50 protein-coding genes and 2 tRNA genes (2 of these 52 running past the window's edge) are annotated in these 57671 nt (G+C 47.5%); 34 read left to right on the top strand and 18 right to left on the bottom strand.

The window, feature by feature from the left end:
• The 21 genes from rpsQ to carA form a co-directional block, all read left to right on the top strand.
• On the top strand, nt 1-91 hold the 3' end of the coding sequence (rpsQ, locus tag G8759_RS36260; RefSeq protein WP_167204294.1) for a 30S ribosomal protein S17. The gene continues 281 nt to the left of window position 1, outside the view; 91 of the gene's 372 nt are visible here — the last part of the coding sequence; its start codon lies off the left edge, out of view; it ends in the stop codon at nt 89-91.
• 3 nt (nt 92-94) lie between these two features.
• Complete coding sequence (gene rplN, locus G8759_RS00685; protein WP_018618706.1) at nt 95-463, top strand: 50S ribosomal protein L14; 369 nt, start codon at nt 95-97, stop codon at nt 461-463.
• Between the two features lie 3 nt (nt 464-466).
• On the top strand, nt 467-823 hold the full coding sequence (gene rplX, locus G8759_RS00680) for a 50S ribosomal protein L24 (protein ID WP_167204292.1): 357 nt from the start codon (nt 467-469) through the stop codon (nt 821-823).
• A 20-nt stretch (nt 824-843) separates the two neighbouring features.
• Nucleotides 844-1401 (top strand): 50S ribosomal protein L5, encoded by a 558-nt coding sequence (gene rplE / locus G8759_RS00675; protein ID WP_167204290.1) that lies wholly within the window; start codon nt 844-846, stop codon nt 1399-1401.
• Nucleotides 1402-1410: 9 nt separating this feature from the next.
• Nucleotides 1411-1680: a 30S ribosomal protein S14 gene (gene rpsN / locus G8759_RS00670; protein ID WP_162388479.1), complete on the top strand. Its 270-nt coding sequence runs from the start codon at nt 1411-1413 to the stop codon at nt 1678-1680.
• A gap of 90 nt (nt 1681-1770) precedes the next feature.
• Nucleotides 1771-2169 (top strand): 30S ribosomal protein S8, encoded by a 399-nt coding sequence (rpsH, locus tag G8759_RS00665; RefSeq protein ID WP_162388478.1) that lies wholly within the window; start codon nt 1771-1773, stop codon nt 2167-2169.
• A 13-nt stretch (nt 2170-2182) separates the two neighbouring features.
• Nucleotides 2183-2740, top strand: a complete 558-nt coding sequence (rplF, locus tag G8759_RS00660; RefSeq protein WP_162388477.1) for a 50S ribosomal protein L6 — start codon at nt 2183-2185, stop codon at nt 2738-2740.
• A gap of 104 nt (nt 2741-2844) precedes the next feature.
• A complete protein-coding gene (gene rplR / locus G8759_RS00655) occupies nt 2845-3198 on the top strand; it encodes a 50S ribosomal protein L18 (RefSeq protein WP_162388476.1) in 354 nt (117 codons plus the stop codon).
• 3 nt (nt 3199-3201) lie between these two features.
• A complete protein-coding gene (rpsE, locus tag G8759_RS00650) occupies nt 3202-3720 on the top strand; it encodes a 30S ribosomal protein S5 (protein ID WP_164040465.1) in 519 nt (172 codons plus the stop codon).
• 19 nt (nt 3721-3739) lie between these two features.
• Nucleotides 3740-3919 (top strand): 50S ribosomal protein L30, encoded by a 180-nt coding sequence (gene rpmD, locus G8759_RS00645; RefSeq protein ID WP_162388475.1) that lies wholly within the window; start codon nt 3740-3742, stop codon nt 3917-3919.
• Between the two features lie 96 nt (nt 3920-4015).
• Entirely contained in the window at nt 4016-4492 is a 477-nt protein-coding gene (rplO, locus tag G8759_RS00640; RefSeq protein ID WP_162388474.1) for a 50S ribosomal protein L15, read from the top strand.
• 31 nt (nt 4493-4523) lie between these two features.
• A complete protein-coding gene (gene secY / locus G8759_RS00635; protein WP_162388473.1) occupies nt 4524-5840 on the top strand; it encodes a preprotein translocase subunit SecY in 1317 nt (438 codons plus the stop codon).
• A gap of 32 nt (nt 5841-5872) precedes the next feature.
• Nucleotides 5873-6685: a type I methionyl aminopeptidase gene (gene map / locus G8759_RS00630; RefSeq protein ID WP_167218595.1), complete on the top strand. Its 813-nt coding sequence runs from the start codon at nt 5873-5875 to the stop codon at nt 6683-6685.
• Between the two features lie 7 nt (nt 6686-6692).
• Nucleotides 6693-6911 (top strand): translation initiation factor IF-1, encoded by a 219-nt coding sequence (gene infA / locus G8759_RS00625; RefSeq protein ID WP_009284801.1) that lies wholly within the window; start codon nt 6693-6695, stop codon nt 6909-6911.
• Nucleotides 6912-6992: 81 nt separating this feature from the next.
• Complete coding sequence (ykgO, locus tag G8759_RS00620; protein WP_009284800.1) at nt 6993-7109, top strand: type B 50S ribosomal protein L36; 117 nt, start codon at nt 6993-6995, stop codon at nt 7107-7109.
• Between the two features lie 2 nt (nt 7110-7111).
• A complete protein-coding gene (gene rpsM / locus G8759_RS00615) occupies nt 7112-7489 on the top strand; it encodes a 30S ribosomal protein S13 (protein ID WP_162388472.1) in 378 nt (125 codons plus the stop codon).
• Between the two features lie 111 nt (nt 7490-7600).
• The gene (gene rpsK / locus G8759_RS00610; RefSeq protein WP_162388471.1) at nt 7601-7996 is read left to right on the top strand and encodes a 30S ribosomal protein S11; all 396 of its coding nucleotides are present in this window, start codon (nt 7601-7603) and stop codon (nt 7994-7996) included.
• 78 nt (nt 7997-8074) lie between these two features.
• On the top strand, nt 8075-8680 hold the full coding sequence (gene rpsD, locus G8759_RS00605; RefSeq protein ID WP_167204287.1) for a 30S ribosomal protein S4: 606 nt from the start codon (nt 8075-8077) through the stop codon (nt 8678-8680).
• A gap of 173 nt (nt 8681-8853) precedes the next feature.
• Nucleotides 8854-9843, top strand: coding sequence for a DNA-directed RNA polymerase subunit alpha (locus tag G8759_RS00600; RefSeq protein ID WP_162388469.1), 990 nt, complete (start codon nt 8854-8856; stop codon nt 9841-9843).
• Between the two features lie 92 nt (nt 9844-9935).
• Nucleotides 9936-10706, top strand: coding sequence for a 50S ribosomal protein L17 (gene rplQ, locus G8759_RS00595; protein ID WP_167204285.1), 771 nt, complete (start codon nt 9936-9938; stop codon nt 10704-10706).
• An 87-nt stretch (nt 10707-10793) separates the two neighbouring features.
• Nucleotides 10794-11897, top strand: a complete 1104-nt coding sequence (carA, locus tag G8759_RS00590; protein WP_167204283.1) for a glutamine-hydrolyzing carbamoyl-phosphate synthase small subunit — start codon at nt 10794-10796, stop codon at nt 11895-11897.
• A 31-nt stretch (nt 11898-11928) separates the two neighbouring features.
• On the opposite strand, the gene G8759_RS00585 is transcribed toward carA, so the two are convergent.
• Nucleotides 11929-15921 carry an AAA domain-containing protein gene (locus G8759_RS00585; RefSeq protein WP_232074087.1) on the bottom strand — a complete coding sequence of 1331 codons (3993 nt, stop codon included), beginning with the start codon at nt 15919-15921 and terminating at the stop codon, nt 11929-11931.
• Between the two features lie 55 nt (nt 15922-15976).
• A complete protein-coding gene (locus G8759_RS00580; protein WP_167204279.1) occupies nt 15977-17044 on the bottom strand; it encodes a TerC/Alx family metal homeostasis membrane protein in 1068 nt (355 codons plus the stop codon).
• 143 nt (nt 17045-17187) lie between these two features.
• Here G8759_RS00580 and G8759_RS00575 point away from each other — a divergent pair, with 143 nt between their 5' ends.
• A complete protein-coding gene (locus tag G8759_RS00575; protein ID WP_167204277.1) occupies nt 17188-17928 on the top strand; it encodes a glycosyltransferase family 2 protein in 741 nt (246 codons plus the stop codon).
• Here G8759_RS00575 and G8759_RS00570 read toward each other — a convergent pair.
• The gene (locus tag G8759_RS00570; protein WP_167204275.1) at nt 17888-19096 is read right to left on the bottom strand and encodes a type III polyketide synthase; all 1209 of its coding nucleotides are present in this window, start codon (nt 19094-19096) and stop codon (nt 17888-17890) included. The two genes, G8759_RS00575 and G8759_RS00570, sit on opposite strands and share 41 nt — an antisense overlap.
• Before the next feature lie 99 nt (nt 19097-19195).
• On the opposite strand from G8759_RS00570, the gene G8759_RS00565 reads away from it, so the two are divergent.
• The 3 genes from G8759_RS00565 to G8759_RS00555 all read left to right on the top strand — a co-directional run bounded on the left by G8759_RS00565 (nt 19196) and on the right by G8759_RS00555 (nt 20398).
• Entirely contained in the window at nt 19196-20059 is an 864-nt protein-coding gene (locus G8759_RS00565) for a UbiA family prenyltransferase (RefSeq protein ID WP_167204273.1), read from the top strand.
• A gap of 121 nt (nt 20060-20180) precedes the next feature.
• Nucleotides 20181-20256: transfer RNA gene (locus tag G8759_RS00560), tRNA-Gly, on the top strand.
• Between the two features lie 56 nt (nt 20257-20312).
• Nucleotides 20313-20398: transfer RNA gene (locus tag G8759_RS00555), tRNA-Leu, on the top strand.
• Between the two features lie 467 nt (nt 20399-20865).
• Here G8759_RS00555 and G8759_RS00550 read toward each other — a convergent pair.
• A complete protein-coding gene (locus G8759_RS00550; RefSeq protein WP_167204271.1) occupies nt 20866-21945 on the bottom strand; it encodes an acyltransferase family protein in 1080 nt (359 codons plus the stop codon).
• A 393-nt stretch (nt 21946-22338) separates the two neighbouring features.
• Between G8759_RS00550 and G8759_RS00545 the strand changes: the two genes are divergently transcribed.
• Nucleotides 22339-23424 (top strand): Gfo/Idh/MocA family protein, encoded by a 1086-nt coding sequence (locus G8759_RS00545; protein ID WP_167204269.1) that lies wholly within the window; start codon nt 22339-22341, stop codon nt 23422-23424.
• A 48-nt stretch (nt 23425-23472) separates the two neighbouring features.
• Here G8759_RS00545 and G8759_RS00540 read toward each other — a convergent pair whose 3' ends face one another.
• The 6 genes from G8759_RS00540 to G8759_RS00515 form a co-directional block, all read right to left on the bottom strand.
• Nucleotides 23473-26505, bottom strand: coding sequence for a tetratricopeptide repeat protein (locus tag G8759_RS00540; protein ID WP_167204267.1), 3033 nt, complete (start codon nt 26503-26505; stop codon nt 23473-23475).
• Nucleotides 26506-26508: 3 nt separating this feature from the next.
• On the bottom strand, nt 26509-27768 hold the full coding sequence (locus G8759_RS00535) for a carboxypeptidase-like regulatory domain-containing protein (RefSeq protein WP_167204264.1): 1260 nt from the start codon (nt 27766-27768) through the stop codon (nt 26509-26511).
• Between the two features lie 284 nt (nt 27769-28052).
• Nucleotides 28053-30209 carry a sensor histidine kinase gene (locus G8759_RS00530; RefSeq protein ID WP_167204262.1) on the bottom strand — a complete coding sequence of 719 codons (2157 nt, stop codon included), beginning with the start codon at nt 30207-30209 and terminating at the stop codon, nt 28053-28055.
• Nucleotides 30210-30223: 14 nt separating this feature from the next.
• Nucleotides 30224-35245: a DUF5995 family protein gene (locus G8759_RS00525; protein ID WP_167204260.1), complete on the bottom strand. Its 5022-nt coding sequence runs from the start codon at nt 35243-35245 to the stop codon at nt 30224-30226.
• Between the two features lie 510 nt (nt 35246-35755).
• Nucleotides 35756-36274 carry a GNAT family N-acetyltransferase gene (locus tag G8759_RS00520; RefSeq protein ID WP_167204259.1) on the bottom strand — a complete coding sequence of 173 codons (519 nt, stop codon included), beginning with the start codon at nt 36272-36274 and terminating at the stop codon, nt 35756-35758.
• Nucleotides 36275-36276: 2 nt separating this feature from the next.
• A complete protein-coding gene (locus G8759_RS00515) occupies nt 36277-37251 on the bottom strand; it encodes a methylenetetrahydrofolate reductase (RefSeq protein WP_167204258.1) in 975 nt (324 codons plus the stop codon).
• 585 nt (nt 37252-37836) lie between these two features.
• Here G8759_RS00515 and G8759_RS00510 point away from each other — a divergent pair.
• The 7 genes from G8759_RS00510 to G8759_RS00480 all read left to right on the top strand — a co-directional run bounded on the left by G8759_RS00510 (nt 37837) and on the right by G8759_RS00480 (nt 46546).
• On the top strand, nt 37837-39063 hold the full coding sequence (locus G8759_RS00510) for a multidrug effflux MFS transporter (RefSeq protein WP_167204257.1): 1227 nt from the start codon (nt 37837-37839) through the stop codon (nt 39061-39063).
• 151 nt (nt 39064-39214) lie between these two features.
• Nucleotides 39215-40291 (top strand): alpha/beta fold hydrolase, encoded by a 1077-nt coding sequence (locus tag G8759_RS00505; RefSeq protein ID WP_167204256.1) that lies wholly within the window; start codon nt 39215-39217, stop codon nt 40289-40291.
• 3 nt (nt 40292-40294) lie between these two features.
• Nucleotides 40295-41878 (top strand): Na+/H+ antiporter, encoded by a 1584-nt coding sequence (locus G8759_RS00500; protein WP_167204255.1) that lies wholly within the window; start codon nt 40295-40297, stop codon nt 41876-41878.
• 492 nt (nt 41879-42370) lie between these two features.
• The gene (locus G8759_RS00495) at nt 42371-44413 is read left to right on the top strand and encodes a glycoside hydrolase family 3 protein (RefSeq protein ID WP_167218593.1); all 2043 of its coding nucleotides are present in this window, start codon (nt 42371-42373) and stop codon (nt 44411-44413) included.
• Between the two features lie 145 nt (nt 44414-44558).
• Nucleotides 44559-44882 (top strand): hypothetical protein, encoded by a 324-nt coding sequence (locus tag G8759_RS00490; protein WP_167204254.1) that lies wholly within the window; start codon nt 44559-44561, stop codon nt 44880-44882.
• A 164-nt stretch (nt 44883-45046) separates the two neighbouring features.
• Complete coding sequence (gene murQ, locus G8759_RS00485; RefSeq protein WP_167204253.1) at nt 45047-45853, top strand: N-acetylmuramic acid 6-phosphate etherase; 807 nt, start codon at nt 45047-45049, stop codon at nt 45851-45853.
• A gap of 132 nt (nt 45854-45985) precedes the next feature.
• Nucleotides 45986-46546 (top strand): DNA-binding transcriptional response regulator, encoded by a 561-nt coding sequence (locus G8759_RS00480; RefSeq protein WP_167204252.1) that lies wholly within the window; start codon nt 45986-45988, stop codon nt 46544-46546.
• A 4-nt stretch (nt 46547-46550) separates the two neighbouring features.
• Here the strand turns inward: G8759_RS00480 and G8759_RS00475 are convergent, their stop codons facing one another.
• The 8 genes from G8759_RS00475 to G8759_RS00440 form a co-directional block, all read right to left on the bottom strand.
• Nucleotides 46551-47753, bottom strand: a complete 1203-nt coding sequence (locus G8759_RS00475; protein WP_167204251.1) for an AGE family epimerase/isomerase — start codon at nt 47751-47753, stop codon at nt 46551-46553.
• 100 nt (nt 47754-47853) lie between these two features.
• Entirely contained in the window at nt 47854-50343 is a 2490-nt protein-coding gene (gene lon, locus G8759_RS00470) for an endopeptidase La (protein WP_167204250.1), read from the bottom strand.
• Between the two features lie 184 nt (nt 50344-50527).
• A complete protein-coding gene (locus G8759_RS00465; RefSeq protein ID WP_232074085.1) occupies nt 50528-51016 on the bottom strand; it encodes a DUF6702 family protein in 489 nt (162 codons plus the stop codon).
• A 39-nt stretch (nt 51017-51055) separates the two neighbouring features.
• Entirely contained in the window at nt 51056-52372 is a 1317-nt protein-coding gene (gene rseP, locus G8759_RS00460) for an RIP metalloprotease RseP (RefSeq protein ID WP_167204249.1), read from the bottom strand.
• A 154-nt stretch (nt 52373-52526) separates the two neighbouring features.
• Complete coding sequence (locus tag G8759_RS00455) at nt 52527-53699, bottom strand: 1-deoxy-D-xylulose-5-phosphate reductoisomerase (RefSeq protein ID WP_167204248.1); 1173 nt, start codon at nt 53697-53699, stop codon at nt 52527-52529.
• On the bottom strand, nt 53696-54247 hold the full coding sequence (locus tag G8759_RS00450) for a hypothetical protein (protein ID WP_232074084.1): 552 nt from the start codon (nt 54245-54247) through the stop codon (nt 53696-53698). The genes G8759_RS00455 and G8759_RS00450 overlap by 4 nt, the downstream gene beginning before the upstream one ends.
• 22 nt (nt 54248-54269) lie before the next feature.
• A complete protein-coding gene (locus tag G8759_RS00445) occupies nt 54270-55667 on the bottom strand; it encodes an AAA family ATPase (protein WP_167204246.1) in 1398 nt (465 codons plus the stop codon).
• Between the two features lie 13 nt (nt 55668-55680).
• Nucleotides 55681-57183 carry a GH3 auxin-responsive promoter family protein gene (locus G8759_RS00440; RefSeq protein ID WP_167204245.1) on the bottom strand — a complete coding sequence of 501 codons (1503 nt, stop codon included), beginning with the start codon at nt 57181-57183 and terminating at the stop codon, nt 55681-55683.
• 254 nt (nt 57184-57437) lie between these two features.
• On the opposite strand from G8759_RS00440, the gene G8759_RS00435 reads away from it, so the two are divergent.
• Nucleotides 57438-57671, top strand: partial view of a rod shape-determining protein gene (locus tag G8759_RS00435; protein ID WP_077923646.1) — the 5' end (the start) only. The gene runs 792 nt beyond the window's last position; the window shows 234 of its 1026 coding nt (coding positions 1-234); its start codon is at nt 57438-57440; its stop codon lies beyond the right edge, outside the window.

Below are 57671 nucleotides of genomic sequence, written 5' to 3'. Positions count from 1 at the left end.
TATCGGCGACACTGTTCGTGTGATGGAAACCCGCCCATTGAGCAAGAATAAGCGTTGGCGTTTAGTCGAAATCATCGAAAAAGCGAAGTAAGCCATGGTACAGCAAGAATCTAGATTAGGTGTAGCCGATAACAGTGGCGCGAAAGAAGTGCTAGTTATCCGCGTTCTGGGCGGTACAGGTAAGCGTTATGCATCGGTCGGTGACAAGATTGTCGTCACGGTGAAACAGGCTCTGTCGTCCAGCAGTATGAAGAAAGGTACGGTATCGAAAGCCGTTGTCGTTCGGACTAAAAAAGAAGTACGTCGCAAAGACGGTTCATACATCCGTTTTGAAGACAATGCGGCTGTGCTGCTTAACAACAACGATGAGCCTCGCGGCACCCGGATTTTCGGACCTGTGGCTCGCGAATTGCGTGAGAAGCAGTTTATGAAAATCGTATCGTTAGCTCCAGAGGTATTGTAAGCAATGGAAAAGAAAATAACGCTGCCGAAGCACAAATTCCACATCAAGACGGGCGATACGGTCCTCGTGATTGGTGGTAACTCGAAAGGCCAGCGCGGTGTGGTGAAAGAAGTAATCGTCGAAAAAGACCGTGCTCGCGTTGAGGGCGTCGCTATGATTACCAAACACATGAAGCCAACCGCTTCTAACCCGCAGGGGAGCCTGGAAAAAACGGAAGGTTCAATTCATATCAGTAATCTGAAAGTAGTTGATCCTGCCACCGGCGAACCTACCCGCACGGGTCGTAAGTTGAACGACAAGGGCAAGCTGCAACGCTTCTCGAAGAAGACGGGCAACTTTATCCCAGATGTTCGTAAATAACCTTAAGCAGGTCTAAGAAAATGGCAACGCCAAGACTGAAAGAAAAATATTTAAACGAGGTCGTTCCTCAGTTGAAAGACAAGTTTCAGTATAAGTCGGTAATGCAAGTTCCGCGTCTGAGCAAAATTGTTATCAACAAAGGGATCGGTGCCGCTGTCGCAGATAAAAAGCTGGTCGATGTAGGCGTCGAAGAATTAACGACCATCACAGGTCAGAAAGCCGTTCCGACATTGTCGAAAAAGGCTGTTTCAAACTTCAAACTACGGGAGAAAATGCCCATTGGTGCGAAGGTAACGTTGCGTGGTGAGCGGATGTATGAATTCCTGGACCGGTTGACGAGTGTTTCGTTGCCCCGTGTTCGTGACTTCAAAGGCATCAGCGATAAAGGATTCGATGGCCGTGGCAACTACACGTTCGGCGTGCAGGAGCAGATCATCTTCCCTGAGATTAGTATTGACAAAGTAGCCCGGATTTCGGGGATGGATATCACCTTTGTGACGACCGCCAATACCGATAACGAAAGCTACGAATTGTTGAAATCATTGGGTATGCCATTTGCAAATTCTGGCAAGAAATAACCGACCGACATGGCAAAAGAATCAATCAAAGCACGGGAACGGAAACGTGAAGCACTGGTAGCTAAATATGCTACGAAGCGGGCTGCTCTGAAAGCTGCTGGCGATTACATCGGTCTGGACAAGCTGCCAAAAAATGCATCGCCTGTTCGTCTGCATAATCGTTGCAAACTCACAGGTCGCCCACGGGGTTACATGCGCAAGTTTGGTATTTCGCGGGTAACCTTCCGTGAAATGGCATCGGCCGGTAAAATTCCAGGTGTAACTAAGTCTAGCTGGTAGTTCCAGTCATCATTTCCATTTGTAATTCAGTTTCCGTAATTTTGCGAACTTTCTTGGAAACAGGGGTTTGCAAGTAACGCAACGCAAAGAATGAATACAGATCCAATAGCAGATTTTCTGACTCGTATCAGAAACGCTATCCGGGCTAAGCACCGGGTTGTGGAGATTCCTGCTTCCAATATAAAGAAAGAAATTACAAAGGTTTTGTACGAAAAAGGGTACATCCAGAACTATAAGTTCGATGATAGCTCAGTACAGGGTACGATCAAAATCGCTCTGAAGTACAATCCAACAACAAAGCAATCCGCTATTGTTGACCTACAGCGTATCAGCCGTCCAGGTCTTCGTCAATACCGGGGCGCTGATCACCTACCCCGTATCCTGAATGGATTGGGCGTCGCGATCATCTCGACCTCGAAAGGCGTTATGACCGATAAAGAAGCGAAAACGCTGAACGTGGGTGGTGAGGTATTATGTTACGTGTATTAATCCGAACTGAACGATGTCACGCATAGGTAAGAAACCCATCGCCCTCCCAAGCAACGTTACGCTGTCTGTAGATGGACAGAACGTTGTGACTGTGAAAGGGCCCAAAGGCACGCTGACCCAAACGATTGACCCGGACATTTCGGTAGCAGTCGAAGATGGGCAGATCCAGGTGTCGCGCCCGACGGAGCAAAAACGTCATAAAGCCCTGCACGGCCTCTACCGTTCGTTGGTAAACAACATGGTAACGGGTGTTAGCGAAGGCTTCAAACTCGATCTGGAAGTGATCGGGGTTGGTTATAAGGCTTCAGTTGCCAACAATGTTCTCGAATTGCAACTCGGTTACTCACACAACGTGTACCTGGCCGTTCCGACAGAGATCAAAGTAACAGCTGTAACCGAAAAAGGTCAGAACCCGAAAGTATATTTGGAAGGCTCTGATAAACAACTGCTCGGCGATGTAGCGGCCAAAATCCGTTCGCTCCGTAAAGTTGAGCCTTACAAAGGCAAAGGTATCCGCTTCATTGGTGAGCAGGTTCGCCGTAAAGCTGGTAAGTCTTCGTCGAAGAAATAAATGATTTGTGGTTTGTTGTTGTGTTTTACGGTCATACGTCAATGACAAGCAACAAACCACGAATACCAAACTAACATTCGCCTATTTGGTCGGAATCAAATAACATGGCAACAAGTAAACAAGAAAGAAGACAGCGGATTAAGTTTGGCATCCGGGCAAAAGTTTCCGGAACTGCTGAGCGTCCACGGCTGTCAGTTTTTCGCTCGAACAAAGCGATCTACGCCCAATTGATTGACGACGTCGCTGGTAATACACTGGCTGCCGCTTCATCGGTCGAACTGAAGAGCGAAGTAGAAGGCAACACCGTCGAAACGGCGAAGAAAGTCGGACAACGGCTGGCCGAAAAAGCCCTTGCCAAGAACATTGACACTGTCGTGTTCGACCGTAATGGTTATTTGTATCACGGTAAAGTAAAAGCACTGGCCGACGCAGCCCGCGAGGGTGGCCTTAAGTTCTAAATGATGAACACGAACGCAGCAAGACCGACAAAGTTTAACGAAGCCGACCTGAAAGAAAAGGTGGTAGCCATCAATCGCGTTGCGAAGGTGGTAAAAGGTGGTCGCCGGTTCAGTTTTTCGGCAATTGTCGTTGTCGGAGACGGTAACGGTGTCGTCGGATACGGACTAGGAAAAGCCAATGAAGTGACGGATGCGATTGCTAAAGGTGTAGAAGATGCTAAGAAAAATCTGGTGCAGATTCCCCTCCTGAAGCATACGGTACCTCACGAAATGGAAGGTAAATTCAGCGGTGGCTTTGTCCTGCTGAAGCCAGCAGCACCGGGTACAGGTGTTATCGCCGGCGGTGCTATGCGGGCTGTTCTTGAATCAGCTGGTGTACGCGACGTATTGGCAAAATCGAAAGGTTCATCGAACCCGCACAATGTAGTGAAAGCTACCTTAGATGCACTGCTGAAAATGCGCTTACCTCATCAGGTGGCATTCCAGCGTCAGATAAGTCTGGCTAAAGTGTTTAACGGTTAATTAGAAAGGAGCAACAGACATGGCACGAGTACGCATCACGCAGGTCAGCAGCACCATCAAACGACCGCTATCTCAAAAAAATGCGATCAAGTCGTTAGGCTTGGGCAAAATCAACCGTAGCGTTGAGCTGGAATACAACGACTCTTTAAAAGGTGCTATCAACAAAGTACAGCACTTAGTGAAGGTTGAAGAAATTTAAGTATCTTTGCGATTCTTTTGGCTTCCTGTTTGCCATGGCCTGGTGTCATGTGCGTATTGAGAGGTCAAAAGAATCGGTTTTTTTAATAATAATAACATGAATTTAAGCAACCTTAGACCGGCAAAAGGTTCCGTCAGAGAGCGCAAGCGAGTCGGACGCGGGCAAGGATCAGGCATGGGCGGAACGTCTACGCGTGGTCACAAAGGAGCGCAGTCGCGCTCAGGTTATAGTCGCAAGACACACTTCGAAGGTGGCCAGATGCCATTGCAACGTCGTGTGCCGAAATTTGGCTTTAAGAATATCAACCGCGTCGAGTACAAACCTCTCAATCTGGATTCGATCCAGGCCTTGGTTGACGAAACCAAAGCAACCGTAGTGGATATCGACTTCCTGCTTCAGCACGGGTTGGTAAGCAAAAAAGATCTTGTGAAAATCTTAAGCCGTGGTGAATTGACATCGGCTGTAGAAGTTCACGCACATGCTTTCTCGAGTAGCGCTAAAGAAGCGATCGAAAAAGCAGGTGGTAAAGCAATTGTGCCCGCTAAACAAGCGAAAGAGGAAGCAACGAACTAAGTTGTGAGCACGGCATCAGCCGCCTACTTTTATGAACCGACTGATCACCACGTTTAAGAATATTTTTGCAATAGATGAGTTGCGGAGTCGTATCCTCAACACGCTATTGTTTATTACGGCGTTTCGTCTTGGTTCAGCAATTGTGCTACCGGGCGTTGACCCTAACAAACTGAATCTGAATCCGCAGGGATTACTCGGTTTGTTAGACACTTTTTTGGGTGGTGCGTTCAGCAAAGCGTCTATTTTCGCATTGGGCATCATGCCATACATCTCGGCATCGATCGCTATTCAGCTACTTACCCTGGCTTTGCCTTACTTCCAGAAAATGCAGAAGGAAGGCGAATCGGGTCGTAAGCGATTGAATCAGATCACACGTGTTCTGACAATTGGTGTAACGGCAGTGCAGGCAATTACCTACATCCGTACAACGATTCCTGCTGAAGCACTCCTGATCGATCGAGGTCTGTTCACAATCTCCTCCCTGTTTATCTTAACCTCAGGCACGATCTTTTGTATGTGGCTGGGTGAACGGATAACAGACAAGGGCATCGGAAATGGTATCTCCATGATCATTATGATCGGGATTGTTTCCCGGCTACCGGGCGCTATCATTGGCGAACAGCAGTCGAGAGGAACAGGTGGTATTCTGCTGTTCGTACTTGAGTTAGTTGCTCTATACTTCGTTGTTATGGGAGCAGTTGTATTGACTCAGGCCGTTCGTCGGATTCCAATTCAGTATGCCAAACAGGTAATTGGAAACAAAGTGGTAGGTGGACAACGGCAATATCTGCCATTGAAACTGAATGCTGCTGGTGTAATGCCGATCATTTTTGCTCAGGCACTGATGTTTATTCCCGGTTATCTGTCGGGATTGTTTGCTGAGAAAAGCGATTTTGCCGCAGGAGTGCAAAATGCTTTCCAAAGCTATACCACCTGGCAATATAACGTTCTGTTTGCTTTGCTGATCATCATCTTCACGTTCTTCTATACAGCGATTTCGGTTAACCCGACTCAAATTGCTGATGACATGAAGCGCAGTGGTGGATTCATTCCAGGAGTTAAACCAGGAATTCAGACTTCTGAATACATTGGTACAGTTCTGGACCGGATTACCTTGCCAGGGGCGATCATGCTGGCGATTGTGGCTATCCTGCCAGCCATTGCTAACTTGCTGGGTATGACCAGTGGTTTTGCACAATTCTTTGGCGGAACGTCACTGCTTATCATGGTCGGTGTTGTACTCGATACATTACAGCAAGTCGAAAGCTATCTGTTAATGCGTCGGTACGAAGGATTGATGAAGTCTGGTCGCGTACAGGGCCGGACTAACGAGACAGTTGCAGCCTAACAAAAATGGCTAGTTCTGATAAGAAAGAAAAAATGATTTATTACAGGAGCGATGAAGAAATCGCCCTGATAAAAATCAGTGCTCAGGTACTTGGAAAAGCTCACGCTGAAGTAGCCAAGCTAATCCGTCCTGGCATTCAGACAAAGGAACTGGATAGGGTCGCCGAAACGTTTATTAAGGATAACGGTGGCTCTCCATCTTTCTTAGGTTATAATAAGTTTCCGGCTTCATTGTGTATATCGGTTAATGATGTGGTTGTCCACGGATTTCCAAGCCGATATGAGCTTCGCGACGGTGACATTATCTCGATCGATTGCGGAGTAAAACTTAATGGCTATCATAGCGATAGTGCCTATACCTATCCCGTTGGAGACGTTAATCCCGCAACACGGCGATTGCTGACCCGGACAAAAGAGTCACTCTATATTGGTATAGAAAAGGCTGTTGAAGGGAATAGGGTAGGCGATATTGGGTACGCCATTCAGACATACACGGAAAAATTCGGGTATTCAGTCGTTCGGGAGTTAGTAGGTCATGGCGTTGGTCAGAACCTGCATGAAGCTCCTGAGGTGCCAAATTATGGCAAACGAGGACAAGGACCAAAATTGCGTGAAGGTATGATTTTGGCGATTGAGCCGATGATTAACTTCGGGAAAAAAGGAATTTTTCAGGAGCGTGATGGCTGGACAATTCGAACGGCCGATCGTAAACCCTCTGCTCACTTCGAACATACAATAGCTGTTCGTAAAGGTAAAGCGGAGATTCTGACAACCTTTGAATACATTGAAGCAGTCACCGCGAACACAAGCCTGATGGTCGAAACACAGGAACTGATGGCGGCATAAAGCGAACATGGCAAAGCAGAATTCTATAGAACAGGATGGTGTGATTTTGGAGGCATTATCAAATGCAATGTTCCGGGTCGAACTGGCAAACAAGCACGAGGTAATCGCTCATATCTCTGGTAAAATGAGGATGAACTACATCAAAATTTTACCAGGAGATCGCGTGAAACTGGAAATGTCGCCTTATGATTTAAGTAAGGCACGGATTGTGTACCGATACAAATGAGTTTACAGTTTTCGGTTTAGAGTTATCAGTCAGTATCTGACAACTCACAATTGAAAACTTATAACTGAAAACTTTTTTATCATGAAAGTTAAAGCGTCCATCAAGAAGCGCAGCGAAGACTGCATCGTGATCCGTCGGAAAGGAAAGCTGTACGTGATCAACAAGAAGAATCCCCGTTATAAACAAAGACAAGGCTAAGAATGGCACGTATTGCAGGTGTTGATATTCCAGACAAGAAGCGTGGCGAAATCGCGCTGACATACATCTACGGCATTGGCCGCAGCCGGGCAAAGAAAATCTTGACCGATGCAGGTATCAATGTTGACAAAAAAGCCAGCGAGTGGTCGGATGAAGAAGCTAGCGCCGTGCGTAATGCGATCTCAAACGAGTACAAGGTAGAAGGTCAGCTACGTTCTGAAGTTCAGTTGAGCATCAAACGCTTGATGGACATTGGTTGCTACCGGGGCCTACGCCACCGGAAAGGCTTGCCCGTTCGTGGTCAGCATACGAAAAACAACTCCCGAACTCGTAAGGGTAAACGGAAGACTGTTGCTAACAAGAAGAAAGTCACCAAATAATTAATTGGTCGTTTCTGGTCATAATGATAGTCATGTGCGGTTATCGGCTGCTAGAAGCCAATCGATAACAAATTATGGCAGCTTATGGCAATGACGATTACCTAAAAAACAATGGCTCAAGCAAAACGCAAAGACAAAGCGAAAAAGCGGGTGGTAGTTGTTGAATCGGTTGGCCAGGTACACATCCGGGCTACGTTTAACAATATCATCATTTCGATCACCAACATGAACGGCCAGGTAATCTCCTGGGCATCGGCCGGTAAAATGGGCTTCCGTGGCTCTAAAAAAAACACGCCGTATGCTGCTCAGACAGCCGCTCAAAACTGTGCTGCCGTTGCCCACGATCTGGGTATGCGCAAAGCAGAAGTGTTTGTGAAAGGTCCAGGATCAGGTCGTGAATCGGCTATCCGTACCATTCAGAACTCCGGGATCGAAGTAACCACGATTCGTGATATTACCCCGCTGCCGCACAATGGTTGCCGGCCGCCAAAACGTCGTCGCGTATAATTACGGATGGCATGAATAGGGGCAGGCGACATTCGGTTGTGTCTGTCCAATGTTTCACAATTATTCATTCATTGAAGAATGGCACGTTACACTGGGCCTAAAGCCAAAGTTTCGCGTAAGTTCGGCGAGCCCATCCTGGGACCGAGCAAGGCGCTCCAAAAGAAAAATTACGGACCGGGTATGCACGGTCGCGGACGCAAACGGAAACAATCCGAATATGCGCTCCAATTGCTCGAGAAGCAAAAAGTAAAATATACCTATGGCATTCTGGAACGCCAGTTCCGGGCATTGTTCCACCGGGCTCAGGTTCGGGAAGGTATCACCGGCGAAAACCTGCTGAAGTTGTGCGAAGCTCGGTTAGATAACACCGTTTATCGCCTTGGTATCGCTTCATCACGTCGGGCAGCTCGCCAGTTAGTATCACACAAGCATATTATTGTTGACGGTGAAGTTGTCAACATTCCTTCTTATTCATTGAAGCCAGGTCAATTGATCGGCGTTCGTGAAAAATCGAAGTCGCTTGAAGCCGTTACTTCTAGCCTGTCAGCTCGTAACACCAAACGTTACAACTGGGTTGAATGGGATAATCAGCAGCTAACGGGTAAGTTCATCAGCTATCCTGAACGGGATCAGATTCCTGAGAACTTCAACGAGCAGGCCATCGTCGAATTATATTCGAAGTAATCAGGCTGGCAGAACTCATTCGGGTTCTGCTGGTTTTAGTATAAATCGTTTATGGTTTACTGTTTTGGTTTGTCGTTCCTTACAATGAAATGCTTCAACCCATTAATTAAAACCATAAACTTGTTTCAGTCTTCACGCCAAGGCAGAGAACTGCTGTAAACAATACGAAACGTATGTCAATTTTAGCGTTCCAAATGCCCGACAAAGTCGTAGTGGAGAAAGCTGACGACTTTCACGGGGTGTTTGAATTCAAACCCCTTGAAAAAGGATACGGTGTAACAATCGGCAATGCGCTCCGGCGTATTTTGCTGTCATCGCTGGAAGGTTATGCGATCACAAGCGTAAAATTTCCGGGTGTGTTGCACGAATTTTCTTCAATCGAGGGTGTGGTTGAAGACGTGACTGAAATCATTCTGAACCTTAAAATGGTTCGTTTTAAGAAGATTTCAGACATGGTTGACAACAAAATTACGGTCAACATCAAGAAGCAATCAGTCTTAAAGGCTGGTGATATATCCAAATTTTCGCCATCATTCGAAGTGCTGAATCCAGAACTGGAAATCTGCCACATCGATGATACACGGGATCTGGAAATGGAAATCTTCGTGGAAAAAGGTCGTGGCTATGTTCCGGCTGATGAACCACGGGCGAATGAACTTCCGTTTGGCCATATACCCATCGATGCTATCTATACGCCAATTAAAAACGTAAAATATAGCGTTGAAAACACCCGGGTTGAGCAGAAAACAGATTATGAGCGTCTTTTGCTGGACATCGAAACAGATGGTTCGATCCACCCGGAAGAAGCGCTGAAAGGTGCCGCTTATATACTGATTCAGCACTTCATGCTGTTCTCGGATCAGACGATGACGTTTGAGACGACGAAACCTGAAGAAGAAAATGTGGTCGATGAGGAAGTACTGCACATGCGGAAACTGCTCAAAACCTCGTTGGCTGACCTCGACTTGTCTGTTCGTGCTTACAACTGCCTTAAGTCGGCTGATGTGCGCACATTGGGTGATCTTGTTCGGTTAGAAATTTCGGACATGATGAAATTCCGCAACTTCGGTAAGAAGTCATTGACGGAATTGGAACAACTCGTTGCGGAAAAGAACCTGACGTTCGGTATGGACGTCGCTAAGTACAGATTAGACGAAGACTAAGTCGGTTTACGGTTTATGGTTTACGGTTTCTCGTCGACGTTTCGATACAAAGCTGTAAACTGTAAACCATAGACCGTAAACCTCACAAGATAATGAGACACGGTAAAAAAGATAATCACCTAAGCCGGACGCACTCGCACCGCGAAGCGATGTTGCAGAACTTGGCGTCTTCGCTAATCCTGCACAAGCGGATCGAGACGACCGTAGCGAAGGCGAAAGAACTCCGCAAATTTGTGGAGCCTATTTTAACGCGGGCTAAAGACGATACCTACCAGAATCGTCGGGTTGTGTTCCAATCACTGACCAACAAAGAAACCGTAAAAGAACTATTCGGAGCTGTAGCTGATAAAATCGCCAGCCGTCCAGGGGGTTATACCCGGATCATCAAACTGGGTAACCGGTTAGGTGATAATGCCGAAACCTGCCTGATCGAATTAGTTGATTTTAACGAAATTCTGATTTCGGCTGCTGCTGAAAAAGCTGCATCAACGACCAAAACACGTCGTAGCCGTCGTGGTAGTGCTCGCCCAGCGGCTGAAGCTGCTCCTGCCGCCGAAGCGACCGAAGCTCCAGTTGCTGAGGTTGTTGCTGAAGTAGCTCAAACAACGGGTGATGACCTAACACTGATTGAAGGTATCGGACCAAAAATTGCTGAGCTGCTAAACAACGCTGGTATCACTACGTTTGCACAATTAGCTGCTTCAGAAGATGAAGCTGTTCAGCAAGTGCTGGCTGACGCCGGTTCTCGCTTTAACGTCCATGATGCAACAACCTGGAACGAACAGGCTGCTCTGGCACGTGATGGCAAACTAGACGAACTGAAAGAATTACAGGATCGTTTGAAAGGTGGTAAAGAAGAATAATTGAGTGATCTACCAACCAGTCATATAGAAATGGGTTAGCCGCACTGGTTAGCCCTTTTTTTTAGTCTTTTAAGCCAAAACGCATAAATGAAACATACGCAGCAACCTGAGGCCTTGCTTGTTTTGCAAGATGGTACCGTATATCGGGGATTAGCACTTGGTAAAAAAGGTACAGCCGGCGGAGAAATTTGCTTTAATACTGGCATGACCGGGTATCAGGAAATTTACACCGACCCATCTTATTATGGGCAGGTTATTATCAATACCACATCGCACATCGGAAATTACGGTGTGTTGAATGATGCCGAACAGGAGTCTAATAGCGTCAAGATTCGGGGGATGGTTTGTAACTTCTTCTCAAATATCCATTCTCGCTATACGGCCGATGGATCGCTTCAGGATTACTTTGAAAAGGCTAATATTGTTGGTATTCATGGTGTCGATACGCGGCAACTGGTACGCTATATTCGTTCGAAGGGCGTAATGAACTGTATTATCTCGTCTGAAATACTTGATCCGGTCGTTTTATTGGCAGAACTGCATAAAGTGCCCGATATGGAAGGGCTTGAACTTTCATCGGAAGTAAGCACAAAGGAATCGTACGAGCAGGGCGATCCGGATTCAAAGCTTCGGGTAGCAGTTCTGGATTTAGGGGTAAAGCGTAGTATATTGACCAACTTCAATGAGCGTGGTGTATTCTGCAAAGTGTTTCCGGCCAAAACACCATATAGTGAATTAGAAGCCTGGAAGCCGAATGGCTATTTTATTGCCAATGGTCCCGGTGATCCCGCAGCGATGCCTTATGCCGTTGAAACCGTAAAGCAGGTATTGGATGCTGAAACGCCCATGTTTGGTATTTGCCTAGGCCACCAGATCTTATCGCTGGCAAGCGGTATTTCGACCTACAAAATGCATAACGGCCACCGCGGCCTCAATCATCCGGTCAAGAATTTGATTACGGGCCATTGCGAAGTAACGTCGCAAAATCACGGGTTTGCGGTGCGGGCCGAAGAGGTCATGGATACGGCTAATGTTGAGCTTACTCACATTAACCTGAATGATAAAACGATTGAAGGTATTCGTCGGAAAGATAAGCCGGCCTTTTCGGTGCAATACCATCCCGAATCGTCGCCGGGGCCGCATGATTCGCGCTATCTGTTTGATCAGTTTGTTGGCATGATGAATGAATAAACTAAAAAAGCCTGGATTCGTCCAGGCTTTTTTAATTACCGGCTGATCGCCAGAATTCCCGGCTCCAGAAGCGTTGGAAGGGCCAGTTCCTGGCTCGAAGCGCAATCGGTAAATAGGCGTGTGATTGCTTCAGCGACTGTTGGTAATAGGCCTCATCATCGGTTAAAACAAGCGATTCATAAACCCCGTCAGCTTTAACCGTTAAGTCTGCAAAAGGAAGTTCGGGCTGCCAATCGGGATGCTGTACTTCTAATTGAACTTTTAAAAGTGAATTGATCGCCGGAGTCGGATTGGCCTGATAATAAGGTTCAAAACCTCCCTTGGCTACATTGAGAGCGTACTCAAGGTACGAGCGCAGTAACCTGGGGCCTTCATGCGCAGCCTCTGTCACCTTAAGTTGTTCGGGCCAAAGGCTGGTAACAACATACACACGCTCACGTGCTCGCGTGACAGCTACGTTCAGGCGATTGGCACCTCCTTTTGTATTTAAGCTACCAAATTGCATCGAAAGCCGTCCACGTTCGTCAGGAGCATAACCGATGGAGAAAATAATAATATCCCGTTCGTCACCCTGAACATTTTCGATGTTTTTTACCAGCAAAGGTGCCGGAAAGTCCCGCTCAGAATCAGCAGAAGACAGATTAGACATGCCCGCTGACTTGCTTTCCAGCATATCCTGAATTAGTTGCTGTTGTGGGTAGTTAAACGTCACAACACCGACCGATCGACCGGGCATTTCAAGGGCGATTTGATCGAGAAGTTCCAGAACGGCTTCGGCTTCGGCGAGATTCGCGTTTTTATCCCAGATGCCTTTAACGTTCAAATAACGGATAGCGGGTTCGTGCCGATTGGCATCGTTGAAATAAGGCAGGAGTTGTAATTTGTTCTGATAAAAATGCTGATTCGAGAACGTGATGAGATCTAGAGAGCGGCTACGGTAGTGCTCCGTTAGCGAAATCTGCGGCAGTTGCTGTGCTGCTAATTCAAGTAACGATTCAACTTCAAGCGCGGTCGGAAGCGTTTCATCAACTGCTTCCGGATCGTCTAACTGAACACGATAAAGATCACTAGGTCGAAGTTGTTGATTATCGCCAGTGACAACGACCTGCTTAGCCCGAAACATCGCTGGAATGCCATTTTCTGCGAAGCACTGGGAAGCTTCGTCGAAAATGACGAGATCGAAAAGCCCTTCGCGAAGCGGGAACATTGCCGATACTGATTCGGGTGAGGCAAGCCAGCAGGGCACAAGTTTAAAAACCTCCTCGGCAAACGACTCCATTAGTTTCCGAACGGGCCAGATGTTTCGCTTCTTGGTTGTTTGATGAAGCAGATCGCGGTAGGTTACAATGTTGTTGAGTCGATTGAAGGTCAGATTACGGTAGGTTTGCTCCCGAAGTTTCATAAGCAGGATATCACGACTAAGCGTCTGTTTACGCTGAACGCTTTCCTGTAGGGCATCTTCAGTGTGCCTCATTTTCAGCGAAGAAACACTGCGGAGTTCAGGATATTTACGCTCCAGGTGATCGAGCCAGGCTAAGCGAAGGGAGTTCGTGAACGTCTCGACCCATTCGGCTGGATTCTTGGAACCCAGTTGTTCAACGACCAGTTGTTCAATTTCTGAAAACCCTTCTTTGAGCCGGTCTGCCTCCACCAGTAAGTCAAAATCCTGACGGAGCGATTGACGAAGGAGATCGGCCAATGAGTGGTTCTGCCAGATTGCTTCCAACTGGGAGTCAGGTAGATATTTCTGTGAAGTGATTCGTTGCTGATCGACCATACCTGCCGTTGAGAGCAAGCGGGCAATAGTATCACGAAATGTAAGGCTTGTAAGCCAGGCTGATATCGGCAATTGATTGAGTACCCGAATCGTTTTTAACCGTTCAACAAAGTGAATCGCCCGACGAAGAAGCCGTAAACCGGCAGGGGTCTCAGCTAGCGGCAGATTGGCTATCAGCGGGCTAATTTGCCGCTTAATCGTCTCGAACTGGATTCGTTTTGCTACCCGGATCCGAAGCGTTTGCAGATCTCTTTCTGACAGGGTCAACTGATTGGAAGCCGCTACAGCCTGAAGCTGGGTTTTGCCTGCACTGGTTAACTGCCACCAATTCCAGCGTACCCAGGACGGGCGAGCCTGTAATGCGTCGGCTACCATTAGCTCAAATGCTGGAATTTCAGCCATCGATAGCGTCAATTCGGGGCCTGGAGAAACCAGCGCTTCTTCCCAATCATCGGCCAATGTTTCGAGCTGAATCTCACCACTATTAAAAGCAGGATGGTTAGGAGTGCTTCGCAGATAGTGTATAATTGGCCAGAATTCTGTCTCATTGGTGTCATCGAGCAGAGACAGTAACGCGGTTAACCCCCAATCATTTGATAACCAGTCAGTTAATTGAGGTAGAGAGGGCGATTGGCCTAGAAGAATACTTGTTTGTTCAATTGCCATTTGTGCCGTCTCAGACCATTGTTTAATAGTCTGATCAGCCTTCGCCAAATCCAGTGGGGCAAACGAACTGAAGCTAACTCGTTGACTCCAGAGATGGTTCGATTCTAGCCGTTGTTGATAATCTACATAAGCGCCCAGCCGCCGAAGAAAGTTATCCACAGTGTTAACAGGGAAATGTGGATAACTTTCTTCCAGCGGAATCGAAGGACCATCTGGATTAGTCGTTAAATAAAGTTCCTTGGCAGAAACTCCGCACTCATTGACATTAAAAAGAGCCTCTTTAAATGCTTGAAGTTCAGTGACTGCCTCATCAATTCGACGGCTTTCCTGATCAAAATCCCGTTCAAGCAACACCGCATTAAGGCTGTTGTTTTTCTGACGGTAACTGTCCAGTTGCTCAACCTGTCCGGCAATCTGTGCATACAGTGCGCGACGGTCGTCCTGAAAGTCATGAATAAGGGCCAGAAACGGGGCCATACCGACCTGTCGGAGACGTTCCTGAACAACATCCAGCGCAGCCCGTTTCTGACAGACAAGCAATACGCGCTTACCTCCGGCAGCCGCATCGGCCATTAAGTTCGCGATCAGCTGAGACTTACCGGTGCCCGGAGGGCCCTGCACAACCAGCGACTGCCCACTTTTCACCGCTCGTAAGGCGACTTCCTGCGAAGCATCGAGCGGCAGAGGAGTATGAATTTTGTTTTCGGACAGGAATGGGGATGTAGAGAAGGAGAGGGCGGAGGGAAATAATCCCTGAAATTCGTCATTGTCTGCATCCAGCTCCTCGTCTCTTGCCAGAAGCGCATCATAATCGGGTACTAAAAACGATCCGGCCTGAGGAAAAATGCCCAAAACAGCTTCAGAATAGAGTTTTAATTCACCTATGCGCTCCAGTTGACCAAGGCTTTTGGCCGTCTGTTTATCAAAAAACTGGAGGGTATCGACGAAAAGATTCTGATTGAAGTTGATTTCCAGCGGACTGGATTTGAGCCACTCGTAAAGCTGCGTACGAAAATTGAGCGCATCGCGGTCAAAATCATCCAGCGGTTTTTCAAGGACTTCGTCTGAAATTTTGACCTGATTAAATTGCCCATAAGCCAACGCAAACGTCGGGTTAAGAAAAGCAAATTCGTCACCTCGCCGTATCAGTTTCCAGAACTTACCCTGTTGTTCAATTTGCACAGGGAAAAAAAGAAGCGGTGCATGAACGACGGTATCATCCAGGAATTTACCCCGTACAAATGGCCAGCCAATGTATAAATCCTCCGTGCCGCGTTCTTCGGTTATGAACGTAGCCGTCCGGGCAATACGTCTGATTTTTTGACTTACTTCATTGCTGCGTTCCTGCCGGGGGTCAAGCACCTCACTTATTGTCAGGGATGCTTTCCGACCAATAAGATCAGCAATCAGGGTAAAGGATGATTTGTTAAGCAGAAAATCAGTTTCGTGCAGGTCTAGAAATTGCCCGGCTGGTAAGCTTGTCAATAACAAGGATCGATTACGGCTGCTAAGATTAGTCAGCCGTCGTCGGAACGCACGGAGTATGGTCTGAACCTGCTGGCGATTTTGATCGATTTTCACAAGATTTGTCTGATTCACAGAATTAAAACGCAAAATCCTGAAAATCTTCTTAATCTTAAGAATCTGGGTTCGGACTTTTTTCAGGTATCAGCCAGGATGCCAGAATACTTACACTTAAAATACCGACAATAATATAAAGGGAATAAACCGGTTGGAAGCCTATCTCCGCCAGCCAGTGTTCAGTGAGCATCTTAACGCCGATAAACGTTAAGAGAACCGCCAGGCCGACTTTGAGGAACCTGAACTTGCTCATGATACTCGACAGGAAAAAGAACATGGAACGAAGGCCCATGATGGCAAAAACGTTCGAGAAGAAGACGATGTAAGGATCTTTCGTAATCGAGAAAATGGCCGGTATAGAGTCAACGGCAAAGACCAGATCGGTAAACGCCACGACAATGACAATGATAAACAGGGGTGTGACAAACAGCTTTCGATCAGACTTACGGCGGACGAAGAAATTGTCCGTCACGTTTCGGTGATAAACATTCAGGTATTTACTGGCGAATCGAACAACGGGGTGTTTGGAAGGCTCAATTTTCTCGTCTTCATCGCCCTGAAAAAACAACTGAACACCCGTATAGACCAGAAAGGCACCGAACAGATACATGATCCACTCGAACCGTTGAATCAGCGCTGAGCCGAGAAAAATGAAGATAAACCGTAGAATGATGGCTCCCAGAATTCCCCAGACCAGAATTTTTTTGTAAAAACGCTGGTGAACACCAAACGAATTGAAAATCAGAATAAATACGAAAATATTGTCGGCAGAAAGAGAATACTCGACCAAATAACCTGTTATGTATTCCAGTGACATATTTGCCTGGAAGTTTGCTAAACTGGCCGGAAAATTGTTAGGGATTAATTTGACGTGTTCAGCGTAGCGGTTTCGGATTTCCTCAAGCCGGGCCATGTCGGTAATGCCATGGACGAGATAACCGAATTGTTGTAGAAAAAAGTAGAAGGCAATAGAAAGAGCAACCCAAATCGTACTCCAGATTGCTGCTTCTTTAAATTCGACAATGTGACTCTTTTGTTTGGTAAATGCTCCCAGGTCAACGGCCATGATGAGCAGAACAAACGTAGCGAATGCGAGGAAAAATACAGTTTCGTTGGAGAGCATAAACAATAAGGCGGATAGCAAACTAACGCCGTGAAGACGGAAAAGTTGACATCAATCCGCAAATCTACGCTCAAACTGTTGAAGCTACCGGCTTCGTTGAGCAAATAATTGGCATAATGCCCCTAACCCGTTAGTTTTGGCCTATGTTTAATAATAAAAAAGTTATTGTGGTAATGCCCGCTTATCGGGCAGCACTAACGCTTGAGCGTACATACCGGGAAATTCCGTTTGATCTTGTCGATGATGTAATTCTGGTAGACGATGCCAGTCCTGATAATACCGTTGACGTTGCCCGGCAGTTGGGAATCCGGCACGTTATCCGGCATGACCGGAATAAAGGCTACGGCGGTAATCAAAAAACATGTTATGCCAAAGCCCTGGAGCTGGGAGCTGATATTGTTGTGATGTTGCATCCTGATTACCAGTATACACCCATGCTGCTACCCGCCATGATCTCGATCATTGGTAACGGGCTTTATCCGGTCGTTTTTGCGTCGAGGATTTTGGGAAAAGGGGCGCTCAAAGGGGGCATGCCAATGTACAAATACATCGCCAACAGATTTCTGACCTTTGCGCAGAACCTGTTGATGAATCAGAAGCTGTCGGAATATCACACGGGCTACCGGGCTTTTTCAGGGGAAGTATTGCGAAGTTTGGACTTTACGCATAATTCCGACGATTTCATTTTTGATAACGAGATGATCGCCCAGATTTTCTACAAGGGGTATGAGATTGCCGAAGTTACCTGTCCGACAAAATACTTTGAGGAAGCCTCGTCGATCAACTTCCGTAGAAGCTCCATCTATGGCTTAGGCGTTCTTCGAACCTCCCTGTTGTATTTTTTTACAAAACTGGGACTAATGCGCTGGAAGATTCTGACGTAGCGAAATCAGGAATTATAGATGATTTATTGACAAGGGCTTCGAGAACCATAGCTTCCAGGGTCAGGCCCGGCCCGAATGCGCAACTCAGAATATTGGGCCGGTCAGTATCGAGCCTGGCTACCCCGGAAATAAGGTCTTCCCAAACTGCTTTTAAGACAAATAAGACCGTTGCCGATGACATATTCCCAAATTGTCGCAACACGTTATACGCATAACGGTCATCATTGGCTGTAATGCCGAGTTGTTCTTCGATTACTTCCAGGATTCGACGACCGCCAGGGTGTAGCGCATACTGACCAATATCGCCTAATGTCAAATCGCATTGAGCCAGCAGCCGTTGCATGAGCTGGCCAATACCTCGCTGAATGTGATTAGGCACCTCAGCCGTAAGGGTCATTTCGAAGCCGAAATCGCTAATATGCCAGGCCATAGCGTCTTTTCCTTCGGGCAGCAAATCACAATAGAACGATCGAAGGCGAAACGATTGCTGAGCGCGGGGTTTACTTTCGACCAACACGGCAGCCGACCCATCGGCAAACAGAGCATTTGAAAGTAAATAGTCCGTTTCTGTTTTCTTCTGAAAGTGAATAGTACACAATTCAATACAAACGACCAGTACTTTTGCATCCGGCTCAGACCGAACAATAGCATTGGCCGCTTTCAGGCCGTTGAAAGCCCCATAGCATCCCATAAAATTGATTGCCAGCCGTTGAGTGTTCGTGGATAAGCCAAGCGCTTCAATGATCTCAATGTCTGGCCCTGGTGCATACAGCCCCGTACAACTAACGGTGATCAAATGGGTAATGGTTTGTGGGTCGAAGTCGGGATAGCTACTAAAACAATCGCTAATGGCCTTCAAGGCTAGTGGAACTGCTTCCTGTCGATAAACGCCCATTCGCTGGCTCACCGTCGGAAATGGCTCCATACCCGGCGTGTTGGGGTAGAAGGTAAATTCACCCATTGAGCGGGTATAATCGGCCATAACCGTATGCCGCTTTTCGATGCGGGTATAGCGGTACAAAGTCATTAATCGACGGCGATCGCGATCATCGAACTGAAGGAGATCGGCCATGAACTCTGCCGCATGTTGTTGAGAGGCATAGTAAGCAGGTACTGCAGTACCGATAGCATTGATATAACCGTCTGATTGAGATTGCCGTGGAGCCATTCGCCGACGCGTTCATTTATTCATAGAACGCCATTGGTTGTATAACTATGCTGATTGCCGAAAGTTCTGTAAATTGACGACTCTCATTAAAAACACGCCATGACCGCCCGTACTATTTGGCTTCACCTGCGCGTACCCTTCTCGTTTTTCTTATTGCCGATGTTCTGGTTTGCCATTAGTCAATCAGCGGCTCCAGATCTTACTAAATCTATAATTGTGCTTCTGGTTGTGCATTTGCTGCTTTATCCGGCCAGTAATGCTTATAATAGCTATTTTGACAAAGATGAAGGCAGCATTGGCGGCCTGGAAACGCCCCCTCCCGTCGACAAAGATCTGTATTGGGTATCGTGGGTGCTCGATGGGGTCGCGCTTTTGCTGGGAATGTTTGTTAACTGGCCTTTTATACTCTACTTACTTGTTTACGGATTTGTTACAAAAGCATATAGCCACGACCGGATACGACTCAAGAAGTACCCGATTTTGAGCTGGTTCCTGATCAGTATTCTTCAGGGAGGGCTAACGTACGTCATGACCTATATTTCCATCAATAATTTACCGTTATCTGCTATTACGGAACCTAAACTCCTCTTTGGTGGCTTGCTGGCTATGTTAAATCTGATGGCTTTATATCCTGTTACGCAGGTATATCAGCATGAAGAAGATGCGCGCCGGGGCGATATGACCATCAGTCGGATGATGGGAGTTCGGGGAACATTCTTTAGTGCGGTGATACTTTATGCGTTGTCGTTAATTGGCTTCTATACCTATTTTGACGGTAGCTATGTTGTATTACTATATCTGGCGTTTCTGTTTCCGGCTGTTGTTTTCTTTCTGCGCTGGTTTTGGCTGGTATATCGAGACAATAGTCTGGCGAATTATCGGACAACTATGCGGATGATGTGGATTTCGAGCATTGGCTTGAATAGTTTTTTTCTGGTTTTAATTGTATTAACTCGTTCGTAATCAGTTTTGAGTGGCATATACGAGGAGAATAGGTAATTTTTTTTCAGCGATAGACTTGACAAACGGATAAAACCCACTAAATTTGCATCCACAATTCGCCGAGGTAGGGCAAATTGAAAATGCGAAAGTAGCTCAGCTGGTAGAGCGCGACCTTGCCAAGGTCGAGGTCGCGGGTTCGAACCCCGTCTTTCGCTCCACGAAAAAGGCACCGACCCACGGTGCTTTTTTCGTAAATGTCCGCTTCTGTGGAAGCGCCGGGATGGTGGAATTGGTAGACACGCCGGACTTAAAATCCTGTGAGCTTTACGGCTCGTGCGGGTTCGACTCCCGCTCCTGGTACCCAAGGCTCTACCAAGAGCAACTAAGAGAAAGCAAAAGCCACTGATAATCAGTGGCTTTTGTGTTTTCCCGCCTTTCTGTTACTTATCGCTTTCTTGTCACCTATTTGGGATCATTCTCACTTCTTGTGGAATGCACTGCCTTTTTTATGTTTGTGATTTTGCTGTGAAAAAAGGTATGGAAAAATGATTTTACAACCCCGGATTCCTCGATAATCTAATTGATTCCTGAATTGCCGCACCAACCCTTCTTTAAGAAGGATTGGTTGATACACTGTGCCGTTCTGGCGCGACACAGACAGCAGATAACTCAGTCGGGTATTACGAGGTAATGAACCTCGACCCTCCTTTCTTTCGGGTTAACCTAAGCACGAATTGAGTATCGGGCGACGCCAATAAGCAATTGGTGTGAAAACCAAGGATGCATAAATCCTATGATCGTAATTACTGGGCTTTATATAAACGTGCCTATACCGTCGCCCTTGTATTTCTTATAAAAGGCAAAGCTTTATCAAAAAACGACACAAAAAACGATTTCCAGGTTTGCCGTTTCTGCTCTATTCCATAGCCTATAATCATAGCGACGATGCCAATGCATAAGGCGATTGGCATCCACCATTTTGAGGTATAGCTTACCAGAGATTGAAATAAAATAATAAGCGGGTAATGTAGAATATAGAGTGAAAATGTTAGATCGGCAATGAGCCTAAATTGGGTAAACCAAGCTGGTTTTTGCAGGTGCAGGTCTTGAAACGGAAAGAAGTAGATGGTGGCCGCAATAAAAACTCCAAATAGCCAATCGGTAATGAATTGATTGGAAAAATAAAATGGCGGATAACCAATTGAATAAGGCATCCCTGGATTTGAAAAGGCAATGACAGCTCCCGTAACTGACACTATTGATAGGACGCAAAGTAAACTGATTCCTAGATTTGATTTGGGAAGGCGTTGTATGTAACATCCCATTAACCATACGGGCATAAGAAGCACTATTTGCGGGCCTGCCAGTAGGCACGCCAAGATTGCAAGGAGTTTGCCTTTAGCACTAATACGTCCTCCATAAATCCAGAGACCAAAAAATAGGTAATACCAAAATTCATAACATAGAGACCAAAGCGGTGAATTTATGGTAGGGTAAGATGAAAGTCCCCAGATTTGAGATAAGAAACAAACCGATAGTAGATACCGAATCACTTCATACCTTCTGGTGTATTGGTCAGCCAGAACAGGATCAATGTAAAAAATGAAAAAGTGAATCAGTACGGTAAGGAATAGGGCTGGGATTAAGACTGAATATAGCCTGGTGAGTCGCGCAATTGCATAACCTAAGGCGCTTGATTTTCCTGCTGTGCTGTATGAAATAACATAGCCAGAAAGGACAAAGAAAATAATAACGGCATAGTGGCCTGTATCACCTCTAAAGATTTTGGGTGAAGGAGAAAGCTTTTCTTCTGAATGAACGAGTAGGACTATAACAGCTGAGCAAATTCTGAGGAAATCCAGAAAAAGGCTAGTGGTGAAAGGCAGTGGCGATTTCCTATTTTCCATATCTACCCAATATAGAAACAGAATAATCAATCAAGGAACGAAGTGATTAACCGGCACCATAACCCACTACATATTACTGATTGCCATCACCAACGAAGCGGGCGAAATTCTCCTGGCTTTCGAGGGTAAGGAGCTGATCCAGCGATTGTTATCCGAGTTTATAGTGCTAGATTGTCGACTATGAATGCTCTTATATCTGAATCGGTTCGCAAACTCTCAACCAGGTGTTCCGGTATCCTGTTGATGTAATCCAAAAAATGCGAGCAGAAGGCCTATGAAATCAGTGATCTATTCGGTCCGCAACTTCATTTTGGTCGTTCTAAGGCAGTATGTGCAGGTAGATGCAAGCCTTTAGCAGGTAGTGATTGACTACACTTGCCTCCATTTAAGCCAATGAACTATTTAGTAACTCTTTTGCTTCTTGCTTCCCTGATCACATCTGGTCGCGCACAAACACCATTGAAGCTTGCCATTGCTGGTTTAAGTCATGGACATGTAGGCTGGATTTTTAACCGACCAGATAAAAAGGACGTTGAGCTGGTTGGTATTTACGAACCGAATCAGGAACTGGTTGATCGTTTTATTAAACGATATAATCTGGATAAGAAGCTGTTTTTTAGTGATTTAACGAAGATGCTGGATCAGACAAAACCAGAGGCTGTTTCGGCTTTTGGAGCAATCAGTGACCATATCACGATCGTACGTGCCTGTGCTCCCAGAAAAATAAATGTAATGGTGGAAAAACCATTGGCTACTACGTTTGCCGATGCAAAAGAAATTCAAGCCCTTGCTCAGAAGAATACGATTAAAGTCCTGACCAATTTCGAAACGTCCTGGTATGCCAGCAACCAGTATGTTAATGAATTGTATCAGGCCGGAAAATTAGGGGAGATTAGAAAAGTTATGGTCAATGACGGGCATCAGGGGCCTAAAGAAATTAACGTCAGCAACGAGTTTTTTGCCATTTTAACTGATCCTGCCAAAAACGGAGCGGGTGCTTTGGTCGATTTTGGCTGTTATGGCGCTAACCTGATGACCTGGTTGATGAAAGGCAAACGCCCGCTTTCCGTAATGGCCGTTACGCATCAAAATAAACCAAATATCTATCCGAACGTCGACGATGAAGCTACCATCGTTTTGCAGTACCCGACTGCCCAATGTATTATTCAGGGCTCCTGGAACTGGACATTTGCCCGCAAGGACATGGAAGTGTACGGAACAAAGGGATACGCTGTGGCTATTGATGCAACAACCGTCAGGGAACGGTTAGACGGTAAAGCCCCGGAAGAACGAAAAAAACTTGATCCCCGGCCAGCCCCTTTTACCGATCCTTTTTCGGTATTGGCAGACGTAGTGCAAGGCCGCCTGAAACTGGATGAAAACGATTTATATGAATTACCGGTCAACGTAACAGTTGTTGAAATTCTGGAAGCGGCCAAAGCCTCCGCAAAATCAGGCAAGTCAGTTTCGTTAAAGTGATTAAAGATACTTCTGATAGGAGTCTGGGTTCACTATAAGCCCAGACTCCTATTGATTTAATAATTTGCGAATTATCGCCATATCTGGATGAGTCAAACCGGCGGCTTCCAATTCATCGAGGTCGGCCAAAAAAGTCTTTTTGTACCTGCCGGATCGGTGGGGTTTGTTTTTCAGATATGTGTAGAGCGATTTGGCATCGTCAAGTTTGCCCTGCATCAGGTAGGCCATTGCTAAATTGGCATTAACCCATGCTTCGTGGTCATCGAAGGAAAGCGACTTCTCCGCTAATGATTGCGCTTTGGCAAACTTTCTGCTGAAAAGCGAGTGATACGACCAGTTGCTCAATTCACGGGCCATCAGCGCTGAGTCTGCATCACCGAATTGTTTTTCGACCAGTTCAACCACTTTTTGCTGTAAGGAATCGGCTTCCAGAAAATAGCTGCTACGCTCCTGCGCATCGCTTAGGAGCGCCAGTCGATGCAGGACCTGAATCTGGAGCGAGGTTGCCTGTCCACCATCCGTTGCCGCAAGTCGCTCCAGGATGTCTTTGGTCCGTACAAACGCACCTTTGGCTTCTCTGGGCCGTTCTGTGTCGAAGTAGAGATTCCCCATATCCATCAGTGTATACACCAGGTCGGGTTCAAAGTCGATTGGCTTCTTTTTAGCAAGCTTTTCCTGAATGGTTTTGGCCTCTTGATACAAGGCTTCGGCTTCGGGGTAGCGCTTCATTTCGGTGTAGTAAAAGCCCATATCGCCCAGCGTCATCGCCAGGGTCGGTTCAAACAGCTCGGGAAACTTACCGGCGAGTTTCTGCTGTATTGTTTTGGCACGCGTATACGTTGCTTCGGCTTCGGGATAGCGTTTGGTATCCCGGTAAAAATTACCGATGTCAGTCAGAGTTTGTGCCAGATCGCCCTCAAACTGGTCGGGGTTTTTCTGGGCGAGTTTTTCCCGAATGGTTTTGGCCTGTTGATACGAGGCTTCTGCTTCAGGATACCGCTTCGTCAGGGTATACAGATCGCCTAAATCATTGAGCACCTGCGCCAGACTCGGTTCATATAGGTCAGGATTTTTCTGAGCGAGCTTCTCCCGAATGGCTTTGGACTGTTTATACGCCGTTTCTGCGTCGGGTATCCGCTCCAGGTCAGAATTGAGCGTACCCAGATTATTCAGGGTAGATGCCAGATCCGGTTCGTATTGATCCGCATTCCGGCGAACAAGCCGGTCCTGAATCGTTTTGGCGCGGAGGTACGTCTTTCCGGCGTCGCCTAACCGTTTGTTGATGTAATAAAACGTGCCCAGGTTATTGAGTGAAAACGCCAGATCGGCCTCAAACTCATCGGCGTACTTTTCAACCAGTTTCTCGCGGATGTTCTTGGCCTGAACAAACGCTTTTTCAGCCTCATCGAATTGTCTTTTTTTCGAGTAAAGTGTCCCTAATCCGTCCAGTACGTGGGCCAGACCCGACTCACTCTGCTCAGGATTGGTCCGGGCCAGTTGTTGCCTTAGGGTTTTGGCTTGCTGAAGCGCGGCTTCGGCTTCCTCGAACCGATTGTTGGCCATGTGATAATAGCCTAACTCGACGTAGATGTCGGCCTTAAGCGAAGCGGGTGGATTGAGGTCTAAGGCTTTCTGATACCAACGCCCTGGTTCAAGAGGCCGGTTCAGTTGCTGTAAAAAGTTGGCGTAGGTAAGTATGTTTTCCACCTGCGTCGGATCGGCCTGGATGGCTTCCTCATACCAATGAGCCGCCTGTTCCATGTCGTACTGGCTACGGTAAATGTTGGCTTTTAGCAAACACTTACCGATGTAGGCTGCCCGATCCTCCACCGATCCTTGATTTGTTTGCTCATTTACACTGGAAGATGCACCATTCGGAGGTGCGCCAGTGCCCACCTGGGCGCTCTTTTTCATGGATTGTTTGATGCGTATATCGTCATCGTCCAGCGCCGATAACGCTTTCGCAAACTGGCCTTCTTTGTATTGCAGGAACGCTTTCTGATAACTACTGTCGATTGCGGTTTGCTTCGCAAAAACGGCCGCCATTGCCTGGGCTTCGCTCAGCTGTTTATCCCGTTCGCTCAGGGCCTGCTCATAGCGGTTTTGCATCCGGGACAGGCTATCGCGCAGTTGCTCGATTGTCTTATTTTTTTCGGTACTGGCCAGCTCGTTCTGCCGACTCTTTTGCCAGGCCAATTCCTTTTTGCCCAGACTGTCGAGCAGCCGCTGGTTCTCCTGTTTTTGCTGTTCAACAAGTTTTCGTAACTCTCCGGACTTATCGTTCTGTCGGGCCGAATCCTGTTGCTGCATTAGTTTCGTCAACAACTGCTGATTTTCCTGTCGCTGTCGGTCCAGGATTTTTTCCAATTCGGCAATTTTACTTTTCTGGTTGGCTCCTCCACGATCCAGACTGTCGATCAGTTGTTTGTCGGCCCCCCGTTGCTTTTCGAGTAATTTCTGCAACTCATTGATGCGACTGGTGAGCATCGCAGGCGCTTTAACCAGACTATCCAGTACGCGTTGATATTCTTTTTGTTGCTGCTGCAGCCGTTGCTCCAGAGCTCCGGTTGATGGTTGCGGTTGTCCGTCAGGTTTTTTCGCTCCATTTGCGATGAGCCGCTGTTGATCAACTACCAGATCGGTTAGTTTCTTGATGTCTCCTTTCATCGACGTCAGGCCTTTATCCAACGCCACGCCGGCAATAGTAGCGTAGTACTGCCGTCTTGCTTTTTCAATGTCCTGGACTTGCGCCACAATCAGCTTAAACTGGAAATCAGAGGGGTCGGCCAGCTGGCGGATCGTATAGGAATAGATTTCACTGTGGTTAACGATATCCCAATTGCTGCCGCCTAACTTGATGCGAACTGTCATGCCCGGACACTTATTCAGGCGATACCGAAAGATACCATTGGCATCGCTCAGGGGGCCCTGATTGCCGTCAATCACAATCGGTATCTGAGGTAATCGGCCTTTGTTGGTGTAAAGGGTTATTTCGCCCTTATATTCCTGTAAACAAGGAGCCTGCGCCTGCATTAGCAGCGGCAGACTCACTAAAACGATTAGTGCAATTACCGTTTTCATGGGCTATAGAGGAAGTGATACCGACGTTTCTTCGCGGGGAGTTGCGTGTACGGAAGCTTGCTGCTGGTTTTTACGGGCCGTCACGCGGATGCTGGTTTCCTGTTGGTACTGTACTGGCAGCGGGAGCACAAAACGCCCTACGCTGTCAGTTTGCTGGGGCGGAAAGTTCTCCGCCCAAACGGTGGCTTTTGGAACGGGCTGGCCGTTATTATCGTAGACCGTGCCACGAATGCAGCATAAATCCTGGTGCGGAATTAACGACAATGTGGCTTCGGTTTCGGCCAATAGGAGCGTATCGATGGATGTACCGTTGCTAAACGCCTGATCCGGGCTATTGAGCAGTTCGATGCGAACGGGTTTTTCCTGAAACTGAGATGGTATCCCCGCAATCACTACCCGGCCGTTTGCGTCGGCTGTTTCCTCACGGGGCGTATTTCCCAGAAGCAGCCGTAGTTTGACTTTACCCGCAACCGGAGCCTGTCCTTGCCCAGGGCGTAGGTAAACCGTGTAGTCGAAACTCTGATGCGTGCGAAAATACTGATAACTCCCGCCAACAATCGCTATACTGCCCAGAATCAGGGCCAGGCGGATGTTGCGGTCGTAGCGGGTCCGGCGTTCGGCACTGCGTAGCTCCTCCCCGGCGGGCAGCTTCCATTGCGTAGTTACTTCATCGGGTGTCGAGAAGTACCATTGATTTCGACTCACCTCTTCCAGTTCGGTAACAATGCCGCCCCGGATGGTTTCGATCACGGTTGCGTCTTTGACCTGGAGTTCCAGACGTGCCCGTTCCAGTGCTTCCGCCAGGGTCGTGCCACTGATCAGGGCGCGGTAAAACGTAATCGAGAACTGGGTCGCCACCGTATCCTCAACCGGGGTGCTGGTGGCAATAATAGCCGCTTTGCTGTTTTGCTCCCGAAGCAGCTGGATGTGTTCCAGCGTAGAACAGCCATTTAAGAAGATTAACCGGAGCTGCGGGCAACGTGCCAGCAACTGCGCAACCCCCACGGCTCTGGCCGATGAATCTTCCAGATGGAGCACGGAAGCACCTGCGTGTCCACTGTAATGAAACAGACACAAGGAGTCCTGATACGTAATGATTTTGCTGGCAACGGAGTCGGTTGTAGCGAATGAATCCCGAATCTTTTGAAAATGCTGTTGGCTGCTTAACGGGTCCAGCAATCGGTCAATAGTATCGTCCTCGCGCCGTAATTCTGGCAGCGGACGGTCCCGGTCGTTGGCAAAGCAGAAAAGAAGGGTTTTCATAAGTGGAAGAATACGGAAATCACTATAAATCTAGCGCAAAAGATTATATATCAGCCTGTTTGCCTGGGTAATTATTGAGTTGCCGGTACGCCAACTTGTGATCCATCAGTAACGAGTTACATCCCGTTATCATACGGTTCATTTTCGTAGATGGCTGGCCACCGTTTAGGTAGCAGCGTAGTGGGCGATTCATTGGCCCCGCACGGCAATTAGCCGCAACCTATATCAGCCCTCCTGTCCGGACCTACGAAAGCGGATTCCGAACGCAGGTTGTACCTGAAAAATCATGATCCGGAGGGACTAAGCGGCAGATAAACGTGAAATTCCGTGAATTTGCCTTCTTCTGTGTGAACGTCTATATGACCGCCGTTACCGTTGGTAATGATGTCGTAGCTGAGCGATAAGCCAAGCCCAATACCCTGTCCGGTGGGTTTAGTCGTGAAAAATGGCTGAAAAATCTTGGGACGGATCGACTGCGGAATGCCTGCACCATTGTCATATACGGTGAGCTTAACTTCGTTTGCCATCCGTTCCGTCCGAACGCAAACGGTTGGTTGATAATCGGCCGGTTGCTTCCGGGCTTTCTGAGCCACTTCGTAAAAAGCGTTGTTGAACAAATTCTGCAACACCCGCCCCATATCCTGCGGCACCAGGTCAATCATGCCCACATCAGGGTCTAGTTCGGTAATTAGCTGGGCGTTAAGTTGAGCCATCGAGCCCGACTTGTCTTTGGCCAGCAGGGCGTGGTAGCTCAAATGGATGTACCTGTCGGCCAAAGCGTTAAGGTCAGTAGGTTGGCGTGGGCCCGAGGTGCCAGTGCGGGCGTGTTCGAGCATATTTCCAACGATGTCTGCTGCCCGCTGTCCGTTCTGTGCGATAGACTGTAAATTTTTTCGGATATCACCCGTCAGATCGGTCACCAACGGATAGTCGCTCATCTCTACACCTTCTTTTAACTCATCGGCCAGCTCGACCGACATTTTGGCGAAATTATTGACGAAGTTGAGCGGATTCAGGATTTCGTGGGCAATACCCGCCGTCACTTCGCCCAGCGACGCTAGTTTTGCCTGCTGAATCAATTGCGTCTGGGTTGCCTGGAGCGTAGTTAATGTTTTCTGTAATTCTTCCTTTTGACTGTGCAGTTCCGCCGTGCGTCGGCTTACTTTTTCTTCCAGTATAGTATTCTGCTGGGCCACTAACTGCCGGTTAGCTTCGGTTAGTCGAAGCTGTTCCTGCACGGCAGCTTCCTGCTGTTGTTTAAGCAGGTTTACCTTGTTGGTCAGGGCGAGGGTAAACAGAATAATCTCAATGCCCGATCCCAGATGCAGGCTATTGTAGGTCCAGAACGAGTACGGTAATGCACCGTTGGCGTAGTTCAGAAAAAGGAAAATAGACGCAAAAAAGACCAGGTTACCAATGACGTAGAACAGGGCTGGCCGAAATCCCCGACGGAAGATAATAATCCCCGCCGTTACACTGAAAATGCCTTCCAGCAAGGCAATTTGGGGAACAAAGTCCAACCGACGACTTTCGCCCACTGACGCACTGACGCCGATCAGGTTGAGAATGATCCCGATAGCATAGAGAATCAGTATGCCGATACCCAGTTTGTAGAATAGCGGAGCTCTCTGGCGCAGACGCAGAAAGGCCAGTGTGAACGGGATATGCACCAGCCCCGTAAGTCCGGCCAGGACCGTAGCGTAGCGCTCGATAGCGGGGTTCGACGGCCAGAAAAACTCGTTAGTATGGCCACGGAAAAGAGCCAGTTGCAGCCCCATAAAAATGACCCAGATACTATACAGGAGCGTATCGTTTTCCCGAAGCCGAGCGTATAAAAGCAGGCTGTAAATAATGATAATCAGTATGAATCCGTAATAGAGGCCGTAAAACAGATCGTCCCGGTGCAACGTTTGCAATAGCGTCCCCGTTGCCTGGGCGTAGATGGGCAGCGCCGTGGTGAATACCCCGCGCATCTGCACATAGAAGACGTGCGTTTGACCCTGGCGAACCGACGTAGGACACACTTCATTACTTTTCAGAAACGTGTACGTCCGTTGGGGTTGGAGCGTACCGAGTTGATAGGTTTCCAGCAGCTTCCCATCAGCCACTTCATAAACGGTGATGTATTCGGTTCCAGCGTAAACGAAGTGCAGAAACAGGTCCGATGTGGTTTGGTTTGTCAGCTCGAACCGAAACCAGTATTCAAACTGGCGATAGTAGGGTTTGATTAGCTCGTGCTGGGTAGGTACAAATCGATACCGGTCCGGGTTTTGCAGCAAAGCCTTCACCGATAAACTCCCCGCTTTCGTCTCCAGCAGTGTACTGGCATTGAAGAGATCATAGGATTGAGTTGGGTCCAGAACAACAACCGGTGCTGCCCGAAGCGAACTAATCAGCAGGAAGGCCAACAAGGCGAAGAGATAACAGCGTTTTATGGGCATGGATCAACGGGTAATTAAGCAACTTCGGGCAGCAACGCCGTTCGAAGCATGACATCTATTTTGTGGGCGGCTGTTCCGAACTCCTGTTTGGCAATGCGTTGTAATGGCATTCGCAACAGCACTGGCGGGTGCACGATGGCGTCGCCCAGTGCGGTAGCGTCGGCTTCAAGCTGGGCGAGCAACCGGGTGTGTTCGGTGGTGTCGGTTGCCCGATGAAGTAGTCCGCTTTTTTGCCAGGCCAACTCACGGCCTTTTTTCATCACTTCGCTCTCAAGTCGTATGATTTGGTCGGAAAAGTAAGTCAGTATACGACCGAAAGGCCGGAAGATTCGCCCGACATTGTCGTTCATCTGGTGGTACAGATCGTCGAAGAGCGCGTTCATCCTGGTAAAATCATCTTTGAACAACTCAATGTCTTTGCCTCGATATACCTCCGCTACAACAATGGGCAGGTCAAAGGTGATATGCGCGTTGGCTGCCGAAAAAATGTGCTGATCGGTAGTGAGAAGCGTCCGTGCGGCATCGAACGAAAGTTGCCAGGGGCCGGGTGCGGGTTTGCCGTCGAAATACAGATTGATAGCCTCGAAATAACGGTTTCCGAAGCCTACATCGACCTGTTCCATCTCCACCGGATTTTCAAATAGGCCGAGTCGGATACCAGTAGCCACGCGTTCCGTAACCAGTTTGTAAACAGCACAGAACAGCCCCATTGGATTGTTCTGTGCCCGAAAGTGTCGCGCCAGTTTATCCAGGTAACTGATCATATCCTCAATGCGGTCGAGGGGTGGAATCCGGAAATCGGGCGTGACGGCCTCCCAGTCGTCGGTCAGAGCCGAGGGTAAGTAAAACTGTTCATGTTTCGCGGCATTGGTAAACCGCATGAATCCAGTGACCATGCTGTGACTCAACGAACGGCCTAAAGCTGCCAGCAGCAGGTTCCGCTCGTTCATTTCCCGAATGCCCTTATCTAACCACTGAGCCGCTTCCAGTACAAATGAGTTGTCTGGATCGACGGTTGGGATACGGAGCATGTCGGCGTAGTGATCGCCAATGAAAAACCGGACAAAATAAGGTGACAGCCGCTTGAGCGGCCCCACCACCATCCGCTCGTTCATGAGCTCGATGCACGCATTGGTCAGTTCGGCCCCTTCTATGGAAGGCCCTGCCTGGTGATCCATAATGGCCTTCATCAGGGCACGAGCCTCGTTTTCGTCTTCTACTACCAGATCGGGGTCAATGCCTATCATCGTCCCCACGACGCTCCACAGATGCATATACGCACTACGCTCTTCAGGCGTGAGCATTACGCCGAGCTGATCCAGCCCATCAAGGATAGTTACATTGAAGGACAGGAGCGTTCCGGCTAAATCTTCCTGGTTTATGGGAATTCCGTAGGTATCTATGTCCCAGGCTCGCTGTTGCGCAAAGTATCGGATGGTCGCGTGCATTAGCCGGACTTTCTGGGTAGCGACAATGGCTGTACCGTCATGCTCAAAATTATTGTGCGTCATCATGTCTACCACAAACTGGGCGGTTTCCATTACCCGACGACTAAAGGCATCCAGAGAGCCGTCGTTAACGCGCAACCGACCGGTGCGATACAGCACTTTGGCCCCTCGCCAGCAGGTGTAACAAAGCGGAAGTGACTTGCAGAGCAGAATAAACAGGATTTTCGGGCCATGATGCTTGAACACCTCGCTGGCGATCATCAGTTTGAACGGCTCGGCGTTGGCGGGTAGTTGGCGGGTTTGCCCAAAATAGTTCTCAACAATGCGTTTAACCGGATCAGGCAATATGTCGAAAGCCGGATTGGGAAAGTGGCGATTTCGCACGAGCACCTGAAAAATCTGATCGATTTCGCCCTTTTGGTTTTCGGCCAGCAATGTTTCGATAACCTGATCGGCCAAAGGGTCGCCTGACAGACGCTTACTTTCCAGATAAGCAGTTGACCAACGCTCGGGGGCGTCGCCCGGCCCGGTCTGCGCCCCATCCTCACCAATTGCATCGGTGGATGTGGCATCGATACTGTCGGTTTTTCCTTCTTTGTGGTTGATGTGGCTAACATACCGTGAAGCCAAACGCAGAAAGCCCTTGTCGTTTGGATGAACTTCATCATACCAGTAATCGGCTGGCCGGTTGGTACGCTGAATCGTACTGCGCAAATCAAGATACGTTACGTTCGTATAAGCAGCTGACACCCGGCGCAATTCGTTGTTAAAGGCATCGACTACATAACGGATGATTCCCTCGCGCTCGTTGGCGTCCGTAATGCCTTTGGCTACTAAGATTTTACCCAGCCAGCCGGGTTGCCTATTCATGACGTTATTGGCCGGAATAACATAATCGTAACCGTGTATCAGTACATTTACCTTTGGGTATCCCTGCTGCACGAGCCGCAGCATACGGGTGAAGCGTTCATTTAGCTGCGCCAACGTTTCGTCAATAGCGTCGGACACATAACGGGAAGCATCTGATACGTCGGCGCGGGGTACGTCGCGAATAAGCCGGGGAAAGGCTTCACCAAATAGCTCATCGCCCCCTCCGCTTAGAAGGAAAAACGCTGGTTTTACCTGCGCGATAGCCTCCAGAAAGTTACCCTCTTTCAGGTAGTCATCCATTGTGGTCCCTGCGCTGGCTACGTTGAAAACGGTATAAACTCCCGACAGATAATCGACAATATCCCTCAGCAGAAACGGATAATGGAACCAGGAATCTCCCTCCGCCACGATGCGGATACGGTCTGGATAGCGAATCAGGTTTTGTCGGTATTGCCGATTTCGCAATTGGTTCGCTATCCGATTCGCGATGCCTACTTTCAGGTCATTCCAGAGCCCACGTTCGCCCTCGGCAGGGTGAATCAAAACCAGTTCGTCGCGGAGTTGTAAATCGGGTAGCAACCCATTGGCCGGGGTCGTTTTGTAATATAAACCCAGTGCAAAATCAGTCTGAACGGAGTAAGACCCGTCAGCAACCGGTTCCAGCATTTGGCCTACTTCATCCGCCCGAACCTGGTTATAAAGCGGATTAACTAGTTGCAGGGTAAGAGTTTGTGTACTCCATTCGGGTAGGGGTTCGGTTTCGTCGGCGTCAATTTCGAATGCCCCTCTGGTCATTCCATCCGGCTTGTTGCGGTCGGCCAGTACCGGGGGCGAAGGCAGCGCGTTTAACTTTATAAACGCCAGTGTTTTCTCCGACAGCGGCTCCGTCGTAATAAGTAATTTAATCTGTTCGAAAACCGTGGGCCAGTTATACTGCCGGATAACCTCTTCCAGCCCCAGTCGCAACGTTGTTTGCCGACCCGTCGGCGCTTTTCTATCGGCTAAACCCAAGGAGACGTTTTGGCCAGCTTCCAGGCGGTAATTTGTAGGCAGAAAATCCAGAAACGAACCAAAATCCCGCGATAGATACAGCACCGTACAATACAGCGCCTGATCGTTGGGATTAGTCAGCCGAATGCGTAGTTGCGCCAAATAAGGTTTAGTTGGGTTTATACGGGTAAACTGAACAGGCAAAGGCGCAGGATGGGCTTCAGTTAAGGGTATGGACTGCTCCGATGTGGTTTCTACCACTACATTTAATACCGGTTCAATAACCTTGGGGTTGCGGAGATGGGTCAGGTAGTGCCAGCGAGCCAGGTGACGCAAATCGTCTGCCAGACCCTCGAATGCCTGCGGATCGTCGGCCTGAACGGGGCGAATGAGTGGTCGCTCGTGGGCTAACGAATCAGTTATATCAGGATACGTGATGTAATAGAGACCGTTCCGAACATGCAGGCAATAATCGGCTTTAGCCGGATCATCTTCCGTCACGAAGCAGGCGCCAGCCCGATTGGTTAGCTCGTTTAACAAATCGGGCAAATCCCGGGCCAGACCACCGTGATTGAGCAACTGAAGCCGAATGGGTTGACTCAATAGACCCGCCACCGTTGCCCGATAGACGATCGTTTTATCGAGCGTAGGCCGTAAGGCATCGGGCATAGTTACTACGCTATAATCGGCCCCGATCCGTTCAACACTGAGCGGATAACGTTCTCCATCGCGGTCATACAGATAAATAGTCTGATTGGGCTGCCCAACTCCATGAATGGCCCCCACGTCGAGCAGCCAGCCTTCCTGTCTATTGAACATAACAGAAGCCGTGAGCGTATCGGCGTCGAGCGGCTGGTTCAGAAATCCCCGGCTTAGCAGGCTACCCCCACCGTCGCTGGGTGAGCTTGCCGCCGGTGTATAGATTCGTAGGTGCTGTTCGTAACCGAACCGCATCGTTTGCCGAACACGGTTGTGCAAATCGCCATACGATAACTGCCCGTGAGCTGCTCCCAACACCGCCAGCATATGTTTGGTAAAAACACCTTCGCCGTTAACTTCTACTGCACTCTCATCCGACTCACAGGCGGCCATCTGCACATGCGCGCCCTGGGGTAGCGCCGTCTCAATGCCTTCACTTTTAATCAATTCAACAGGCACTTCGGTGTGAAAACAAAAGCCGTTGTAGGGGCGTTGGGGGGCGTTGAAGGTCAGTCGTCGTTCGCGCACATCCTGCTCGGCAAGCGCGGCCATCAGCAACACATCGGAGCGGGTATTATCGCCAGAATGACAGCAGTCGAACGCGGTGACGACGTGCGCCCCCGTTGCGCCGACCTGACCGATGAGGTAGCGCAGTTCCTTGTCGGCCAGCAGAAAATCCCAGGTATTGGCAGTGCCCGCATCATGGCAAACCAGGCATTCAAGCTGTCCATCGGTTTCAGTGAGCCAGATTGTTGGATCGGCGGCTTCCTGGGTGCCATGTCCGGCAAAATAAAACAGCACTGTATCGTCCGGACCCGCCTGGGTCAGATGGGTCTGAAATCCATTAATGATGGCGGTTTTATTGGCTTGCTGGTCGGTTAGGACCTGTATATTCAGAGTGAAATGGGGCGCTAACAGCCCTAAATAATCATTGACAGAAAGCGCGTCGTTAACAGGTCCGCGTAAAGGGCGTACCCGTTCGTAAGCGCCAATACCCACAATTAAGGCATAAAGGTTAGGGCTAGGCATGTTGACGAGTATAGAGGAAAGTATGCGTTAAGGTACGTAATGTTGCCGGAAAATTCTGTAAAATTTTGAGTGTTAGGTTAGTTGTATTTCGTCGACCGATGATTGAGTCGGAGAGTCATTAAAATCGGCGAAATACGGCCGCACCACAGAGGCTTCCTATTGCCCATTTCGCCAACCGGCGCCCGGCGTGCCTCACTTTCTTATACGGATACCAGCGCATAGCACCGGCTGACCGTCGACGCCCGGCGAAACCCGGGCTTTCGCTCCCGTTTATGCAGCTAATGGGGGCCGGGTTGCCGGGCGGTCAACTAGTTCAGTGATGGATGAGGACGAACTGTATTAGCTAAAGGAGTTTGGTAAGACAGTCTTCGGCGCAGGGCGGCCTATGTCGTCCGATCAATTTATTGTTCGCTTCGAACCGGAGTGGCATTGTCAGTTTATTAATACCTGTCAAGTACTATCAATCGCCTACGTTACGCACGGCGATGCCGACTCTGCATTGAGTGTTGACTACAAAAAAAGCGCATAAAATAACTCATTTGATCGTATTCCGTCAGGCCAAACTCGTTCTTCTGAGTGAGTAAAGCTGAAGCCAGCCTTCTGATTAGCCGCTTTCGACATAAGATTCGTATCACGGTGTGAAACTATGGCTTTATCGTATCCATTTTGTTTGGCCCAGTCGATCCGTACATCATAAAAGAGTTTAGACAATCCTCGGCCTCGATGTTCTTTCTTTATATAGGAAGCGACTAGAACAACCGAATTACCCGCGCTTGTTTGTTTTCCGATACCAGTTATGCCAACGCACTCTCCATTATCTAGAAACAGCCCAAAATGCGCCCTATCTTTCGCGGCTAGCCTTTCCTGCCAGCTACTATCGGAAAGCAATGCTTCTTTGGAAAATGAGCTACCGAAGACTCCTGGTTCTTCTCTCAACGCTTCGAGTCGTATGCTTTTTAGAGACATCCAGTCCTGTTTTTCAAACTGGTAAAGAAAGTAACCATCTCTTTCAAAATCAGTACCACGCATACTTATCTGTAGCCGTTCGTGACTTCAAAATCTTTACTTTCTGGCGACTTCCTTACCCCTTTATCATGAAGCATCTGACCGATCTCATTCGCCAAATAGATTGACGCTTCGATCTCTGCTTTGCGAATGGCAACGCTTTCGATATTGAAGCCGAAGGGGATAGAGCGTTCCATACAGTAGGTGGTCAGCTCCGAAGCGATGTCGAGGCATATTTTTACAGATTTCTCCAGAATATCGTCTGACTTTTTCAGGTCTTCTTTCAATTCATCCGGTACATGAATACCCAACCACTCCATAAAATGCAGTGTTTTGGTAGATCCACATGCGGTAATTGTGAAAATGATAGTCGGGGATTTTATCTGCTGCCTGTTACAATTGATCGCGAGGTCTTCGATGACCTGCTTTGCGTAGTCAAGATTGAAAACACACTGTGAAATAAAGTAAGATACACCGCAGTTCATCTTATCCAGCATCCTGACATCTTCATCTTTCAGCACGTTATGCCTTTCTGGGATGGTTACAGCACCGATAACGGAGGTGTCCTGGTGTTTACTCCAGATCTTGTAAGCTTCCGGGAGGCTAGTTTTTACCGGAAAATCCGGCGCTGGCACGCCTACAAAAACAGGGTAGAAGTTGTGTTCGTGCAGCTCTTCCAGCCAATCGGATAGCTCGACGTTAGAAAATTTGCCAGCAGGCCGGTAGATTATTTTCGGGATGTTTAACGTAGCCAGATAGTCGGCGGCAAAACCAAGGGGGTCAAGCGCATTTAAAAACGGAAAGGGCCTTTCTTCTGTTGTTCGGGCCGACTCATCTTGTACATCATATACTACGAGTGCATCGATATCCAGGGTAGACAGTCGCTCCATTGTTTTTTGGGCAATTTCGGCAACGCGTTCAGGGGCAGTACCGGCTTTGGGCGGAGTGATGCCGTAAAGCAGCACGCCTGATTGTCCGGATTTGATCTTTTCTAGAAACATGGTGGTACTTGAACCAGGGCTTAAGGCTTCTTCATCTGGTTTTTAAAGATACTATCTATATAATGGATTTTCCGCCATCATCGCTTGTACTTTTGTAACACCATCTCATCTTCGGGACTAGAAGCAACGGCAACGGATCGTGTCCTTACCTTTTTAGGTGAGTCAGTTTTGACTAGAGATAAAGGTAAATTAGTAGCAGCTGACCTTTCAATGACAATCGAACATCTCTTATTTTGATTTTATTGCCTGTCCCACTTTATTCGTAGCCCTCATACGACAACGCAGGCTGGGCCAGTAGCTCTCATGGGCTTATTGATGGCATGAATCACAAAGTGAAACCCGACATGAGCCCAATTGATTTTCCTGGCTGGGTAGAGGCTGAAGGAATTTCCGCAATCGGGTAACACATATCATTTGCCGGGCCGGGGGCTAATTTCACTTAAAATGTAGGTTATCTTTTTAGTTTGTAGCTGCCTGTGCGGAACCATTAGAAGTAACTGCTTCTTCTTAAAGAGCATTTCTTCGCTAGTTGAAGTAGAGTCTGCTAATAGGTCCACAACTACTTCGTAAAGCAATTAAGCACTAATGACGACAAAACGATACGTCTTTTTAATTCTGATTTTGGGTTCCTTATCGGCTCTGGGACCTTTCTCAATCGACATGTATCTGCCCGGTTTTCTGGCTATCGCTAAAGACCTGCATACTACCGTCGCCAGTGTTTCGCTTTCCCTATCGAGCTTCTTTATCGGCATCTCGGCCGGGCAATTGCTATATGGCCCGCTGCTTGACCGCTTTGGGCGAAAGAAGCCGCTTTGCCTGGGGCTGATTCTCTATGTAGTAGCCTCCGCCGGTTGCCTTTTCATACACTCTGTCGATATGCTGATCGCTCTTCGATTTGTTCAGGCGATTGGTAGTTGTGCCGCTGCTGTTGCTGCGGTGGCAATGGTCCGGGATTTGTTTCCCATCGAGGACAATGCCAAGGTATTTTCTTTGCTCTTGCTGGTACTTGGGGCTTCACCCATGATTGCTCCCACAGTAGGCGGCTACGTAATCGCGGCTTATGGATGGCAGGCGGTATTTTTGATTTTGATGGTGTTGGGAGCGCTCATCCTGCTGGCTACCTTTTTCTGGCTGCCTGAAAGCTATCAATCTGATCCATCGTATTCGTTAAAGCCCAAACCAATTCTTACCCGATTCTGGTCGGTACTCCGGGAGCCCCAGTTTTATACCTATGCGCTGGCAGGTGCGGTTACGTTCTCGGGTTTGTTTGCTTATGTGGCTGGATCAGCGCAGGTATTTATGGGTATATACAAAGTCAGTGGTCAGGGATATGGATGGATATTCGCCTTTTTGTCCGTCGGCTTCATTGGCTCCAGCCAACTGAACAGTATCGCTTTGCGTTACTATAGAAGTGAACAGATTGTACCTGTCGCCTTGCTGAGCCAGTCGGTAATTGGCCTCGCTTTCTTAATTAGTGCGCTACTGGGCTTGCTGGGACTGTTTAGCACGATTGCGTTTTTATTTGCCTTTCTGTGTTGCCTGGGTTTTACCAATCCAAATACGTCGGCGTTGTCATTAGCACCATTTGCGAATAATGCCGGAAGTGCATCGGCGCTGATGGGTGCGCTCCAGATGGGCATTGGGGCGCTTGCGTCAGTGGCCGTTAGCCTATTTGATGCTCAATCGGCAGTACCCATGATCAGTATAATGGCCGTGGCTGCTACGGGCGCACTGCTGATTTTGCTTATTGGCCGTCGAATGATTGTTCGACCTGTAGTTGAGGATAGTCAAACAGCGCCGGTTTTGCATTAATGACCAATTTAGTTTGTACGTAGGCAGATCTATAGTGCTCGCCCAAAGCAGCTAACAGGTAGAGGGCGCCGTCTCTCACTTTAGCTTGTTTTACAACCAGTTGGCCTGTATTTTTAGTCACCGCCAAATTAGAAACCATTTCACTGGAAAAATGAAACTATTTATAGTGCTCTGGAGTGCTATCCTGATAAACCTATCTGGATATGCCCAGGCGAAATTTCCCACGGGTACCGAATCCGATTACGCCATCAAAAACTTCAAATTTGAAACCGGTGACGTTCTCCCCCAACTGAATATCCATTACACAACCCTTGGACAGCCGATAAAAGACAAAAATGGAACGGTGACCAATGCCATCTTAATCATGCATGGTACGACCGGCAATGGCCGTGGTTTTTTAAGCAATCTGTTTGCCGGGAATCTATTCAACCCTGGACAACTGCTGGATGCCGCCAAATATTATATCATATTGCCCGATGCCGTAGGGCATGGTAAATCGAGCAAGCCAAGCAATGGATTACGTATGAAGTTTCCTGCATACACCTATGATGATATGGTTGCCGCCAACTACCGATTGCTCACCGAGCATTTAGGCGTCAATCACCTTCGCCTGGTTTTGGGTACCTCCATGGGCGCCATGCAGGCTTGGGTGTGGGGCTATACATACCCTGATTTTATGGATGCACTGATGCCACTGGCGAGCCTCCCTGTAGAAATTGCGGGTCGCAATCGGATGGTCCGGAAAATGGCCATTGATCTGATTAAAATGGATCCGGAATGGAAACAGGGAGAGTATACCGCACAGCCAAAGATAGGCTTAACAGGTGCCATATCGTCCCTGATTTTTATGACTAGCAGCCCGTTTCAGATGCAAAAAGGGTCGCCCACCAAATCAAAAACTGATTCGTCCCTGGTGTTGCTGGAACAGCGATATTTTACTTCCCTGGATGCCAATGATTTTATTTATCAATTTGATGCCTCACGGGACTACAATCCCGCTCCCTATCTATCTAAAATAAAAGCGCCCTTATTTGCCATTAATTCGGCTGATGATCAGGTTAATCCCCCTGAACTCCAACTCATGGAAAAGCATATCGGAAGCGTTAAACGGGGTCGCTACATTCTACTTCCTATATCGGATAAAACGACGGGCCATGGTACTCATTCCAACCCGACCATCTGGGGCAGTTATCTTCAGGAATTATTGGCGCTGACTGCTAAAGAATAAGACATGCACACCCTTTTACCTTTTCTGCTCGCCATGATAGCAGCTATCGTGCTGCTGAATATGTGGGCTAACAAACTGAAAATTGCTTATCCGGTTCTACTGGTTATTGCCGGGCTGCTAGTTAGTTTTATCTCGGGTCTGCCAAGGGTACGAATCAATCCTGACCTCATCTTTTTTATTTTCCTACCGCCACTCTTGTTTGAGGCTTCCTGGACGATCTCATTTAAAGAGATGAAAAAATGGTGGCGTATCATTGGTAGTTTTGCCTTTCTGGTCGTGTTTTTCACCGCATTGTCAGTAGCGGTAGTGGCTACTCATTTCATTCCAGGATTTACCATTGCCTTAGGGTTTTTGTTAGGAGGAATCGTATCACCACCCGATGCGGTGAGTACCGGAGCCATTACCAAATTTGTTAAAATTCCCAAATCCACTTCGGCTATTCTGGAAGGTGAAAGCCTGCTCAACGATGCTTCATCGCTGATCATTTTCCAATTTGCCCTGGTAGCAGTAGGTACAGGTCAGTTTATCTGGCAGCAAGCGGCTCTGAGTTTTTTATGGATGGTCATAGGCGGTGCGGGCAGTGGCTTGTTGCTGGCCTGGATTTTTGTTCAAGCCCATAAACGCCTTCCCCTCGATGCTCAATCAGCTATAGCACTGACGCTCATCGAACCTTATTTTATGTATTGGGTAGCTGAGCAGTTTCATTGCTCGGGTGTGCTGGCGGTAGTAAGCGGTGGCTTGTTTATGTCGACCAGGCGGCTTATTTTTCTAAACAGTGCCAGCCGTATTCAGAGCTTTAGTGTCTGGGAAAGTTTTGTCTTTATATTAAATGGTATTGTCTTTCTGATCATCGGCCTGGAGCTCCCCGAAATTGTCGAAGGGCTGCATGCTAAAGGTATTCCATTGCGTACCGCCATTGGCTCTGGCGTATTGGTAACTGGCGTGTTGATTGCGGCCAGAGTCATTAGTTCTTATGCGGCATTACTGGCTACATTTATCTTCCGTCCTGGCGTACTTCCTCGTGCCAGATCCAATAGAAGGCGTTGGCTGATGCCACTGCTTCTGGGTTGGACGGGTATGCGGGGGGTGGTGTCGCTGGCTGCGGCTTTGGCAATACCCATCACGCTAGACAATGGTATCGCTTTTCCACAAAGAAACCTGATTCTGTTTGTCACGTTTGTTGTGATCCTTCTTACACTCCTGGTACAGGGACTTACGCTCCCTTATTTGATAAAACGGTTGAGATTGTTTGACGGCTTTATCGAAGAAGAACCAGAAGAGTTGACCAGACGAAACATGAAACATGGCCTGAAACAACACGTCTATCAGTTTCTGAAAAATAAATATGAAAACGAGCTGAATGGTCACGTCGGTATGGAAAAATTCCTGAAGCAATGGGAAGAGCGGGCCAAAGCCACCGACGATAGCTGGATGACTGAAAAGACAAAGGTGATTTTTGTGGAATTGCTCGAAACTCAGCGGCAATATCTTACCGAACTCAACAAAGACCCGAAGATTGACGAAGACATTATCCGCCAGCAGTTATATCAAATCGATTTAGAAGAAGAACGGTTGAAAATCATTTAATCCTGACAGAAAACGGCCAGCTCACGTCATATCATTCAGTTTTAGGCCATTCGCTTCGAGTCCTCGAGCCGTGCCACGGTTTGTTTGCGTATTATTCGTAACCGTGGCACGGCTCGAGGGCTCGAAGCGAATGGCCTACCTTTGTTAAACACAACTTTACTGGGCCCTTTTCTGAAGTGACGGTGCCACCCTTCTGGATTGCCCTTTGGAAAGATTTTAAGTTATAGAATAGCCTTCCTACAAGTGAACAGGTTGGACAACTATCAAGTCGAGCTGAATACGTTTCTGATGAACGACTCAGGTTTGGCTGCTCATGGTTAGAAGTACCTATTAATATACTTTACTCCATAACGGCTCCTGGCTCTTCTCCTGAAAGCTCCTGGCTAAATGCCGGCCATCACCGTTTAACTTCTGTCCCTTATGATACGCTCGAAATTGATGAAGGCTAGCCTGGTTGGAAGCTGTCTTTGCCAAACAGGTAACTACGTACCAATGATCATAAAAAGCCTTATACTAGCCGTTTTTATCTGTCTCACGCAACAAGTTTCAAGTCAGCCAAAATCCTCGGGTAAACAACCTGTTCTGGGCGTTCGATCCGTAAAAATACTGGAGATGAGTGGCCTGAAGTTTAAAGATCTGAACCGGAATGGCCAGTTGGATAAGTACGAAGACTGGCGATTGTCTGCCCAGGAACGAAGTCGCGACTTACTGACAAAAATGTCGTTGGAACAAAAGGTCGGCTTCATGCTTATCAGCACAACCCGGATGAAAAACGATCAGTCGTTTGGGCCGGCTGCCTCCCGCGAACCCATTACCAGCGATTTCAATGAGGAAGATTTAGTGGCCAGCCAGAACATGTTTACTCGTAAACCACTGCCTGCTCCTATTATGAACGCAGCAGGAACGACGAAAGCCGTTACTCAATATCACCTTCGCCACTTCATTTTGCGGGCGAATGTGAGTGCCCGGACCACGGCTGAATGGGCCAACAAGTTGCAGGCCCTCTGCGAAGGAGATGGGCTGGGTATTCCAGCCATTGTTGCATCCAATCCACGAAATCACATTACGGCGGCTGCGGCTATTGGCACCAGTGTTGGCCAGACAGTTTTCTCGGCCTGGCCGGGGGAATTAGGCCTGTCGGCCATGCGGGACCTGAAACTCGTCCGGGAATTTGCCGACATTGCCCGCCAGGAATGGGCCGCTGTTGGCTTGCGAAAAGGGTATATGTATATGGCCGATTTAGCGACCGAACCCCGCTGGCAGCGCATTGAAGGTACCTTTGGAGAAAATGCCCAGTGGGCAGGCCAGATGATAACCGAAATTGTTTATGGCTTCCAGGGGACAACACTCGGCCCTGGCTCTGTGGCGATGACCACGAAACACTTTCCGGGAGGAGGATCTGGCCAGGGGGGACAAGATCCCCACTTTGACTGGGGAAAGAAAGAGGTTTTTCCGGGGGGCAAGTTTGCCAACAATCTGATTCCTTTCAAAGCAGCCATCAAGGCGGGCACCTCCGCCATTATGCCCTATTATTCCCTGCCTGCTGACACCAAGTACGAACCCATCGCTTATGCTTACAACCGGGCTGTCATTCATGATCTGCTGCGCACCGAGTTAGGCTTTAGCGGTATCATCAATTCCGATACGGGGCCGATTGAAATGATGCCCTGGGGAGCCGAAAACCTCTCGATTCAGGAGCGTTATAAACGAACCCTGGAAGCGGGAGTAAACCTCTATTCAGGTACGGCTGATCCCGCCAACTTGCTGGCCACGGTGAAAAGCGGCATGGTCGACACCAAACTGATCGACGATTCGGTGCTTCGTCTCCTGATGGAAAAATTCAATCTGGGGCTTTTCGAAAATCCCTATGTGGATGAAGACGCGGCCGAACGTCTTGTAGGGAATGCGCAGTTTCGGGCCAGGGCCGATCTTGCTCACCGGAAGTCAATTGTTCTGCTTCGCAATGAAGCCGAGATGCTGCCGCTTAAACCCAAAACGAAAGTGTATTTCGACGTCAATGCGGCCAAGGCAGGTGGAACCGCTACGCAGGCTACCAGCTATACGATCAACGATGGAAAATACCCGATTACCTTTGTCGCTACACCTGATGAAGCAGATGTGATAGTTTTATGGCTGAAGCCCTCGGCGAAGTCATTGTTTGCGTCGGATGGTTCGCCGATTTATCTGTCTTTATCGAAGAATTCAATCGATGTAGCCTACGTTAATTCGCTAACGGCCAAGAAACCAACCATTCTGGCGATTAACTACAGCAACCCCTGGGTGATCGACGAAATTTATCCAAAAGCTACCAACACGACTGCTAAGGGTGTTCTGGCCACATTTGGCACAACCCCTGACGCGTTGCTTGATATTGTGACGGGGAAGTTCAGCCCAACGGGCAAAATGCCGTTTACCACCCCAATTTCCGAAGCAGCCGTTCAGCAGCAGAAAGAAGACGTACCTGGGTATGAAGAAGGTGCGGGTTATGCCCTCTTTCATTATGAGGAAGGGCTAACGTTTAAAATCAGGAAGTAATAGTTTTAGGACCCTTATAGGGTGACCGATGTGCGCTTTGTTCTTAAGGGTTTCTTAAGTGTCCACCTACAGCAACAATGAAACGGCTGCTCGTAGTGCCATTGGATTAATCGGAAAGCAATTTAACCCCCAACCGCAAATTATCATGAAGCTCACGATTTTCTTCCTACTTATATGGTTCACCGCTAATCTGAACAGCCTTGATGAGCCGCTTCTTAAAGTCGTCAGAACGGCTTCGGATGATCAGATCCGGGAGGTTGAACGTCAGGTCCTTAAGCAATATGGTATCAAGGCTGAAGTAAAAGTGATCAATCGAAATGACAAAGGCGAAATTACCAACCTAAACTGCATACGCTATGATAAGGTGGGTAAAAGGACTGATTCATGCTCATCAGATAATTTTGGTTTATTGATTATTACTCAGCATGGTTGCAAGATTTCTGATTTAGGCTACGAAGATAAAATATAGGCCTACCGATCATTATACTTTACAAGATACAACAGCTAGGACTTTCGCTTAGAACCACGGTCCGGCTTCGCGACCGTCCGTAGTGATATGGCTCTCAGCGAAAGCTATATAAAGTAATATCGGATTATTTGCCAGTTAAAATAATGACCTATTACTTTTGGTATATGATAACAGAAACCTCGTCGCATTACGATCATTTGGAGCAGATGTCGGTTCACGACTTGCTGACGAATATTAATAAGGAAGATAAAACGGTGCCCTTTGCAGTCGAAAAGGCAATTCCTCAAATTGAAGCATTAGTTGTCCAGATTGTCAAACGAATGAAAGAGGGCGGTCGCCTTATTTATATTGGCGCCGGAACAAGCGGGCGGCTGGGTGTTGTCGATGCCTCCGAATGTCCACCTACATATGGTGTACCGCATGATCTGGTGATTGGCCTGATGGCTGGTGGCGATGGGGCTATCCGCAAAGCGGTTGAGTTTGCCGAAGACGATGCCGAGCAAGCCTGGAAAGATATTGAACCCTATCATCCAGATGAACATGATACCGTGATCGGTATTGCCGCATCGGGCAGAACGCCCTATGTGATTGGTGGTTTGAATAAAGCGCGGGCGGCTGGTCTTCTCACAGGTTGTGTCGTCTGTAATCCGGGTTCTGCTGTAGCGCAGGCCGCTGAATTTCCGGTTGAAGTGGTTGTTGGGCCAGAGTTCGTTACAGGCAGCACGCGTATGAAAGCAGGCACAGCTCAGAAGCTAGTGCTCAATATGATTTCTACCTCGGTCATGATTCAGCTAGGCCGGATAAAGGGGAATAAAATGGTTGATATGCAGTTAACCAATATTAAATTACAGGACCGGGCTGCCAAAATGGTGATGAGTGAAATTGGGGTTAATCGGGAAGAAGCTGAGGAATTGCTGGCAAAATATAGCAATGTCAGAGGAGCTATTGACGGCTATAATCAGTCCCGTTAATTGTCAACTTCCCGAATGCTTTAAACAAACGTTCGGGAAGCTCTTGAATAGTCTGATCAAGAATTAAAGATCGCGAGTCAATAAAATATTCTGCTACAATTTACGACTACCATTTTGCAGAAGATTTAGAAAATGATGAGCAAGAGGGTATTGCTGGTGGGCCGTAATGCTGCTGTTCTCTCAACACTGGCCGATGCGTTGACCCGTAAAGGGCTGGTTGTACAGACCACAAACCGTGTTGAGCAGGCAAGCGAAGGTTTCGATGCGGCCGATTTTGACCTGATTGCCTTTGGGCGGGGAGTCGATGAATCAACAAACGTTCGGCTAAAAACTGATTTTATCCGGCAGAATGCCGACATATTGTTTGTCGATGGGCTTGCCCCAATAATTCCGTTATTAGTCAGGCAAATAAGCATTGCTCTAGCCGCAGAAACTTCCGGAGAGAGCATTCTTGCCCAGTTTAGTTATCAACAACCTGAGATTAGGATCTCGGTTTACGCTGCCTGCCAATTAAAAATAGATCTGTATCAGTTAGACGTGGTCCATTCAACCCGGCAGCAGACACTTATTTCAGAATTTATTGAAGCAGGAAGTCATACGTTTTCTACGGCAATTGCAGTAAATAACAAAAGTTCAATCAATTTTCTGGTTGCTGAGGTCAATACCCATGAATTGGCCATGATAGCTTTATAGTCGTTCAATTTACGCGAATATGTCGACCTACGGGCTGTAATTGAGCGCATTTAGTTAGCGTCTGGGCCGTTTCGGCAAGGCACCGAATGAGTGAAAAACAACCTATAGGGGCAATCGCCTTAGCCGCCAGCAAAGGCTGATTATTCTGACCAACAGCTACATGCCACCCGGCGTGTTTGGGATCCGGAAAGTATTGGAACGTAAAATCATGGATACGCTTAATCCACTTCGGGCATTCTGGGTGGCGAGTTTGAAAGTAGCTTTTAGCCAGTGTTGAAATCGCTTCAACTTGTACCCATGCCCATTTCTGGCTCCATTCGGGGAAAATCAGCGGTTGATTTTTCAGGTCTACATACTGATTGAGCCCCAGCGTTGACTCCGACCAGGCCAGCTCACACATGCGAAGACTCCAGGTTGTGGCCTGCATGGCTAATTTTCGGTTGCCTGATTCGGCGCAGAGGTCAAGCAGAAAACCAATTGCCTGAAAGGTTAGTCCAACGTTAAGTCGTCGCCCATCGGGTGTATTGAAAAACGAACCTTCGGGCAGCACGTGCTCGCGCAACGTATCCGTACGGCGATCCAGAAATTCGCGTAGCAACACATTCAGTACAGTCTCTATGTTTTCCTTCCAGGTTTCCTCATCTAATAGCGATTGAATCTCAAGCAAGGTTTTAAACAACAGCACCGGTTCGCTCAGGTGGCAATAGTGTCGAAAGCCGCCAACGATCTGTGCCTGTTCTGTGCGCGCATCGGTCCAATGCTGGAATAGAGTCGAAAAAGTTTGCTTGGCCAGCATTGCCCACTCATCGTCTTTGGTGGCGCGATAGAGCTGAGCATAGGCCATAACCAACGAACAATCAGCTAAACAATCGTTGGAAGGGGCAACCGAACGACCCCGGCGATCGAGTTGGCCATACGCTTTTAGTGTTTCATTCTGGGCAAACTGGCTCAGAAAAACAGCGCCGTGACGGGCATGTTCAAGCCAGGCAGGTTGGCCATCAAACTTATTGTAGAGCCAGGCAAATGCCCAGACTTGCTGTGCCTGAGTGGTAACAAATTTATCGCCTTCTATAACCTGTCCCGTATCCGTCAGATAGTCAAAATAACCACCACATTGCTCGTCGCGGCTGTGTTTAAGCCAAAACGGTACAATCTGGCGGAGCAAAGCCTGCTGATAGTCGGCGGAAAGTTTATGAAAATCAAGCACGGTGTAAAGATAAAAACGCGGCTCAAACGAATTGTACAACTCAAACGGATTATCCGCTTTTAGTTGTTAAAATTCGTTTGAGCCGCGTTTTTATTGGTACTTAATAAACTCGCTCTACTTCGCGCTGTTCTTTATCTTCAGGTAACACAAACTTCATGGGCTTACCAACTTTACCAGGTAAAAGCGCCATTTCAAGCACCTGATCGACTGTGTCTGCGTAGTGGAACTTGAGATCTTTGATGTAAGAAGCATTGATTTCCTCAATATCCTTACGGTTTTTCGAGCACAGAATTATCTCTTTGATACCAGCCCGATTAGCCGCCAGAATTTTCTCCTTAATCCCACCAACTGGCAATACCTTACCGCGTAATGTAACCTCACCGGTCATGGCCAGATAGGGCTTAACTTTTCGCTGGGTATAAATCGACGTCATCGATGTGAGCATCGTAATCCCCGCCGATGGGCCGTCTTTGGGTACGGCCCCCGCTGGAATGTGAATATGCAGATCGTAGTGACTAAAAATTCGGTAATCAATGCCCAGATCATCGGCGTGGGCTTTCAGGTAGGAGAGGGCAGTTATGGCAGACTCCTTCATCACATCACCCAATTGGCCCGATAAGGTCAATGCGCCCTTCCCACGGCTCAGACTCGACTCAATGAGCAGAATTTCACCACCTACCTGGGTCCAGGCCAGACCCGTTACAATACCGGCGATGTCATCATCGGCATAAAGCTCTTTGTCGAAGATCTCGGCCCCCAGCATTTTAGGGACGTCGACAGCTTTGATCGTGTGATTATATTCCTCCTCCATCGCGATGGATTTGGCTATCTTTCGGACTAATGCACCAATTTTTTGCTCCAGATTTCGAACGCCCGACTCACGGGTATAGCCCTCGATAATCCGCAGAATAGCTTTATCTTCAAATAGCAGATCTTTGGGTTTCAGACCATGATCTCTACGCTGCTTGGGAATCAGGTACTTCTTCGCAATCTGGACTTTTTCTTCTACCGTGTAGCCCGCAATATCGATAATTTCCATCCGGTCGCGCAGAGCGGGGTGAATGGTATCGAGCGAGTTAGCTGTGGCAATGAACAACACCCTCGACAGATCAAACTCCGTTTCGAGGTAATTGTCCATGAACGTCGAATTCTGTTCAGGGTCAAGAACTTCGAGCAGGGCCGACGACGGATCACCCCGAAAATCAGAACTAACCTTGTCGATCTCATCCAGGATAAAGACCGGGTTCGATGTGCCACACTTCCGGATATTCTGGATCACCTTACCCGGCATAGCACCGATGTAGGTTTTACGGTGTCCCCGAATTTCGGCTTCATCGTGAACACCACCTAGTGCCATCCGGCTATATTTACGTCCCAATGCTTTAGCAACCGACTTGCCCAGCGAGGTTTTACCCACGCCCGGAGGCCCGTAAAGGCATAAAATCGGCGCTTTCATATCGTTCTTTAGCTTCAAAACGGCCAGGTATTCAATGATCCGCTCTTTTACTTTTTCGAGCCCGAAATGATCAGCATCCAGTATTTTCTGCGCCCGCTTCAGATCGAAGTTATCCTTGGTATATTCATTCCAGGGCAGATCGACCATCAGCTCAACGTAATTCATCGTCACCGGATATTCCGGCGCCATTGGGTTGATACGCTGTAGCTTATTTAGTTCTTTGTCAAAATGGGAACGTACTTCGGTAGGCCATTTTTTTCGATCGGCCTTTATCCGCAGCTCGTCGATCTCACGGTCGGGGTTATCCATGCCCAACTCGTCCTGCAAAACCTTCATTTGCTGGCGGAGGTAATAATCGCGCTGTTGCTGATCGAGGTCAGAGGATGCCTTGGATTGAATTTCGCGCTTGAGTTCAAGCAACTGGACTTCCCGGAGCATGTATTCAAGCAGCAAATTTGCTTGCTGATTTCCTTCGAGCGTTTCCAGAAGGCGTTGCTTATCGCCTACTTCGGCATTAATGTTCGACGACAGGAAGTGTAACAGGAAAGTCGGGCTCTCGATGTTATCGAGCGCAATACGGGCTTCCTGGGGTATTTCCGGATTGAGCCGTAGAATTTTATAGGCTGAATCTTTAAGGGATTGCAGTAAGGCTTTTCCTTCCTTTTTGGTCACACTTGGAAACGAATCCTCAATCTGACGAACCTGTGCCGTCATGAAGGGTTCTTCCTGGGTGATCTGCTGAATTTCAAAGCGCTTTTTGCCCTGGATGATAATGGTGATGTTACCATCGGGCAACGTAATCATCTTGATGATATAGGCCACTGTACCGAACCGGTAGAGATCGTCGGCGGTTGGTTCATCTTTTTGTTGATTCAACTGCGCGACAACACCTATGATCCGGTTTCCTTTATATGCTTTTTTTACGAGTCGGATTGATTTTGCCCGACCCACCGTAACGGGAATAACCATGCCTGGAAACAACACCGTATTACGAACCGGCAGGATGGGCAGGTTCGGTGGAAGGTCATAATCATCATCTAACCCTTCTGGCGACCCAAGTGGCACAATCTCTAAATTGTCCGAGTCGAAATCGGCCAGCATCAAACGGGTAGCTAATTCTTTTTCTGAAATCATATGTGAACTGCCAAACTGACAGCTTTCATTATGTGGTAGGTGTCTTATAATGTCAGGAAAGGCAAGGTTATGAGCCAATTGCAAGAGCCGTGCCATAGTACTACCTATGACGAACCGACAGGTCACCTGCGTTTACTGCAAAAGTAATTAAATAGGATGGGCACTGAACCAATAAATTTATTATTCAGAACGAAACATCCTGAACGGGCTGATTTTTTTTAAAAACAAACGTTTTTTTCTGGCCCTGATATTGAATATTGACCATATTTACCTGATCATCAAATAGTTCCATGAGTGCATTTTGCTTCAGCGAGCCTCCCTTAAATGGTTCGGCATACGGCATTTCGAGATAAATCCAATTTGCATCAGCTTCAACCTCATGGCCTACATATTCAATAACCTTATTTTGTTTCTGTGAATTTACGTAAGCAAAATGTGAACGAATATATTTTTCTATTAACGGGTCATTTTTATCATTCGGTCCGCCCGGAGATCCTGATAAATGTACTTTGGTATTTGTTTCCTGAGATAATGCCTTTTCAAAATCGTCCGTAAAAATCCGGACACTAATTTCAAACGTTCGTTCTTTCGAATTATACTGCATCTGCGTGACACTGGCATGAAAATCATGAAGTGTCAGTGGCCGACTGCCTACCAGGCAACCGGCCACCATTATTATCAATGCTGTGATTAATTTAGGCGATTTCAATGCTTAAAAAACAGCTTTAAAGACGTCATTGAAGATAGCAAAGGCCATTAGACCGAGCAGAATCACCATACCAACCCGCTGAGCGGCTTCCAGAAAACGATCAGACGGTTTGCGGCCAGAAATGATCTCATAGCCTAAAATCGTGGCATGACCACCATCGAGCGCCGGAATTGGTAAAGCGTTCATGAAGGCCAGAGCCATTGAGAGCAGGCCTGTAACGGTCCAGAAACGATCCCAGACCCAAATGCCACCAAACAGGTTTTGTGCGATACCGATTGGGCCGCTCAGCGCTTTGGATGCCGATACTTCACCCCGGAAAATCTTGCCAAAACCTTTAATGTTGTCGAACACGACCTGGAATGCTTTTTTCGTACCAATAGACAGCGCCTGACCGAACGTATACTCTTCTTTCGTGAGCGGAAGCAGCAGGTCGGGGTAGAAGCCAATTGTGCCCTCTTCAGTGGTAGTCATATTAAGCGTAAGCGCCTGTCCATTCCGATTGACGCCCAGTGCAATAGGTTTTCCCTTTAGCGGTTTGACAACTTCGGTGAACTCATGATAAAACCGGATTGGCTTGCCATTGGCACTTGTAATGAAATCACCTTTCTTCAAACCTGCTTTGGTCGCTGGTTGACCAGGTACTAATTCGCCAACTTTAAAAGGCTCAATAGCTTCAACAAACTGACCGGCGGATTTCTTGTCGGCCAGCTTATCCACAAAATTATTGGGGATATAAATGTCTTCCAGCTTGCCGTTTCGTTCAACTGTATAGGAGCTGTTATTGCCAAGGAACACATCAGAGCTACGAATTTCATTGAAATCGGTGATCGGCTTGCCGTTGACTTTAACAATCTTGTCGCCTGTTTGCAAGCCAATGCCCTTGGCCAGATCATAGGCAACAATGCCGTATTTCGCATCTTTGGCCGCCAGGTACGTATTCCCGTTTTTGTAGGTCAGGATCACGAAAATCAGGATGCCAACAATAACGTTTACGATAATACCGCCAAGCATAACGATGAGTCGTTGCCAGGCTGGTTTGGCTCTAAACTCGTAAGGTTGTGGTTCAGTATTGGTATGGGCCGTATCGAGCGATTCGTCGATCATCCCCGAGATTTTTACGAAGCCGCCGAGCGGAATTGCTCCGACACCATATTCGGTTTCACCCCGTTTGATACTCCAGATTTTAGGAGGAAAGCCAATGAAATATTGCTCTACCCGCATGCCAAAAGCTTTTGCGGCCAGCAGGTGACCTAACTCATGTAACCCCACCAAGATGGACAGACCCAGAATGAGCTGTCCGGCCATCACTAAAATTTCCATGTATTCAAAAGAATGATAAGATCAAATTTAAGATTATTTAACGATTGAGGATCAACTGGGCCAATGCCAAAGGAGTAATTTACAGGATTGGTCAGTTAAATTCAATAGGTCGTGATCGTAAAAACGATATGTTCAGGTCATATAATACAAACAGCTAAACAAAACTTTTAATTCGTTCTGAAGCTAATCGGCGGGCTTCGTCGTCCGAGTTGACGTAATCGTCATAAGTCGGATTCTGAATGAAGGTCGATTTCGCTAAACATAATTCAATTATCTCCGAAATTTCCAGAAAACCAATCTGATCGTGAAGAAACGCGTCTACGGCTACTTCATTGGCTGCGTTGATGATACAAGGGGCATTGCCACCCCGATCGAGAGCTTCGAAAGCGAGTTGGAGGTTTCTAAATGTTTCCAGGTCCGGCTTTTCAAAGGTTAGGGATGGATAGTCCAGAAAATTGAAACGAGGAAAATTGGACGGTAATCGATTCGGATACCCCAGGGCGAACTGAATCGGCAGTCGCATATCGGGCAGTCCCATCTGGGCTTTCAGACTCCCGTCTTCAAACTGAACCAGCGAGTGAATAATGCTCTGTGGATGCACGATTACGTCGATCTGGGCGGGCGTCAGGCCGAAAAGCCATTTCGCTTCGATTACTTCCAGCCCTTTGTTCATGAGCGTAGCCGAGTCGATCGTGATCTTGGCGCCCATGGTCCAGTTGGGGTGTTTAAGCGCCTGCGCTTTCGTAACTGTCGATAGAAATTCCCGCGATTTCCCCCGGAAGGGACCTCCCGATGCGGTCAGGATAATTTTCTCAATCGGGTTGTGAAACTCACCAACCAGACACTGGAAAATCGCTGAATGTTCAGAATCAACCGGATAGATATTGACGCCCTTTTGGGCTGCCAGTCGGGTAATAAGCTCGCCCGCAACGACAAGGGTTTCTTTATTGGCCAGTGCGATGGATTTTCCGGCTTCAATCGCTTTAATAGTCGGCAGTAAACCCGCATAGCCAACCATAGCGGTCAGTACCATGTCAATCGTGTCCATCTGCACGACCGACGCTATCGCTTTGGCCCCTGCATATACCTTAATGCCTAGCGGATCGAGCGCGCCAAATACCTGATCGTACTTGGTCTCGTTGCAGATCACGACAACGTTAGGTTTCAGATCGATGGCCTGCTCAATGAGTAAGTCCGCATTGTTGTTGGTCGTCAGCACTTCGACCTGAAACTGGTCGGGATGGCTCTTGACCACATCAACGGCCTGCGTTCCGATGGAGCCCGTCGAGCCAAGGATGGCGATATGGCGTTTTTTTATATCAGTCATTTAGTTTTCACCAAGTCAAAATTGACTTTTACCTGTAATTCTTCTTCAATAGCGCGGATATAATAGACCAAACTGGGCCTTGTCGTCAATAAATAATCTACATATTGCTGGGCAGGTTTTCCATATAAGTCAAGGTTCTCTTTAAGGTTTTCTAAATAGCAGCGACGTTCGATTGCTAGATCAGGGTCGTCTAATTTTAATAGGCTAATTAAATTAAGTGCTTCCTGGTCTTCAGACGAAGCCGCAATATATTCACCTTCAAAATAAATGATCCGTTTTTCAAATTGCTTGTCTGTTGGGTGCAGAATAGGTTGATAGTCATTCCATTTTGATGCTTTTTCGCCGTTCCACTGCGCTTTAACTAAAAACCAATTTTGATAGCTGTCCCCAGAAGTGTTTTTTAGAGTAGGGTTGAAATGTTCAATATCCTTTTTGTCAGAACGGCCTAGATACGTTTCTGTATAGGCACAAATATTATGTTGTTCATCACAAAGAGCATTTGCTAAACTTTTGTTATTGCCATCAACTTTGTAGGTCAAATCACTCATCAAAACTGTCGAATCGTCGGGTTTATTTACTCTGCGCATATTGACCAGCAAAATTGTATCGATTTCCTAGCTCTAGCCGCTCGATAATAAGTTGATTTTTCTTTTCCTCATCAGTTTCTGCCCGAATCTGCATAGCAAGCTGGCGGTACTTTTCGTAAGCTTCCAATCCTTTCTGTAACATCAAGTCGGCCATAGCAAAATCCTGTCGCAAAATATCATTTGGGTCGTCGCCTTCTGGCGCAATACCGTTATGGAACTTCACTTCGCCATTCTCGTCAAAATACAGAATGAACCGTTCGCATGGCTCAAAAGCAGATGCGATAATGGGCGAGTGAGTAGCGAAGAAAAACTGTGCTGTAGGAGCAAGTGATGTATAATAGCCAATGAGCCCGCGTTGAATGTCAGGAAATAAAGAACGTTCCGGTTCATCAAAGAGTATAACTGTATCTTCTGTATCGAATTTATAAATTGGGATAGCAGTAGCCAGAAGTTGGCGTGTACCAGTGCTGAGATTAGAGCTAGGAATTGCAATATCCTGCTTATTACTTTTACAAAGTGCGATTGGAGAATTACCCTTCGCGCCAATATTGACTTCTAGGAAAAATTTTTTCAAAAGTGGGTTTAAGCATTTTTCGGCTAGATCAATACGCGGATCAGCAGCAATCCATTTTTGAAGATCTTCAGTTACTTTGTTTTTGGGTGTACTTTGAATAATTTTCGTGATCTGCTGTACAGTATCTTCGTCGTACTGATTGATTTCTCTAAGTAAATATTGCCAGGTAGATAATGATTGCATATCTCCTAATGAAACCACTTTTTTAGAGCCAGCCGCATTGATACGTTCGACGTGTGCTATTTTTTCTTTTTCAATTTGTGTGTCGGTCTTTACGAAATCTGAAAAAGATTGTGGTTGTTCTTTCTGGTCAAACAGGAATGCATCGGCTTCTCGGGCAATGGAATCCTTAATAAAAAGACAAAGTTTTTTCGCCTGTTCCTGATTTTTTAAAGAATCATAAATGCCGAGTCCATTAAGCCAATCGTATCCTAATTGTCCGTATCTAGATTTACCATCTAGATCTTGATAAGTGTAGTCGAATTTGTTTTTAAGATCGGTGTAGTTTAAAATAATTCTCTTCTCATTATAAATTGAGTAAATTTTTGTTTCTTCAAAAGTGGAATATGATTCATTGTTTACTAAAGTATTTTTAAGAGATACCCGTTGATAACTATCTAAGACAACCTGAAAGAAATCCCAAATTACATTTAGCAACGTCGTTTTCCCTGTACCGCTCTGCCCAATAAAGCATACCTTATCCAACGGCTGCCCTGCTTTGGTTGGGTGGTCGGCCGGATACGTAAAATCAAACTTTATATTTTTAAACTGGCGATAGTCGCCAATGTCGATTCCTGTTATTTTCATTACCCATTATTCATTAGGCATTGGACATTATTCCTTCTAACCCCTCCGCAATTTTCCGGTCATTAGCTAAACGGGGTACTTTATTTTGGCCACCCAGTTTTCCCTGCGACTTCATGTAGCGCTGAAATGCCCCGCGCGGCAGGCTGGTTAGCTTGAGCGGTTGCAGGATCGAGCCCGTGATGAGGTCGTCGTAATATACGTTTAATCCGATTAATCGGTTGTCGATGTCGCGGGCAAAGATTGCCGGATCGTTGGGGGGAGTAGCAAATTCAATTAACCATTCGTGATAGGGCAGGCCTTCTTTCGGGCTAACCATTGGTGCAACCGTAAACTCTACGACCTCTGTTTCGGGGTGAAGCTGCATCGCATACTGTAAGGCTTTTTCAACTTCTTCGCCAATAACATGTTCGCCAAAGGCCGAAATAAAGTGCTTGATACGGCCGGTTACGAGTAATCGGTAAGGCTCCCGTGAAACAAATTTAACCGTATCGCCCAGAGAATAGCCCCACAGCCCGGCGTTGTTGTTGATGATGACAGCGTAATTTTTGCCTAGTTCGACCTCATCAATCGTTAGTCGGCGTGGGTTTTCAGTAAAGTATTCGTCGGCGGCAATGAACTCGAAGAAGATCCCGCTATCGAGTAGCATCAACAAGCCTTCTTCAGTCTGCGTATCCTGAAAAGCGATAAAGCCTTCCGATGCCGGATAGGTTTCGATCGAATCGATCCGCTTGCCGATGCTATCAAACAATTTAGCGCGGTATGGTTCAAAATTAACGCCACCGTAGACAAACACCGAAAAATCAGGGAAGACATCTTTAATCAACTTTCCAGTTCGGTCCTGAATCCGGTCGAAATACATCTGTACCCAGGGCGGAATGCCCGAGATCAACGACATTGGCTGCGTTAACGTTTCGTCGATGATCCGCTCCAGCTTGGTTTCCCAATCGTCGATAACATTGGTTTCGTAGCTGGGTAGCTGGTTCGAGCGTAGATAAGCCGGAACATGGTGATTGGCTATGCCAGACAACCGTCCGATATTGATACCCGCTTTCTGAGCCAGTTCGGGGCTACCCGACAGGAAAATGAGTTTTTTGTCGAGAAAAGCACTGTTTCCCGTTTCGTAGATGTAATTCAGAAGCGCATCACGGGCTGAGTTGATGTGGTTCGGAATGGAATCCTTCGTAATCGGGATGTATTTTGTACCCGAGGTCGTACCTGAGGTTTTGGCCAGGTACAGGGGTTGACCTTTCCAGAGCACATCAGGTGTACCAGCCAGGATCTGATCAATGTAAGGTTTGAGATCTTCGTAATCGCGTACGGGAACCGCTTGCCGAAAATCGTCAACCGTTTGTATATCCCGAAAGTGGTGAATACGGCCAAACACCGTGTTGCGACCACCTTTAACCAACTCCTGCAACCAATGTTGCTGAGCTTCGGCGGGTTGATACATCCACGACTGCTGCCTCTCTACGACCCATTTAGCCAGTGGCTTACTTACGACTGAGCGAATTCCCATAATGATGCAAAGTTACGAAAACAGTTGGCAGTCTTCTGTAAGGGAGTTTGTAATGGGTAGGAGCAACACAGGTTTGATAGTCAATCTTGATTAATTGGTGCAAACGAAGGGTCGAAAATTGCTAACTGTTCTGATTGTCATATAAAAAAAGCAATACTGTATTTACATAGCATCGTTGTTTCTCTTGAATAATCCATATTTTTGCAAACCTTTTAAAAACGGTACTTGTAAAAAGGAACAACAGCTAACCAGGAATGGGACTTTTCAATTTTTTAACCAGCGACATTGCGATTGACCTGGGCACGGCGAATACCTTGATTATTCACAAGGATCGGATTGTGGTGGATGAGCCTTCGATTATTGCAATGGACAAAGCCAGCGGAAAAGTGCTGGCCATTGGCCATAAGGCCATGCAAATGCACGAAAAGACCAATGAAAATATTAAGACGATTCGCCCGTTGAAAGACGGCGTAATTGCCGACTTTACT

This window comes from Spirosoma aureum, assembly GCF_011604685.1.
Classification (GTDB): Bacteria; Bacteroidota; Bacteroidia; order Cytophagales; family Spirosomataceae; genus Spirosoma; species Spirosoma aureum.
This window is presented reverse-complemented; position numbering and strand designations above follow the sequence as displayed.

Coding starts and splice junctions, on each gene's coding strand:
- rplN (WP_018618706.1), top strand. CDS start 95: ATGGTACAGCAAGAATCTAGATTAGGTGTAGCCGATAACAGTGGCGCG.
- rplX (WP_167204292.1), top strand. CDS start 467: ATGGAAAAGAAAATAACGCTGCCGAAGCACAAATTCCACATCAAGACG.
- rplE (WP_167204290.1), top strand. CDS start 844: ATGGCAACGCCAAGACTGAAAGAAAAATATTTAAACGAGGTCGTTCCT.
- rpsN (WP_162388479.1), top strand. CDS start 1,411: ATGGCAAAAGAATCAATCAAAGCACGGGAACGGAAACGTGAAGCACTG.
- rpsH (WP_162388478.1), top strand. CDS start 1,771: ATGAATACAGATCCAATAGCAGATTTTCTGACTCGTATCAGAAACGCT.
- rplF (WP_162388477.1), top strand. CDS start 2,183: ATGTCACGCATAGGTAAGAAACCCATCGCCCTCCCAAGCAACGTTACG.
- rplR (WP_162388476.1), top strand. CDS start 2,845: ATGGCAACAAGTAAACAAGAAAGAAGACAGCGGATTAAGTTTGGCATC.
- rpsE (WP_164040465.1), top strand. CDS start 3,202: ATGAACACGAACGCAGCAAGACCGACAAAGTTTAACGAAGCCGACCTG.
- rpmD (WP_162388475.1), top strand. CDS start 3,740: ATGGCACGAGTACGCATCACGCAGGTCAGCAGCACCATCAAACGACCG.
- rplO (WP_162388474.1), top strand. CDS start 4,016: ATGAATTTAAGCAACCTTAGACCGGCAAAAGGTTCCGTCAGAGAGCGC.
- secY (WP_162388473.1), top strand. CDS start 4,524: ATGAACCGACTGATCACCACGTTTAAGAATATTTTTGCAATAGATGAG.
- map (WP_167218595.1), top strand. CDS start 5,873: ATGATTTATTACAGGAGCGATGAAGAAATCGCCCTGATAAAAATCAGT.
- infA (WP_009284801.1), top strand. CDS start 6,693: ATGGCAAAGCAGAATTCTATAGAACAGGATGGTGTGATTTTGGAGGCA.
- ykgO (WP_009284800.1), top strand. CDS start 6,993: ATGAAAGTTAAAGCGTCCATCAAGAAGCGCAGCGAAGACTGCATCGTG.
- rpsM (WP_162388472.1), top strand. CDS start 7,112: ATGGCACGTATTGCAGGTGTTGATATTCCAGACAAGAAGCGTGGCGAA.
- rpsK (WP_162388471.1), top strand. CDS start 7,601: ATGGCTCAAGCAAAACGCAAAGACAAAGCGAAAAAGCGGGTGGTAGTT.
- rpsD (WP_167204287.1), top strand. CDS start 8,075: ATGGCACGTTACACTGGGCCTAAAGCCAAAGTTTCGCGTAAGTTCGGC.
- G8759_RS00600 (WP_162388469.1), top strand. CDS start 8,854: ATGTCAATTTTAGCGTTCCAAATGCCCGACAAAGTCGTAGTGGAGAAA.
- rplQ (WP_167204285.1), top strand. CDS start 9,936: ATGAGACACGGTAAAAAAGATAATCACCTAAGCCGGACGCACTCGCAC.
- carA (WP_167204283.1), top strand. CDS start 10,794: ATGAAACATACGCAGCAACCTGAGGCCTTGCTTGTTTTGCAAGATGGT.
- G8759_RS00580 (WP_167204279.1), bottom strand. CDS start 17,044: ATGCTCTCCAACGAAACTGTATTTTTCCTCGCATTCGCTACGTTTGTT.
- G8759_RS00575 (WP_167204277.1), top strand. CDS start 17,188: ATGTTTAATAATAAAAAAGTTATTGTGGTAATGCCCGCTTATCGGGCA.
- G8759_RS00570 (WP_167204275.1), bottom strand. CDS start 19,096: ATGGCTCCACGGCAATCTCAATCAGACGGTTATATCAATGCTATCGGT.
- G8759_RS00565 (WP_167204273.1), top strand. CDS start 19,196: ATGACCGCCCGTACTATTTGGCTTCACCTGCGCGTACCCTTCTCGTTT.
- G8759_RS00550 (WP_167204271.1), bottom strand. CDS start 21,945: ATGGAAAATAGGAAATCGCCACTGCCTTTCACCACTAGCCTTTTTCTG.
- G8759_RS00545 (WP_167204269.1), top strand. CDS start 22,339: ATGAACTATTTAGTAACTCTTTTGCTTCTTGCTTCCCTGATCACATCT.
- G8759_RS00540 (WP_167204267.1), bottom strand. CDS start 26,505: ATGAAAACGGTAATTGCACTAATCGTTTTAGTGAGTCTGCCGCTGCTA.
- G8759_RS00535 (WP_167204264.1), bottom strand. CDS start 27,768: ATGAAAACCCTTCTTTTCTGCTTTGCCAACGACCGGGACCGTCCGCTG.
- G8759_RS00530 (WP_167204262.1), bottom strand. CDS start 30,209: ATGCCCATAAAACGCTGTTATCTCTTCGCCTTGTTGGCCTTCCTGCTG.
- G8759_RS00525 (WP_167204260.1), bottom strand. CDS start 35,245: ATGCCTAGCCCTAACCTTTATGCCTTAATTGTGGGTATTGGCGCTTAC.
- G8759_RS00520 (WP_167204259.1), bottom strand. CDS start 36,274: ATGCGTGGTACTGATTTTGAAAGAGATGGTTACTTTCTTTACCAGTTT.
- G8759_RS00515 (WP_167204258.1), bottom strand. CDS start 37,251: ATGTTTCTAGAAAAGATCAAATCCGGACAATCAGGCGTGCTGCTTTAC.
- G8759_RS00510 (WP_167204257.1), top strand. CDS start 37,837: ATGACGACAAAACGATACGTCTTTTTAATTCTGATTTTGGGTTCCTTA.
- G8759_RS00505 (WP_167204256.1), top strand. CDS start 39,215: ATGAAACTATTTATAGTGCTCTGGAGTGCTATCCTGATAAACCTATCT.
- G8759_RS00500 (WP_167204255.1), top strand. CDS start 40,295: ATGCACACCCTTTTACCTTTTCTGCTCGCCATGATAGCAGCTATCGTG.
- G8759_RS00495 (WP_167218593.1), top strand. CDS start 42,371: ATGATCATAAAAAGCCTTATACTAGCCGTTTTTATCTGTCTCACGCAA.
- G8759_RS00490 (WP_167204254.1), top strand. CDS start 44,559: ATGAAGCTCACGATTTTCTTCCTACTTATATGGTTCACCGCTAATCTG.
- murQ (WP_167204253.1), top strand. CDS start 45,047: ATGATAACAGAAACCTCGTCGCATTACGATCATTTGGAGCAGATGTCG.
- G8759_RS00480 (WP_167204252.1), top strand. CDS start 45,986: ATGATGAGCAAGAGGGTATTGCTGGTGGGCCGTAATGCTGCTGTTCTC.
- lon (WP_167204250.1), bottom strand. CDS start 50,343: ATGATTTCAGAAAAAGAATTAGCTACCCGTTTGATGCTGGCCGATTTC.
- G8759_RS00465 (WP_232074085.1), bottom strand. CDS start 51,016: ATGGTGGCCGGTTGCCTGGTAGGCAGTCGGCCACTGACACTTCATGAT.
- rseP (WP_167204249.1), bottom strand. CDS start 52,372: ATGGAAATTTTAGTGATGGCCGGACAGCTCATTCTGGGTCTGTCCATC.
- G8759_RS00455 (WP_167204248.1), bottom strand. CDS start 53,699: ATGACTGATATAAAAAAACGCCATATCGCCATCCTTGGCTCGACGGGC.
- G8759_RS00450 (WP_232074084.1), bottom strand. CDS start 54,247: ATGAGTGATTTGACCTACAAAGTTGATGGCAATAACAAAAGTTTAGCA.
- G8759_RS00445 (WP_167204246.1), bottom strand. CDS start 55,667: ATGAAAATAACAGGAATCGACATTGGCGACTATCGCCAGTTTAAAAAT.
- G8759_RS00440 (WP_167204245.1), bottom strand. CDS start 57,183: ATGGGAATTCGCTCAGTCGTAAGTAAGCCACTGGCTAAATGGGTCGTA.